General features: G+C 62.4%; 54 protein-coding genes and 1 pseudogene (1 of these 55 cut by a window edge). 23 read left to right on the forward strand and 32 right to left on the reverse strand.

Going from position 1 to position 55,639, the window contains the following annotated elements:
* Window positions 1-47 precede the first annotated feature (47 nt).
* Entirely contained in the window at window positions 48-1,397 is a 1,350-nt protein-coding gene (locus EIY71_RS24785; RefSeq protein ID WP_134023480.1) for a type VI secretion system Vgr family protein, read from the forward strand.
* Window positions 1,394-2,188, forward strand: a complete 795-nt coding sequence (locus tag EIY71_RS24790; RefSeq protein ID WP_134023482.1) for a DUF4123 domain-containing protein — start codon at window positions 1,394-1,396, stop codon at window positions 2,186-2,188. The genes EIY71_RS24785 and EIY71_RS24790 overlap by 4 nt, the downstream gene beginning before the upstream one ends.
* Before the next feature lie 9 nt (window positions 2,189-2,197).
* Here EIY71_RS24790 and EIY71_RS24795 read toward each other — a convergent pair whose 3' ends face one another.
* A complete protein-coding gene (locus EIY71_RS24795) occupies window positions 2,198-3,547 on the reverse strand; it encodes an MATE family efflux transporter (RefSeq protein ID WP_134023484.1) in 1,350 nt (449 codons plus the stop codon).
* A gap of 37 nt (window positions 3,548-3,584) precedes the next feature.
* On the reverse strand, window positions 3,585-3,878 hold the full coding sequence (locus tag EIY71_RS24800) for a hypothetical protein (RefSeq protein ID WP_007951010.1): 294 nt from the start codon (window positions 3,876-3,878) through the stop codon (window positions 3,585-3,587).
* A 143-nt stretch (window positions 3,879-4,021) separates the two neighbouring features.
* Between EIY71_RS24800 and EIY71_RS24805 the strand changes: the two genes are divergently transcribed.
* The 5 genes from EIY71_RS24805 to EIY71_RS24825 all read left to right on the forward strand — a co-directional run bounded on the left by EIY71_RS24805 (window position 4,022) and on the right by EIY71_RS24825 (window position 8,459).
* On the forward strand, window positions 4,022-4,324 hold the full coding sequence (locus EIY71_RS24805) for a MazG-like family protein (protein WP_011332275.1): 303 nt from the start codon (window positions 4,022-4,024) through the stop codon (window positions 4,322-4,324).
* A complete protein-coding gene (locus EIY71_RS24810) occupies window positions 4,324-5,073 on the forward strand; it encodes a methyltransferase (protein WP_134023486.1) in 750 nt (249 codons plus the stop codon). The genes EIY71_RS24805 and EIY71_RS24810 overlap by 1 nt, the downstream gene beginning before the upstream one ends.
* Before the next feature lie 12 nt (window positions 5,074-5,085).
* Window positions 5,086-5,700, forward strand: coding sequence for a DUF4136 domain-containing protein (locus tag EIY71_RS24815; protein ID WP_085748621.1), 615 nt, complete (start codon window positions 5,086-5,088; stop codon window positions 5,698-5,700).
* A gap of 54 nt (window positions 5,701-5,754) precedes the next feature.
* Window positions 5,755-6,312 (forward strand): DUF4136 domain-containing protein, encoded by a 558-nt coding sequence (locus EIY71_RS24820; RefSeq protein WP_134023488.1) that lies wholly within the window; start codon window positions 5,755-5,757, stop codon window positions 6,310-6,312.
* A gap of 149 nt (window positions 6,313-6,461) precedes the next feature.
* The gene (locus EIY71_RS24825; protein ID WP_134023490.1) at window positions 6,462-8,459 is read left to right on the forward strand and encodes a pilus assembly protein TadG-related protein; all 1,998 of its coding nucleotides are present in this window, start codon (window positions 6,462-6,464) and stop codon (window positions 8,457-8,459) included.
* Here EIY71_RS24825 and EIY71_RS24830 read toward each other — a convergent pair.
* Together EIY71_RS24830 and EIY71_RS24835 are read right to left on the reverse strand one after the other, a co-directional pair.
* Window positions 8,456-11,203, reverse strand: coding sequence for an ATP-binding protein (locus EIY71_RS24830; RefSeq protein WP_134023492.1), 2,748 nt, complete (start codon window positions 11,201-11,203; stop codon window positions 8,456-8,458). The genes EIY71_RS24825 and EIY71_RS24830 overlap by 4 nt on opposite strands.
* On the reverse strand, window positions 11,200-11,646 hold the full coding sequence (locus EIY71_RS24835) for a TadE/TadG family type IV pilus assembly protein (protein WP_129973603.1): 447 nt from the start codon (window positions 11,644-11,646) through the stop codon (window positions 11,200-11,202). The genes EIY71_RS24830 and EIY71_RS24835 overlap by 4 nt, the downstream gene beginning before the upstream one ends.
* A gap of 75 nt (window positions 11,647-11,721) precedes the next feature.
* Between EIY71_RS24835 and EIY71_RS24840 the strand changes: the two genes are divergently transcribed.
* Window positions 11,722-12,192, forward strand: a complete 471-nt coding sequence (locus tag EIY71_RS24840) for a prepilin peptidase (RefSeq protein ID WP_085748617.1) — start codon at window positions 11,722-11,724, stop codon at window positions 12,190-12,192.
* Window positions 12,193-12,317: 125 nt separating this feature from the next.
* Window positions 12,318-13,094, forward strand: a complete 777-nt coding sequence (locus EIY71_RS24845; RefSeq protein ID WP_134023494.1) for a response regulator transcription factor — start codon at window positions 12,318-12,320, stop codon at window positions 13,092-13,094.
* 59 nt (window positions 13,095-13,153) lie between these two features.
* On the opposite strand, the gene EIY71_RS24850 is transcribed toward EIY71_RS24845, so the two are convergent.
* From EIY71_RS24850 to cpaB, 8 genes are read right to left on the reverse strand one after another with little or no spacing between them, the layout of a single operon-like run.
* On the reverse strand, window positions 13,154-13,426 hold the full coding sequence (locus tag EIY71_RS24850) for a DUF3613 domain-containing protein (RefSeq protein ID WP_085748616.1): 273 nt from the start codon (window positions 13,424-13,426) through the stop codon (window positions 13,154-13,156).
* A 16-nt stretch (window positions 13,427-13,442) separates the two neighbouring features.
* The gene (locus EIY71_RS24855; RefSeq protein ID WP_085748615.1) at window positions 13,443-14,165 is read right to left on the reverse strand and encodes a tetratricopeptide repeat protein; all 723 of its coding nucleotides are present in this window, start codon (window positions 14,163-14,165) and stop codon (window positions 13,443-13,445) included.
* A gap of 28 nt (window positions 14,166-14,193) precedes the next feature.
* Window positions 14,194-15,078, reverse strand: coding sequence for a type II secretion system F family protein (locus EIY71_RS24860; RefSeq protein ID WP_085748614.1), 885 nt, complete (start codon window positions 15,076-15,078; stop codon window positions 14,194-14,196).
* Window position 15,079: 1 nt separating this feature from the next.
* Window positions 15,080-15,964 carry a type II secretion system F family protein gene (locus EIY71_RS24865; RefSeq protein ID WP_134023496.1) on the reverse strand — a complete coding sequence of 295 codons (885 nt, stop codon included), beginning with the start codon at window positions 15,962-15,964 and terminating at the stop codon, window positions 15,080-15,082.
* 18 nt (window positions 15,965-15,982) lie between these two features.
* Window positions 15,983-17,251 (reverse strand): CpaF family protein, encoded by a 1,269-nt coding sequence (locus EIY71_RS24870; RefSeq protein ID WP_007958456.1) that lies wholly within the window; start codon window positions 17,249-17,251, stop codon window positions 15,983-15,985.
* Window positions 17,248-18,438 (reverse strand): pilus assembly protein, encoded by a 1,191-nt coding sequence (locus EIY71_RS24875; RefSeq protein WP_134023498.1) that lies wholly within the window; start codon window positions 18,436-18,438, stop codon window positions 17,248-17,250. The genes EIY71_RS24870 and EIY71_RS24875 overlap by 4 nt, the downstream gene beginning before the upstream one ends.
* A complete protein-coding gene (locus EIY71_RS24880) occupies window positions 18,435-19,658 on the reverse strand; it encodes a type II and III secretion system protein family protein (RefSeq protein WP_134023500.1) in 1,224 nt (407 codons plus the stop codon). The genes EIY71_RS24875 and EIY71_RS24880 overlap by 4 nt, the downstream gene beginning before the upstream one ends.
* 20 nt (window positions 19,659-19,678) lie before the next feature.
* Entirely contained in the window at window positions 19,679-20,620 is a 942-nt protein-coding gene (gene cpaB, locus EIY71_RS24885; RefSeq protein ID WP_134023502.1) for a Flp pilus assembly protein CpaB, read from the reverse strand.
* A gap of 332 nt (window positions 20,621-20,952) precedes the next feature.
* On the opposite strand from cpaB, the gene EIY71_RS24890 reads away from it, so the two are divergent.
* The 4 genes from EIY71_RS24890 to EIY71_RS24905 all read left to right on the forward strand — a co-directional run bounded on the left by EIY71_RS24890 (window position 20,953) and on the right by EIY71_RS24905 (window position 24,576).
* A complete protein-coding gene (locus EIY71_RS24890) occupies window positions 20,953-21,168 on the forward strand; it encodes a Flp family type IVb pilin (protein ID WP_102688516.1) in 216 nt (71 codons plus the stop codon).
* A 124-nt stretch (window positions 21,169-21,292) separates the two neighbouring features.
* Window positions 21,293-21,505: a Flp family type IVb pilin gene (locus EIY71_RS24895; RefSeq protein WP_085748608.1), complete on the forward strand. Its 213-nt coding sequence runs from the start codon at window positions 21,293-21,295 to the stop codon at window positions 21,503-21,505.
* A gap of 63 nt (window positions 21,506-21,568) precedes the next feature.
* Window positions 21,569-21,976, forward strand: a complete 408-nt coding sequence (locus tag EIY71_RS24900) for a response regulator (protein ID WP_134023504.1) — start codon at window positions 21,569-21,571, stop codon at window positions 21,974-21,976.
* A 200-nt stretch (window positions 21,977-22,176) separates the two neighbouring features.
* Window positions 22,177-24,576, forward strand: a complete 2,400-nt coding sequence (locus EIY71_RS24905; protein ID WP_134023506.1) for an autotransporter domain-containing protein — start codon at window positions 22,177-22,179, stop codon at window positions 24,574-24,576.
* 17 nt (window positions 24,577-24,593) lie between these two features.
* Here EIY71_RS24905 and EIY71_RS24910 read toward each other — a convergent pair whose 3' ends face one another.
* The 4 genes from EIY71_RS24910 to EIY71_RS24925 form a co-directional block, all read right to left on the reverse strand.
* Window positions 24,594-26,264: a ShlB/FhaC/HecB family hemolysin secretion/activation protein gene (locus EIY71_RS24910; protein ID WP_134023508.1), complete on the reverse strand. Its 1,671-nt coding sequence runs from the start codon at window positions 26,262-26,264 to the stop codon at window positions 24,594-24,596.
* 135 nt (window positions 26,265-26,399) lie between these two features.
* Window positions 26,400-27,932, reverse strand: a complete 1,533-nt coding sequence (locus tag EIY71_RS24915; RefSeq protein WP_134023531.1) for a collagen-like triple helix repeat-containing protein — start codon at window positions 27,930-27,932, stop codon at window positions 26,400-26,402.
* Between the two features lie 318 nt (window positions 27,933-28,250).
* Window positions 28,251-29,105, reverse strand: coding sequence for a MaoC family dehydratase (locus tag EIY71_RS24920; RefSeq protein WP_102688513.1), 855 nt, complete (start codon window positions 29,103-29,105; stop codon window positions 28,251-28,253).
* Window positions 29,106-29,107: 2 nt separating this feature from the next.
* Window positions 29,108-30,460 (reverse strand): 3-oxoacyl-ACP reductase, encoded by a 1,353-nt coding sequence (locus tag EIY71_RS24925; protein ID WP_134023510.1) that lies wholly within the window; start codon window positions 30,458-30,460, stop codon window positions 29,108-29,110.
* Between the two features lie 177 nt (window positions 30,461-30,637).
* Between EIY71_RS24925 and EIY71_RS24930 the strand changes: the two genes are divergently transcribed.
* Window positions 30,638-31,915 (forward strand): acetyl-CoA C-acetyltransferase, encoded by a 1,278-nt coding sequence (locus EIY71_RS24930; protein WP_064379268.1) that lies wholly within the window; start codon window positions 30,638-30,640, stop codon window positions 31,913-31,915.
* Window positions 31,916-32,130: 215 nt separating this feature from the next.
* Here the strand turns inward: EIY71_RS24930 and EIY71_RS28990 are convergent, their stop codons facing one another.
* Together EIY71_RS28990 and EIY71_RS28995 are read right to left on the reverse strand one after the other, a co-directional pair.
* Window positions 32,131-32,898 (reverse strand): methyl-accepting chemotaxis protein, encoded by a 768-nt coding sequence (locus EIY71_RS28990; RefSeq protein ID WP_371850984.1) that lies wholly within the window; start codon window positions 32,896-32,898, stop codon window positions 32,131-32,133.
* 90 nt (window positions 32,899-32,988) lie between these two features.
* Window positions 32,989-34,077: pseudogene (locus EIY71_RS28995) on the reverse strand (cache domain-containing protein); the annotation flags it as partial.
* Between the two features lie 441 nt (window positions 34,078-34,518).
* Between EIY71_RS28995 and EIY71_RS24940 the strand changes: the two are divergent.
* Both EIY71_RS24940 and EIY71_RS24945 read left to right on the forward strand, forming a co-directional pair.
* A complete protein-coding gene (locus EIY71_RS24940) occupies window positions 34,519-35,415 on the forward strand; it encodes a PA4780 family RIO1-like protein kinase (protein ID WP_011332300.1) in 897 nt (298 codons plus the stop codon).
* A gap of 59 nt (window positions 35,416-35,474) precedes the next feature.
* Window positions 35,475-36,689: an MFS transporter gene (locus EIY71_RS24945; RefSeq protein WP_134023533.1), complete on the forward strand. Its 1,215-nt coding sequence runs from the start codon at window positions 35,475-35,477 to the stop codon at window positions 36,687-36,689.
* Here the strand turns inward: EIY71_RS24945 and cueR are convergent.
* From cueR to EIY71_RS24960, 3 genes are all read right to left on the reverse strand, one after another.
* Entirely contained in the window at window positions 36,643-37,056 is a 414-nt protein-coding gene (gene cueR / locus EIY71_RS24950; RefSeq protein ID WP_102718474.1) for a Cu(I)-responsive transcriptional regulator, read from the reverse strand. The genes EIY71_RS24945 and cueR overlap by 47 nt on opposite strands.
* A complete protein-coding gene (locus tag EIY71_RS24955; RefSeq protein WP_134023514.1) occupies window positions 37,053-39,446 on the reverse strand; it encodes a heavy metal translocating P-type ATPase in 2,394 nt (797 codons plus the stop codon). Before EIY71_RS24955 ends, cueR begins: the two co-directional genes overlap by 4 nt.
* A 213-nt stretch (window positions 39,447-39,659) precedes the next feature.
* Window positions 39,660-40,043 carry a hypothetical protein gene (locus EIY71_RS24960; protein ID WP_102688507.1) on the reverse strand — a complete coding sequence of 128 codons (384 nt, stop codon included), beginning with the start codon at window positions 40,041-40,043 and terminating at the stop codon, window positions 39,660-39,662.
* A gap of 148 nt (window positions 40,044-40,191) precedes the next feature.
* Between EIY71_RS24960 and EIY71_RS24965 the strand changes: the two genes are divergently transcribed.
* Complete coding sequence (locus tag EIY71_RS24965; RefSeq protein WP_007958490.1) at window positions 40,192-40,389, forward strand: heavy-metal-associated domain-containing protein; 198 nt, start codon at window positions 40,192-40,194, stop codon at window positions 40,387-40,389.
* Window positions 40,390-40,492: 103 nt separating this feature from the next.
* The gene (locus EIY71_RS24970) at window positions 40,493-41,695 is read left to right on the forward strand and encodes a multidrug effflux MFS transporter (RefSeq protein WP_134023516.1); all 1,203 of its coding nucleotides are present in this window, start codon (window positions 40,493-40,495) and stop codon (window positions 41,693-41,695) included.
* Between the two features lie 11 nt (window positions 41,696-41,706).
* On the opposite strand, the gene EIY71_RS28630 is transcribed toward EIY71_RS24970, so the two are convergent.
* From EIY71_RS28630 to EIY71_RS24980, 3 genes are all read right to left on the reverse strand, one after another.
* Window positions 41,707-41,880, reverse strand: coding sequence for a hypothetical protein (locus tag EIY71_RS28630; protein ID WP_165369572.1), 174 nt, complete (start codon window positions 41,878-41,880; stop codon window positions 41,707-41,709).
* Window positions 41,881-42,046: 166 nt separating this feature from the next.
* Window positions 42,047-43,060: a zinc-binding alcohol dehydrogenase family protein gene (locus tag EIY71_RS24975; RefSeq protein ID WP_134023517.1), complete on the reverse strand. Its 1,014-nt coding sequence runs from the start codon at window positions 43,058-43,060 to the stop codon at window positions 42,047-42,049.
* Window positions 43,061-43,091: 31 nt separating this feature from the next.
* Window positions 43,092-43,385 carry a putative quinol monooxygenase gene (locus tag EIY71_RS24980; protein ID WP_134023519.1) on the reverse strand — a complete coding sequence of 98 codons (294 nt, stop codon included), beginning with the start codon at window positions 43,383-43,385 and terminating at the stop codon, window positions 43,092-43,094.
* A 117-nt stretch (window positions 43,386-43,502) separates the two neighbouring features.
* Between EIY71_RS24980 and EIY71_RS24985 the strand changes: the two genes are divergently transcribed.
* The 3 genes from EIY71_RS24985 (at window position 43,503) to EIY71_RS24995 (ending at window position 46,978) form a co-directional block, all read left to right on the forward strand.
* Entirely contained in the window at window positions 43,503-44,432 is a 930-nt protein-coding gene (locus tag EIY71_RS24985) for a LysR family transcriptional regulator (RefSeq protein WP_007958495.1), read from the forward strand.
* A 305-nt stretch (window positions 44,433-44,737) separates the two neighbouring features.
* Window positions 44,738-45,472, forward strand: coding sequence for a helix-turn-helix transcriptional regulator (locus EIY71_RS24990; RefSeq protein ID WP_007958496.1), 735 nt, complete (start codon window positions 44,738-44,740; stop codon window positions 45,470-45,472).
* Between the two features lie 126 nt (window positions 45,473-45,598).
* Entirely contained in the window at window positions 45,599-46,978 is a 1,380-nt protein-coding gene (locus EIY71_RS24995; protein WP_134023521.1) for an MFS transporter, read from the forward strand.
* A gap of 49 nt (window positions 46,979-47,027) precedes the next feature.
* Here the strand turns inward: EIY71_RS24995 and EIY71_RS25000 are convergent, their stop codons facing one another.
* From EIY71_RS25000 to EIY71_RS25010, 3 genes are all read right to left on the reverse strand, one after another.
* Window positions 47,028-47,981 carry an adenosine deaminase gene (locus EIY71_RS25000; RefSeq protein ID WP_007958502.1) on the reverse strand — a complete coding sequence of 318 codons (954 nt, stop codon included), beginning with the start codon at window positions 47,979-47,981 and terminating at the stop codon, window positions 47,028-47,030.
* A gap of 81 nt (window positions 47,982-48,062) precedes the next feature.
* Entirely contained in the window at window positions 48,063-49,028 is a 966-nt protein-coding gene (locus EIY71_RS25005) for an isopenicillin N synthase family oxygenase (protein ID WP_134023523.1), read from the reverse strand.
* 67 nt (window positions 49,029-49,095) lie between these two features.
* Window positions 49,096-50,169, reverse strand: coding sequence for a BMP family ABC transporter substrate-binding protein (locus EIY71_RS25010; protein WP_134023525.1), 1,074 nt, complete (start codon window positions 50,167-50,169; stop codon window positions 49,096-49,098).
* Between the two features lie 287 nt (window positions 50,170-50,456).
* Between EIY71_RS25010 and EIY71_RS25015 the strand changes: the two genes are divergently transcribed.
* Entirely contained in the window at window positions 50,457-51,548 is a 1,092-nt protein-coding gene (locus tag EIY71_RS25015) for a calcium:proton antiporter (RefSeq protein ID WP_134023527.1), read from the forward strand.
* 45 nt (window positions 51,549-51,593) lie between these two features.
* Here EIY71_RS25015 and EIY71_RS25020 read toward each other — a convergent pair whose 3' ends face one another.
* The 3 genes from EIY71_RS25020 to EIY71_RS25030 all read right to left on the reverse strand — a co-directional run bounded on the left by EIY71_RS25020 (window position 51,594) and on the right by EIY71_RS25030 (window position 54,209).
* Window positions 51,594-52,952, reverse strand: coding sequence for an 8-oxoguanine deaminase (locus EIY71_RS25020; protein WP_129974077.1), 1,359 nt, complete (start codon window positions 52,950-52,952; stop codon window positions 51,594-51,596).
* A gap of 183 nt (window positions 52,953-53,135) precedes the next feature.
* Window positions 53,136-53,822, reverse strand: a complete 687-nt coding sequence (locus EIY71_RS25025; protein ID WP_129974082.1) for an SDR family oxidoreductase — start codon at window positions 53,820-53,822, stop codon at window positions 53,136-53,138.
* 36 nt (window positions 53,823-53,858) lie between these two features.
* Window positions 53,859-54,209 carry a MerR family transcriptional regulator gene (locus EIY71_RS25030; RefSeq protein WP_011332318.1) on the reverse strand — a complete coding sequence of 117 codons (351 nt, stop codon included), beginning with the start codon at window positions 54,207-54,209 and terminating at the stop codon, window positions 53,859-53,861.
* Window positions 54,210-54,292: 83 nt separating this feature from the next.
* On the opposite strand from EIY71_RS25030, the gene EIY71_RS25035 reads away from it, so the two are divergent.
* Window positions 54,293-54,709, forward strand: coding sequence for a hypothetical protein (locus EIY71_RS25035; RefSeq protein WP_085748601.1), 417 nt, complete (start codon window positions 54,293-54,295; stop codon window positions 54,707-54,709).
* Here EIY71_RS25035 and EIY71_RS25040 read toward each other — a convergent pair.
* Both EIY71_RS25040 and EIY71_RS25045 read right to left on the reverse strand, forming a co-directional pair.
* The gene (locus EIY71_RS25040; RefSeq protein ID WP_129974076.1) at window positions 54,706-55,632 is read right to left on the reverse strand and encodes an ABC transporter permease; all 927 of its coding nucleotides are present in this window, start codon (window positions 55,630-55,632) and stop codon (window positions 54,706-54,708) included. The genes EIY71_RS25035 and EIY71_RS25040 overlap by 4 nt on opposite strands.
* Window positions 55,632-55,639 carry the end of an ABC transporter permease gene (locus EIY71_RS25045; protein ID WP_102688497.1) on the reverse strand. The gene runs 1,099 nt beyond the window's last position, so the window shows 8 of its 1,107 coding nt (coding positions 1,100-1,107); its start codon lies beyond the right edge, outside the window; the stop codon is at window positions 55,632-55,634. The genes EIY71_RS25040 and EIY71_RS25045 overlap by 1 nt, the downstream gene beginning before the upstream one ends.

Genomic DNA, 55,639 nt, shown 5'->3' on the forward strand with positions numbered 1-55,639 from the left:
GGCTCTCGGCGAGAATCCCCGCCCGCCCCCCCTGTAGAGAATTCCCCATGTTCGATCCAGCCGACGAGCCGTTGTTTCGTCTCGATGTAGCGGGCCTGTCCGACTCGCTTGAAGTCCTGGCATTCACGGGTTGCGAAGCCATCAGCGAGCCTTTTGCGTTTGAGATCGACTTGCTGGTCGATGATCCGCATCTGGACCTTGCCGGGCTGATGTATCGTTCGGCGCGCCTGTGTTTCGGGCCTTGCGGCAATGGTGTTCACGGGCAGTTGCACAGTCTTGTCCAGCATGAACAGGGGCGCGACGCCCGGTTGTGCCGGGCGCGGCTGGGGCCTCGGTTGAGTTGTCTGGGCCTGCGCTACAGCCAGCGCATTTTCAGCGACCGCTCCGTGCCGCAGATTCTGGATCAGGTGCTCAGGGAGCACGGTATCAGTGGCACCCGGCGCCGATTTGACCTGCAAGGCGCGTATCCGCCCCGGACGTTCTGCACCCAGTACGGCGAGTCGGATCTGCAACTGGTACAGCGGTTGTGCGGGCAGGCACGCATTCACTATCACTTCGAACATGGGAACCGTGGACATTGCCTGGTGTTCGGGGACGATCCCGCCAGGCTGCCACACGCCGCGAACCTGCGATTCGATTGCGGGGATGGGGAACCGTCGCCAACAGTGCGCCGCTGGCAACTGAGCGAGCATGCCGGCCTGTACGCAGAAGGCTCGCGGCGGACACGTACGGCGCGGGGGCATTCCGATTCGCCAACCCTGCGCAGTGGTCACTGGTTGACGATTACCGGCCAGCCCCTTGCAGAAGCCAATGGGCACTGGCTGGTGAGCCGAATCGAGCATCGAGCCGATCAGTTGCTCGAACCGCCTTACAGCAACCGGATTTTTGCCGCTGACCGGTTGCCGGTGTTCCGGTCACCCATTGAACACCTGGGGGCGCGCATGCGCAGCCCGCAACGTGCCTGGGTGGTATCGGTCGAGGAGGCGCAACCGGATGCGGTGCGGCCGGTGGCCGTTCAGTTCGACTGGCTCTATCAGGGGGAAGGGGCCCGCCCCAGCCACTGCTGGCTGCCGCTGGCTCCGGCGTTGGCCGATACGCCGATGACATCATTGCAGGACGGAGCAGAGGTGGTGGTGAGCTTTCTGGAAGGCAACCCTGAACAGCCGGTGATCAGCGGTGTCTTGCAGATCCCGGCACTCACCAAAGCCATCGAGGATGACGCATCGCCGCCACTGCCCGAGCGTCTGGCGAGCGCGGGCCTGCCTCAATGGCTGAAAGCGGCCGAGCCGTTATTGTTGTTGTGCCTGATACCGGGTGGCGGCAGTTATCGCCATTGCGCGGCGTCATTGTGCAGCTGTCGATTGGTCGGCGGGCTCAAGACGAGCGACGCAAGATGAGTGTTTCGACCCCCGGACAGCGTGCGCAGTGGTTGTTGCTGGACATCGCACAGGCGCCGCAGGCAGTGCAGACGCTGCGCCAGGGTTTCGCCGGTGTGCACAGCCTGAAGCTGTTCGACGGGACGGAGTTTCAACCGGTCAGTGACCAGGGCCCGTGGCTGATCGACCTGCGTGACAGCCCGGCGCTGTCGGCGCTCTGCCACGCCGATCCGCTGACCTGGCAAGGGCTGCTGTTTGGCAGCGAGGCCTCGGCGCCGTTGTTGCGCGAACACTTGCAGCGGATGCTGACCGTGTCCGTCGGTCTGAATCACCGGGCACTGCTCAATTTCTACAATCGCCAGACCGCCAGCTACTTTTTCGATGCCTGCAATGCCCGGCAATTGAGCTGCTGGCTTGGGCCGATCGCATGGCTGCGCTGGTTCGGCGGGACCTGGGCCGATCTGGCCGGCGGCAGTCAGGGCTGGCAGCAACTGCGCAATCCGGGGCTGGCCGTGGAGCCGCTGCGGATCGAGCAAAGCCTGACCCGCCAGCAGCGTGAACGCCTGCACCGTTGCCTGCTGGATCAGCATGTCTGGCGCTGGAGTCAGGCGACAGGGAACGACTATCGGCTGATGTCTTCCTTTCAGGAGCAAGGCCTGGAACTGGGGTTCAGCGAGCAGGCGTTGCTGGACGACTGGTTATGGCTGCGTTTGCAGCATCCACGTGCCGAACTGACGCCGCTGCCGCAAGGATTGCCCCCACGGGAACGGCTCGAACTGTTGCGTCGGCGTTGGCTCAACGACCCGTCGTGAAGCGCCGCTTCAGTGAGCGGCCCCGTTGAACCAGCCATCGGTGCGCCGCAGCCACCACGCCAGCCCTCCGAGCGTCAGGCTGCGCAGCACCATGAACAACAGGAATGAAATCCACAGGCCGTGATTGCCCAGACCTTGCAGCGCCCAGGCGACCGGCAGCAGCAGGATCACGGTCGCCAGCATGCCGTTGCGCATTTCCCGGGCGCGGGTGGCACCGATGAACAGGCCGTCGAGCAAGTAGCTCCAGACCGCGATCAACGGCAGGACGGCCAGGTAGGGCAGGTAAATGAACGCGGTCTCGCGCACGCTCTGGATGTCGGTCTGCATTTCGATGAATAAGTGGCCGGCCAACAGAAACAGTGCTGCAAAGCCCAGGCTGGCCAGCAACGACCAGCCACCGGCAACCACCAGCGACCGGCGCAGGGCCAGACGATCACGGGCGCCGATGGCGTGGCCGCACAGGGCTTCGACGGCGTGGGCCAGACCGTCCAGTGCGTGGGCGGTCAGCAGCAGGCCGTTGAGCAGCAGCGCGTTGGCCGCGACCGTGGCATCGCCGAGTCGCGCGCCCTGCACGGTGATCAGGAAAAACACCGATTGCAGGGCCAGGCTGCGAATGAAAATGTCGCGGTTGACCGCCAGCAGCGGACGCCAGCTCTGCCAGACTTTCAGTGCGGCCCAGGCGATGTGCCCGGGATAGGCGCGCAGTGCCTTGCGGGTCATCCACAGGCCGAGCAGGGCGCCGCTCCATTCGGCGATCACCGAGGCCCGGGCCGAACCGACCACGCCCCAGTCCAGGCCAATCACGAACCATAGGTTGAGCATGATGTTGATCAGGTTGGTGCTCAGCAGAATCGCCAGCGGCGCCCGGGCGTTCTGGGTGCCGAGGAACCAGCCGACCAGCGCATAACTGGCCAGCGCCGCCGGCAGCCCGAACAGCCGGGTGTGGAAGAAGTCGCGGGTCAGTTGATCCAGCTCCGCCGACGGTTGCATGAAGTGCAGCGCGACCCCGCTCAACGGTACGCCCAGGGTGCCGAGCAGCAGCGCCAGCCCCATCGCCAGCAGCAGGCCCTGAAGCAGAATCTGCCGCAAGGCCGCACCGTCGCTGCGCCCGGCGGCCTGGGCGGCGAAGCCGGTGGTGCCCATGCGCAGAAAACCCATGGCCCAGGCCAGAAAGGTGTACAGGCTGGCACCTACCGCCACCGCGCCCAGTTGATGGGCGTGGGGCAGATGCCCGATGACGGTGCTGTCGACCAACGCCACCAGCGGCACGGAAATGTTGGAGAGGATCATGGGGGCGGCGAGGGCCCAGACCCGGCGATGGGTCGGGCGGTCGCGCCAGTCGGCGATCAGGTTGGACATGCGGGCTCCTTGGGGAGCGGCATTGTAGCGGGAGGTGTCAGTGAATGATCCAGCTCAGCAGCCACAATCCCAGCAGCAACCAGATAATCCCGGCAATGATTGAGGCATTCATGAACGCGCGGATCGCCGACCACAGCAGCATCAGGCCGACGATCAGCGCGATGATGCTGATGATCGACGTGTCCATGCCCAGCGCCTTCGACAGCCCGTCGACAAAGTTGCCGCCGGCGTTGCCCAGCAGATTGAACAGGCCGCTGAGGCCATCGACGATGAAGCGGATGATCGAGCCGAGCGCCTGGCCCAGCCATTCGAAAAAGCTTTCTACCTGCATGTCTGTTTCCTGATGAAAGAGCTGAGCCTTGGGCCGCAGCGGGTGCGGTCGAGTTCCCTGCAAGCATAGAGGGTTTTAACGGGCGACTGGCGCTTGCCTTCGCGCAGCTTCCCCCCGAAGCTATACGCCTTCAGGAGAGCCCGATGAACCTTGTTGAACTGACCGAACGCCTGCACGCCATTCGCGACCGCAATGACTGGCGGCAATTTCACAGCCCGAAAAACCTGGCCATGGCCGCCAGCGTGGAAATGTCCGAACTGGTGGAAATCTTCCAGTGGCTGACCGAAGACCAGTCCCGCGAACTGCCGGCGGACAAACTCGCCCACGCCGGGCAGGAAGTCGGCGACATCGTTCTCTATCTGTTGCTGCTGTGCAGCGAACTGGGGCTGGACATGAATGAAGTGGTGCGCAGCAAACTCGCCGACAGCGAACGGCGGTTCAGCTGATGAGCGACCGTCATTTCGATCAGTTGGCGACCCGTTTCGCCGAAAAAATCTACGGCGGTGCCAAAGGCGCGATCCGCCTGGCGGTGCTGCAAGCCGACCTCGCCGAAACCCTGCCGGATCGTCCGTTGCGGGTGCTGGACATCGGTGGCGGCCTGGGCCACATGTCGCTGTGGCTGGCCGAGCGCGGGCACGAGGTGACCTTCACCGAGCCGGCCGAGCCGATGCTTGAAGGCGCACGCCAGCGCTTTGCCGACGCCGGGCAAACCGCGACGTTCATTCAGGCGCCCTGGCAGGAACTGCTCGGCCAGCTCACCGAGCCTTACGATCTGGTGCTATGCCATGCGGTGCTGGAATGGCTGGCCGAACCGCACGCGATCCTGCCGGTGCTGCATCAGTTGACCAAGCCCGGCGGCTGGTTGTCGCTGGCGTTCTACAACCGCGATGCGCTGATTTACCGGAACCTGCTCAAAGGCCATTTCAAGAAAATGCGCAAGAACGACATGGCCGGCGAAAAGCAGAGCCTGACCCCGCAGCAGCCGCTCGATCCTCGGGAACTGGCGACGCAACTCGCCGGGTTATGGCAGGTCGAAACCCAGAGCGGGGTGCGGGTTTTCCACGATTACATGCCGGTGGAATTCCAGGCCCGCGCCGAATTGATTGATTTGCTCGAGATGGAACTCGCCCACCGTCGTCACCCAAGCTTCGCCGGGCTTGGGCGCTACTTGCACTGGATCTGCCGGCCGATCTGATCGGAGCGAGATATGAAAGGTCATTCAGGGTTACTGCTGATCTGTCTGGGGTTGGCCGCCTGCCAGGGCAGCAACCCTTACGTGGCGCAGTCGCGGCCGTTGCCGCCGGCGCCACCACAAGCGGCAACCACCTTCGACCGCAGCGCTTATCCCGCGCCCCCTCGTGATTACGGGCGCTATCGCAGCTGGGCGTGGCTCAACGGTCAGCTGCCGCCGGGCACAGCCTGGGCGGACTCGGCGCAAGTGGCCGAGGCCGTCAGCAGTGCGCTGGATCAGCGCGGTCTGCGCCCGTTGCATGACAATCGCCCGGCCGACCTGCTGGTCAGTGCCAACCTGAGCCTGGAAACCCGCCTGCGTCAGGTGCAGGACGATTACGGTTACTACGGCGGCGGATACGGTGGTTATGACCGTTACGGCCGCGGTTACGGGATGTACAACACGGTGCCGATCGTTCGTACCTATCAGGAACAGGTCGTGGTGGTGCGGGTCGATCTGTTCGACGCCGGCAGTGGTCAGCCGGTCTGGAGCGCCAGCGCCGAAACCGGCACTCAAGGCAAGCAAAGTGATCGCACCGACGCGATTCGCGAGGCTGTCGAAAAGGCCATGTCGGCGTATCCTCCCAGTTAGCTTCCTGCAATTGAGAAGCTCCCTCAGGTTCATGTCTTCCACCGGAGAAAAACCATGTTCCGCCGTCTCGCTTTACTGGCCGTGGCCGCACTGCTCAGTGCCTGCGCCGCCAACCAGGTCAATCATGACTTCGACGCCAGCCGCGACTTTGCCGCGTACCGCAGCTGGAGCTGGAAAGCCCCCGCCCTGCAATACCGCCCAGACGATCCACGGATCAAGAGCGACCTGACTGAACAACGCATTCGGCAAGCCGTCGCCGATCAACTGGATCAGCGTGGTCTGCGCCCGGCCGCCTCGGGCGCCCGAGGCGATCTGTTTGTGCAGACTTACCTGATCGTCGAGGACCGGCAGCAACAGGTGACCACCAACTACGGCGGCGGTTGGGGTGGCCCGTGGAACGGTTATTGGGGCGCACCGATGTACAACGAAACCCGCAACATCACCTATAAGGTGGCGACCATCCAGGTCGATCTGCTCGACGGCAAGGACGGCAAACTGGTGTGGCGCGGCAGCGACGAGCAAATGCTCAGCCGCACGCCGAACCCGGCGGATCGCAGCAATGCCATCCGCGAGACGGTGGCGCGGATCCTGTCGAATTACCCTCCGCGCTGAGCCTGCGCAAACAAAACGGGAGTCCATGGCTCCCGTTTTTTATGGGCGGGTGAAACTGGCGCGTTGCCAGCAGTGTCGGTGCAGCGCGTCTACACTCAAATCCACCAATGGAGGTTGCGCCCGGCAGTGCGCCGGCAAAGGAGTGCGCCATGTCGCGTCATCCGCAATGCGGCGGGCCAGCCCGGCAGCGGGGGGCGATCGGCCTGATGGCGGCCGCCACCCTCAGCCTGGCGCTGGTGTTGATGCTGCTGGTGGTGGATACCGGCCGTCTGTATATGGAACAACGCAAACTGCAGCGCCTGGTGGACACCGCCGCCCTGGAAGCCGTCAGCCGTGGCGGCAATTGCCTGCCAGGCCTCACCGCTGCCAGTTACGCGGGGCAAAGCGCGACGCGCAACGGGTTTGTCGCCGATGCCACCAACGTCCTTGTGATCGATTGCGGAAAGTTGGCGACAGCCGCTACCGGCCTGCGCACATTTACGGTGGACGCGACACAATCGGAGGCGGTCAAGGTTGCGGCCAACCGTACCGTCACCACCAGTTTTGCCGGCGGCGTGCAGGCGTTGTTCAGTGGCACACCGGTCAGTCTCAACACCGTGCTTTATGCTTCGGCGGTGGCGGCAAAACCCAAGCCGACCGTCGCTCAGTTGAACATCCGCAGTAACCTGGCCAGCATCAACACCGCGCAATCGAACATCCTCAACCCGCTGTTTTCCGGGCTGCTTGGCGGTAACGTCAACCTGACGGCCGTGGGGTGGAATGGCTTGCTCAACACCGATATCAACCTGCTCAGTTATCTGAACCAACTGGCGATCAACCTCAACGTCGCCGCCGGCAATTACACCCAGTTGCTCAATACCCAGGCCACAGTGACCCAACTGATCCAGGCCGCGATTACGGCTGTGCAGCTCAATGGCGCCACCGCTGAAGTGATTACTGCGCTGGGCCAACTGCAAGTGGCGGCGATCAATGCCGCGCCGGTAAAACTCGGTGACATCCTGCAATTGCAGACCGGCACCACGGCCGCCGGGCTGGATGCCAATCTGCAGTTGCTGCAACTGGTTCAGGGTGTGATTCAACTGGCCAACAGCAAAAGTGCGGTGGCCGCGACCCTGCCGATCAACGTGCTGGGGCTGGCGAATGTCACAGTGCGGGTCAAGGTCATCGAGCCGCCACAGTTTTCCGCGATCGGAGATCCGGCGCTGGCCAAGGCCAACCCCACCGGGCCGAACCGGATTTATGTGCGCACCGCGCAGATTCGCACGCTGCTTTCGGTAAATCTGCCGGTACTGTCCGGGGTAACCGGGTTGGCCAATGCGGTACTCGGACTGGTTGGCACGCTGACACCGACGCTCAATGCGCTGTTGAGCCTCAATCTGGTCGCTACACTGAATTCGGTCGGCTGCCTGCTCGGCGCCGGTTGTGAACAACTGGACCCGAAGCTGCTGCCCTCGCCGCAGATCGACATCAGCCTGGATGCCGGTGGTGCCGTCAGTTATGTCACCGATTACAGTTGCCCGACTGACAACACCGGCACCAAAAGCCTGACGGCCCGCACCATCACCTCGGTTGCCGATCTCAAGCTGGGCAAGATCGATCCGACCAACGCCTTTTCATCTGCCGCCCAACCCACCGTCACACCGTTGCCGCTGGTGGATCTGGGCACGGTGACCTGCCACAAGATTCTGGGGATCGGCAGCTGTGACCCGAGCACTCACGTGCCATACGGCGCCGGCGGCATCGCGATCATGGTCAACACCAGCGTGGCGCAGAACACCCAGAACCTGGTGTTTTCCAGCACCACACCATTCGCCACACCGCCCAACCTGAAACTGCCGCCGAGCGTGATTGCCGCCGCGCCCTCAAGCAACATCGTCAACAGCCTGGCAAGCTCCCTCGCCGGGATCAATCTGATCGTCTACAAACCCCAGGGCAGCAACCCGCTGGGGGCGATTGTCACAGGCGTCGCCAGCCTGATCAGCGATGTTACGACGATCCTGCAACCGGTGATCACCGACCTGGTGAGTCCGTTGCTGGATCCGTTGCTGAACAATTTGCTCAAGGGGCTGGGGATCAATCTGATGGATGTCGACGTCGGCGCCAACATGACCTGCGGCCAGACCGGCAAGGCCTATCTGGTGATCTAGTCGTCGGGGGCGATCGGCAGTTCGATGCAGAACCGTGCACCGTCCGCCGAGTTGCGCACGCTCAAGTGACCGCCCATGTTCTCGATGATCCCGTAACTCACCGACAACCCCAGGCCAGTGCCGACGCCTATCGGTTTGGTGGTGAAGAACGGTTCGAAAATCCGCTCCAGCAGACGCGGGTCGATACCGCCGCCGTTGTCCTCGACCCAGAGTCGCACCTTCTGCTCGTCGCGCTCGGCGTAGATCGCAATCCACGGCTTGAACGTTGGGTCGCACTCGCGTTTGCCCAGCAGCGCATCCCGGGCGTTGACCATCAGGTTGATCAACACCTGTTCAAGCTGATCGACGTACCCGCGTACCTGAACCTCGAACGCGGTTTCATTGATGCGCAAATCCACGCCTTTGCCGCGCATGCCTTCGGCCAGCAGTGACAACGTGCCTTCGATGGCGCTGGCCGGGTTGAACAACTGCTGCTCGATCTCGGAACGACGACCGAACACCCGCATGTGGTCCACCACTTTGGCGGCGCGCTGCACCTGGGCGTCGATGCGATTGAGTTTGTCGGTCAGGTAATCGATCTGCACATCGCCGTTGCTCAGGCGCTTCTGCACGTTGACGATGGCCATGCGCATGACGTTCAGCGGCTGATTGATTTCGTGGGCCAGACCGGTGGCCATTTCGCCAAGGGTGGCCATTTTTGCGCTTTGCGTGAGTTGCTGCTGGGAGCGGCGCACTTCGGTGTTGTCGCGGCCAACGGCTTGCACTTCGATCAGTTTGCCGTGCTCATCGAACACGCCGCGATCCGACCACACCCACCACGCATGTTCGCGCCCCGGCAATTGCAGATTGATTTCGGCGGTGCTGACGGGAGATTGCGGAGTCAACTGCGCCAGGCGCTCAACGAAGGCCGCGCGCTGAACGTCGGACATCCAGCTGCCCAGATCGACCCCGGCCAGGGCCTCGGGGGCGCATTCCAGATAGGTCGCCAGCGGCCGGTTGCCGAACGTCAGGATCAGGTCCGGACGATAGCGGCAGATCATCGCCGGCGAGTCCTCGACCAGAATCCGGTAGCGTTCCTCACTCTGTCTGACTTGCTCGGCAGCCAGCGTCGCTTCGGTAACGTCCAGCCACAGACCGACGGCCTCCACCGGCAGACCGAGGTCATTGCGCAGCAGCCGGGCTTCGTCGAGCAGCCAGTGATAGTCGCCTCGACTGTCACGCATGCGATAGCGGGCGCGCACCGAGCCTTCGCGCAGCAGTTGCCGGGTGCGTTCGAAATACAGGGTTCGATCATCCGGGTGAATCCGCTCTGCCAGTGCACTGGCGTCACAGTCCTCCAGGCTCCAGCCCAGCAGCGGTTGCAGGCTGGCGCTGAAAAACGCCGGCAGCAAGGCGCCTTCGACGTAGTGCTGGACGTAAATCACCGCCGGCGAACTGGCGATCAGGTTGTCCAGCCGCGCATGGGCGGCGGCGGCCAGTTGCTGCTGGTTCTTGATGTCGCTGATGTCGAGCATGAAACCCACCAGACGCCGATGCTCGCCGGTGCCGGTGACTTGCCCCTGAAGACGATACCACGCCGGTGTCTGGCTCGCGTCGCGAGCATGCAGGCGCACGCACAGGTCGAGGATTTCCCCGTGCATTTGCAATGCTTGCAGGCGGCTGCGGACCTCTTCGCGATCGGCGGGATGGATCAGTGTCAGCCAGGTGTCGAGCGTCAGCGTCGAGCTGTCCTGTTGCAGAGTGGCGGCCAGCGTCGGGGCCAGTTGAATCTGCTCGCTCGTGCTGATTTCCCACCATCCGGTGCCGAGCAGCGACTGCAATGACTCCAGCCGTTCCAGCTGCAGTTGATGCTGTTGTTCGCGCAAGCGACCGAGCAGGGGGCCGGCCAGTGCGCCCGCCAGCATCAGCCAGTCGCGGTCGGTCAGGTACGGCGCGGTCTTGTCCACCGCGTAAAAACCGCAGAGCAGCCACGCCATCACGCCTCGATCATCGCTGTAAGGTACGGCGAAGCCTTCGGCATTGCCGAACAGGCCCTGGACCCGCGAGTGTTCGTACTGGCCGTAATGTTCACCCAGGCGTTGCGGGCCGGTGCCATTGAGGCTGTCGAGCGGCGTGCCCAGACGCTGGCCGTCATGCCACAGCGCCGGGGCGTCATGGGCGTGGAATTGCTGATGGATCTGCCAGCCCTGTTCCTGTTCATCGAGCAGGGCAAGTGCCAGGCACGGGATCTGCCAGCGCTGGGCGATCACTTGCAATTGTTCGCTGACGAGCATCGGCAATCGTCCCAGGCTGCAGCTTCGCAACTGCTTGCTGATCTGCTCGGCGATCATGTGGCACGCCTCGCGCTGATGCGCTTGCTGGCGTTCGGACAACAGGTCGGCGATGTCGATCAGTTGCAGCAGCCAGCCATTGCCCAGCGGCTGAACCCAGCCGCGCAGTTGCAAGGTCTGCTCGCCGAGGCCGGGGAAGTCCAGATCCAGCAGGTGGCCTTGCCAGTCCTGCGGCCGACCCTCGATGGCCAGCGTGCTGTGCGCCAGCAGGTAGTCGCGCAACGGCAACGGTTTGTCACGGGGCGTCTGTTGCGTCAGCAGCAGGCGTAACGGGCCAGCCATTTGCAATACGCCGCCTTCGCTGTCGAGGTGGATGTGCAGGCCCGTCAGCGGGGTGCCGAGTGCGTCTGGCAAATCGCTGGCGACCATGCCCCGCTTGAGCAGGCGGCCGAGCAGGTTGTCACCCGGGGTCAAAATTTCAGGCTCGAAATGGCGGTCAGGTTGGTGGGCAGGCTGGGGACCGCGCCGATGCCCGGCAACACCAGAAACGGAATGACCTGATTGAGTTTGCTCACCGGGTAATTGACGCTGACGGTGAGCGTGCCCGCCGTCGAGTCATAGACCGTTGACGTATCAGTGCCGACCACCACATTCAGAGAAGGCAGCGTTGACGACAATTGTTGGCTCAGCGCGGCATTGGCGGTGCTGACCACCACGGTTGAATAGTTGGGAATTGTCGGGTCAACCGCCACGGCGCGGCGTATGGCTTCGGCTGTGGCCTGGTTGAACGTCTGCATCAGCACGAACGGCAGGGCATAGCTGACCAGACCGTAAAACACCGCGAAAAAGATCACGAACACCAGGGCGAACTCGATCGCCACCGCACCTTTTTGCGCCTTCCGAGAGCCGGTTTTCATCCGTGCGTCTACCCTGACAGTCACTGCGTAGTATCAGCATAGAATCATTCAGCAAAAACGGACGGTTTTTACCGCATGCAGAGCCTTGTCCTTCTGATCTGGTTGACGGCTTGCGCGGCCCAGGACGCCCGGCAACGAAGGATTGCCAACGTCCTGACGCTGGGTGTCGGGACCCTTGCGCTGGTCTATCTGCTGTCTTTCGGTACCACCTGGATGGGCGCCGAAGCCGGGCAGGGAGGCTGGGCCTGTGTCGTGGCCCTGGCATTCACGTTGCCCGGGTATTTTCTGGGCCGAATGGGCGCCGGTGATGTGAAACTAATGACAGCTCTTGGTCTTGCGACGGACGGCGTCTCGCTGCTCGGGATTTTTATCGGTGCGGGTGCGGCGAGCCTGATCTGGATTCTGCTTGCGCCAAGAGTCTGGCTGCATATGAGTCAAGGGCTTAGGCATCAACTTCGATGTATGGCGCCATCCATGTCAAAAAAGCTGCCATTTGCGCCGTTCGTGCTGATCGGATTTGTGCTTGCACTACCTTGGATCCATTAGTCGCCAAGCGCCACTAGTCTTATGTACATAGTCGGAAAGTGGGTCTACCTTCAAAGTAACGAGTTATACAGCCAGTGGCTGACAGTACAGGAATGGTCAGCTTTGGCCCGGGCATGGAGCAGCACGTGAACAAGCTTACATCTGCGGTAAAAGTCATCGTTGTCGATGATCAGCCTCTGATCGTCGAAGAACTCTGTGAATTTCTCGAGAGCAGCGGCTACCGTTGTGTTCCGTGCGAGTCCAGCAAGGAGGCGATCGAGCGTTTTACGGCTGACACCGCGATCGGACTGGTGCTGTGTGATCTGCACATGCCGGACATGGATGGCATTCAACTGGTGCAGGAACTGCAACGGCTGGCCGGCAAACACCGGGCGTTCGAAGCCATCATGCTCACCGGTCGGGCGGACAAGCAGGACGTGATCAAGGCCCTGCGCGCCGGGATTGCCGACTATTACCAGAAACCGGTCAATCTGGATGAACTGCTCGAAGGCCTGCAACGCCAGGAAGCGGTGTTGCAGGAACGGCAGAAAACCCTGCAACTTGGCCATCTGAATCAAAAGCTTCAGGACCTGTCGTCGTCCATCGATGATCTCTATCAGGATCTGGACAAGGTGCGTCGCGGCCCGGCTCCCGTCAGTGAGGAAGCCACCCGTGGGGCCGGTGAACTGGAGATTCCCGAGATCTTCAATCAGCTGTCGCCACGGCAACTGGACGTGGCGCGCCTGGTGGGCAAGGGGCAAACCAATTATCAGATTGCCTGTGAGCTGGGCATTACCGAAAACACTGTGAAGCTCTACGTTTCGCAAGTGTTGCGTCTGACTCACATGCACAACCGCACGCAACTGGCGTTGGCCTTGTCGCCGAGTGCGGCGGCTCTGCGGCAGCGAGTTACGGCGCACTGATTGATGTCCCCGGCGGCCCTTGGGTCGACCGGGACAGTCGCCAAGGCGTCTTCCTCGAATCAGTTTTTTGTCTCGATTTTGCCCCCGGCATCCGGGTCATAGAAGTCGGGGATTTCGTACTGGTACTTCTTCAGCCAGCGCTGCATCGCCAGCTCACGCTCGGTGGCCGTGGCCGCCTGCGGATCGGGGGACGCGGCCTTGTTGCGGCTTTGCAGCAACAGCCAGCCTTCGGTTTCCTGCTGCTGGGCCGAGGCCGGGCCGGCGTCGATGGCCAGCGCGCCGAGCGGCAGACTCAGCAGGCTCAGGCAGCACAGCGTTTTTAACGTGTTCATGGCACCTCCTTGAGGCTCACTTGATCGTCGCCGGTTGCGCGTCAGCCGCCACCGCGACCTGATTGCCAGCGACGGGTCTGGCCTTGACCGGCGACTTGAGTTTCTCCGCGCGTTCCTGGGCATCGGTGAACTGCTCCGGGGTCAGGTGCGCGCGGCTGACCACTTCCGCGGCCTGCTGCCAGTTGTTCTGATAGAGCAACAGGGTGACCAGATTCAGCGTCGCCAATTGATTGTTCTGCTTCAACTCGATGGCCGTCAGAAACTCGAAACGAGCGTCTTCGAGCCGCAGCTGATTGAGGTACACCACGCCCAGATCGTTGCGGATGTTTTCATTGGTCGGCGCCAGCCGCGCCGCCCGTTGCAGGTGGGCCTGTGCCTGACCGTTGTCGCCACGGGCGGCATACAGCTGGCCCAGGCCATGTTCGGCGTCGGCGTTCAGGCACGTGCCGAGCAGGCTGCGATACAACGGCTCGGCTTCGCTGCGCCCCAGCAGGCGATAGACCTTGGCCTTGCGCAGTCGCACTTCGACGAGGTTGTCGGGCAGGCCCTGCAGGTTGGCCAGGCTGGCGTGCAGCTTGCCGTCGTTGACCAGGTCATCGGCCAGGTTCAGCGACAGCTCCTGTTCGGAACTCAACTTGCTGCAACTGGCCGGCGCCAGCATCGTCGTCCACGGCGCCTGACCGTCCGTTGCGCAGCCGCCGAGCAGCAACAGACTTGCCACGACCATCAGTGCTTTCATCCATCGCTCTCCATCGCCATTGTCATTCTCAGGACGCAAACGCCCGGGTGATTGCGGTAAAACCGGGGCCCGCCAAAACGATCAGCAAGGCCGGAAACAGCAGCAGCATCATGACCACCGACATCTTCGCCGACATCTTCGAGATGTATTCCTGCAAGCGTGTCAGGCGTCGGTCATCCAGCAGTTGCTTGAGCGCCAGCAGCGATTTCATAGCACCGCCGCCCTGTTGAATCAGTTGTTGCAGGATCACGCAGGTGTCGGTGAACTCATCCACCGCCAGCATCACGGCCGCTTTGTTCAGCTCTTGCCCGAGTTCCAGGCCCGAGTCGACCCGGGCCAGAATCAGGCGCAGTTCGCTGGTCAGCTCCGGCAGTAGTTTTTGCCCTTCGGTGCTGAGCACGCGCAGGGCCTGCTCGACGGCCATGCCGGACTCGAACAGGATCCGCAGCAGCGGAATGAACGTCGACACTTCCACCGAAATGATTTTCTGCCGACGGGCAGCGGCATACGCCAACAGACGTTTGGGCAGCAGATAGCCGACGCCGGTGGCGATCATCGGCACCAGCCAGCCGTTGGGTGCGAGGGGGAAAAATACTTCCTTCAGAAACAGCCCCAGCCCCAGTGTCAGCAGCGGCGTGCCGATCTGGCAGGCGGCAAACAACGAGCGCTCACTGGCGCGGCGCCAGCCGAGACGGCTGAGCAGGGTCTGGGTTTCGCTGTCGATGCTCACCGAGCGCTGGCCGAACCGGCTGCTGCCGAGCGCCCGTAACCAGTTGCCGAAACGGTTCTCGCGCACCAGGTGCCCCTGCAGACGCTGGTTGACCTGACGCACCCGACGCCGCTCGGTCAGCAGGTGATTGCCGACCAGCAACAGTGCCCCGAGCAACAACATGAGACTGGCCAGCATCACCATGTCAGACACTCCTCAACATGCGCCACAGCGCCAGGCAACCGGAGACCTGCAACACCACCGCAACGATCAACATGGTCCGACCGCCCGAGTCGTTCCACATGCCGAGCATGTAGCCGGGATTGGTCAGCATGAAGTAGCTGACCAGAATCACCGGCAGCGATCCGAGTACCCACGCGGTCATCCGGGTTTCGCCGGTCAGGGCGCGCAGTTGGCGGGCACCTTGGTCGCGCTCGCGAATCAGTTTGATCAGGTTCTCCAGCAACTCGCTGGCGTTGCCGCCGTAGCGATGGTTGACCTTCAGGCCCAGGGCGAACATGCGCAGTTCGTCCTGCTCGTAGAGCTCGGCAAAATCACTGACCGCATCCGGCAGGTTCACCCCCAACTGCACGTTGCGCTGCACCCGGCCCATTGCGGTTTTCAACGGATCCTCACTGGTTTCGATGCCGCCCATCACTGCATCGGTCAGGGTCCGGCCGGACTTGAGACTGCGCACGGTGTGGTCGAGCAACTGCGGCAACTGTTCGATCATCCGATTGAGCCGGCGACGATATCGCCACGCGATGTACAACCGCAAAATCAGCGGCGGCGCCAGTATCAGCACCAGCAGGCCGATCCAGTCGGCCAGCAGGTAACCCAGCATCATGGTCACGACCCACAACGACAGCCAAAGCCCAAAGTGCTCGTTCGGCCGGCCGAGGCCGGCGCGCAGGAACATCCGCTCCAGCCCGGTCCACGAGGATTTTTCGGCGGCTGCTTGCGGCTGCCCGGCGGCGAGGCGAGAGAGCACTCGCTCGTTGGCAGTCTTGCGCACGCCCTGCAGGAACAGTCGAATCGACAGCCCCAGCAACAGCAGGCAGAGGACGATCAGGATCACCGGTCCGATCATGACGAAGGCTCCATGCGCTCAGCCCAGACTCGACTCGTGCCGCAACTTGTCGCCGGCCGGGTTGACCGCTTCGCGCAGGAAGCCGAAACCGGTGCGTCGATCCAGACGGAACAAGGTGTTGGTGACGTACACGTCTTCACGCACGCCGACTACTTCCACCACTTCACTGACACAGCGGCGGCCGTCGGGCATGCGGGTCAACTGAATGATTACGTCGAGTGCCGCGCAGATCATCTGCCGCAGGGTGCGTTCGGCCACCGTGCGCCCGGTCAGGCCGACCAGGGTTTCCAGGCGCAGCAACGCATCCTGGGCGTTGTTGGCGTGTACCGTGCTCATTGAACCGTCGTGACCGGTGTTCATCGCCGTGAGCACATCGAGCACTTCGACGCCACGGATCTCGCCGAGAATGATCCGGTCCGGACGCATCCGCAGGGCGTTGCGGATCAGGTCGCTGGCCTTGACCTCGCCATGGCCCTCGGCATTGGGCGGGCGGGTTTCCAGACGCACCACGTGGGGATGGCCGAGTTGCAGCTCGGCGACGTCTTCGATGGTCACCAATCGTTCGTGGGGGTTGATCAATTGGCTGAGGATATTCAGCAGCGTGGTCTTGCCGGTGCCCGTGCCGCCGCTGATCAGGATGTTGCAGCGCTTGCCCACGGCCTCCTGGAAGCACTCGAAAATCGGCAGGTCGATGGTCTGCATCGCGATCAGGTCGCTGCTCTTGAGCATGTCCTTGCGGAATTTCCGAATCGACAGGCACGGGCCGTCGAGGGCGATCGGGGGGATGATCGCGTTGACCCGGCTGCCGTCCGGCAGACGTGCATCGACCATCGGCGAAGACTCGTCCAGCCGCCGACCGAGTGGCGCGAGAATGCGCTGCATGACCCGTTCGACGTGGTGCGCATCGATGAAGCGCAGGTCACTCTGATGCAGTACACCGTCGCGCTCGACGAACACCCGGTGCGGGCCATTGACCAGAATTTCGGTTACGGCGGTGTCGCGCAGCAGCACCTCCAGCGGGCCGAATCCGGTCAGTTCATCGACGATTTCTTCCGCCAGCCGCTCCATCTCGTAGCGCGAAATCGCCAGATGCAGACGGGCGATGTATTCGGCGACCTTGTCGGTGACGAATTGCGCCAGCAACTGCCGCGAACCTTCCAGCAGGTTTTTTCCAGACTCCTCGATGGCATCGATGATGTAGCGATGCAGGACCAGTTTCAGGCCTTCGTGATCGGTGTTGCCCGACTGGCCCCGCGCCGGTGCACCGAAGAGTTTTTCCGGGCTCATGAGGTGCCTCGCAACCGGTCGAACCAGGTGACCTTGGGTTTGGCCAGGCCTTCGGAGCGTTTGGCCAGCCGTTCGCCGAGCACCCGCAGGCTCTGGGTGAGTTTCTCCCGGGGCGCCAGTTCAAACAGGCTGACGCCCTGGTTCTTGGCATTCAAGCGCAGCTCCGGACTCAAGGCCAGCACCGCGATCACTTCCAGGTTGAAGGTCTTGCCGAGGGTGTCCGCGTCCGGCGCGACGTTGCTCAGATAGCGATCGACCAGCAGCCGCCCGTGGTCGAGCTTCATGCCTTTTTCCCGCCACAGATTGAACACCGCCAGGTTGCGCCGGCAATCGAGAACATTCTGGTCGGTGTACCAGATCAGCTTGTCGCAATGGCTGACAAAGGTGCGCAGGGCTTCGCTGTCGGGCTGGCCGGTGAGGTTCACGACAATGTGCTGGAAGTGCTGGCGCAACGCGCTGAGCAACATGAACAGCTCGGCGGCACTGGTGCTCTCCAGCGGTTCGTCATTGTCGGCGTACGCCAGAATCCGCAGCCCCGCTTCGGTGCTGGTGAATGCACTGTCGATCAGTGTGGCGTCGAGCCTGCGCAGGTGGCGCAAGGCATCGCCGAAGTGGAACGAACTCTCCAGCCCCAGCAACGCCAGGCTGTCGCCACGGGGAAGACCGAGATCCAGCAGCAGCGTCTGCTGCCCGCTCTTTTGCACCACCAGCGCCATATGGTTAGCCAGTAACGCGCCGTCGGAACTGCTCTGCACCCCGTACAGAACCGTCAGGCCACCCAGTTGCGTGTTGTGGGGCGCTGGCGGCAGACGCTTGCTCAAGCGGCGCACCAGACCGGCCACTTCGCTGGAGCGCGAACCATAGGCGACGAAATCCCTTGCCCCGGCGCGCATCGCGTTGAGTACCAACTGGTTGTCCATGCCGTCGCCGAGGGCAACGATCGCCAGCATCGGCTTGGCCTCCAGCGCGCCCTCGATCAGCGCGCTCTGGGCCACCACGTGTTCGCGGTCGAGGCCGACGAACACCAGACTGGCGAAGGTGACGTCCACCAGAGCGAGCAATTCGTCGAGACTGCCGCCACCGGCACTGACCACCTGGCCCAGCGGTGCAAGCGCGCTTTGCAGCCATTCCAGATCGGTGCTGTTGCGGGTGATGGCGAGGAAGGTCTGACTCAGGCTCTGGCTCATTGGGACAACCCGCTGCGCTTGTCGAAGTTACCGTTTTCCAGGAAGAACATGCGGTAGAAATTCGGGTCGTAGTTGCGCAGTTTTTCACCCGGCAACGACGGCAGTTGCGCCTCCGCCGAGAGCGGGCGCACCAGATGCGGGGTGACGATCATCAGCAGCTCGCGCTCTTCGCGCTTGATCTGCGAGCTTTTGAAAAAGGCCCCGAGCACCGGGATATCGCCCAGCCCCGGAAACTTGTCGACCTGGGAACTGTTACTGGTACTGATCAGACCGCTGATGACAAAACTCTCACCATCGGCGAGGGAAATGCTGGTGTCGGTGCGGCGAATGGTCAGGGCGGGCACCGTGGTGCCGGCGATGTTCACCGCGTTGCTGAAATCCAGTTCGCTGACTTCCGGCGCCACCTTCAGGGCGATGCGATCGTGGCTGATGATGGTGGGCGTCAGGGTCAGGCGGATGCCGAATTCCTTGTATTCGATCGATACGTTGTCACTGCCGGAACTGGGCACCGGTATCGGAATCTGCCCGCCTGCGAGGAAGCTTGCGCTTTGCCCATTGAGAGCCACCAGGCTTGGCCGCGCCAGGGTGTAGGCGAACCCACTGCCTTCCAGGGCATTGATGATCGCCATGGTCTTGCCGCCGATCCACGAGAAGTTGAACAGCGAGTTGTCCACCGGCAATCGCGGTTGCGGAACGCCGTCGATGGGCGGCAGGGTGCCGGGGGAACCGAACAGGAAATTACCGCGGGTGCCGATCAGCGAAGCCGAGGCCTGCTTGAGCTTGGTGCGGCTGACTTCGACGAAACGAATGTCGGTCTGCACCTGCGAGGGCAACAGCGCATCATCCGACGGCAGCGCACTGGTGTTGGTGAGGGCCGAGGTGGCGGCGCCCTTGACGAACACCATGCTCTGGCGCGGCTCGCTGGAGCAGCCGGTCCAGACCATGAGACTGGTCGCGCCCGGCGCCACGGCGGTCAGAAGGAACGAGGAATTGCCATTGGCATGCACGTCGGCGATTTTCGGATCGCCGATGGCCAGGCGTGTGATCGCCACCGGTGACTGCATGTCCTGTTGCCAGCCTTCGTTGATTTCGATCACCGGCGGCAAGCGTCCGAGGGCCGCGCAGTTGCCGGTGACCGCGTGCGCAGCATTGATTGACAGTCCCATCAGCAGCAAGGCCCGGAGCACGGGATTGAAGGTCGGCCAGGAACGACTCTGCATGCACTTGGATCCTTGCTCAGTCATGGGTTTTGTTGGTTGGTCTGATTGCCGCGAATCACTTCCACTGCGGGTCGTGCCGCCACAGCTTGGTCGCCGTTCGACGACGCTTTCGGCGTTGTCCCCAGCGCCAGCTGCGTGAACTGGAAGAGTTGACTGTTGGCGGCGACCAGCTTTTCCGGTGCCTGACTTTCGCCGGCCCAATACTTGGCCAGGCGCTGTTCCTCACTGCTGCGTACGGCCAGGCGCAACGTCCCGACCTGGGTGGCGAGCATCATTCGACTCAACAATTGTTCAGGCACCGCCAGCACCACGGTGCGCGCGGTAAGCCGGCGCTGGTCCTGTTTGATCTTGTCGTCGGCACTCAACGCAGGGGCGGACGGTTGGCCGTCATTGGTCAGGCCGTATTGCTCGCCGACACCGAGCACGCGCATGGCTGGCACAACGATCTGCGCCGACTGCTGCGGATTGGCGGCGTCCTGGCGCAGGAACAACAACACGTCGACGTAATCCCCGGGGATCAACTGCCCGGCTGCGCCGATCACTTCATCGACCGACACGGCCAGCGCGCGCTCGTCTTTATGGATCATGCGCGCCAGTGTGCCGCCGGCCTCGAAGCTTTCTTCGTTGAGCCAGGTGCCGGCGCTCAGGTGGCGCCACGGAGTGCGGCCCACGGCCTGTTCGATTGTGCCGAGGCTGCCGGCAGGGGCGCTGAGCAGTTTTTCAACGGCCAGGTCGGCGGCAGCAAGAGGGGTGAATGGCGGAACGTCACGCACCAGCACCACGACAGGTTGACGGGTCTGGTCTTCGGCGGCAGCGACGGTTGTTTCGACGGTGACCACCGTCGGCGCGGGAGCCTCGGCCACCGGAGCGGGTTGGCGGCTGAGCACCAGGCCCCAATATCCGACAACGATGGCGCCCAGTAAAAGCAACGCTGCAAGGCCCATGGTCACACGACTGTTCATGACGGCTCTCCCTTTCCTGCTGCACTACCAGCCCGCACTTCCTACCAAGGGAACATCGCAATCAGGCAGCTATGAACATCCAACTATTTCGCTATTTCCACGCTAGCTGAAACAAGCCAAAACGCCATTTCTGACAGGCAAATAACCCACGAAAGTATGGGTGTTGGCCAATTAGCAGTCGAAAAGCAGGGGATGACGAAGCGATTAATCCTTTGTGATTAATCCGTTCTTACAGTTGTTGGGAGGGGGTTTGTTGACAATGCTCAAATGGCACGGTGGAACCTTGCCGCTGTAGCGTGACATCGGCGCCAAAGGCGCGAAGGAGTTGACGTATGTTTCGTATGAGTCTCGACTATCTGGCGGCCAAAGTGCGGCTGTTCCTCAACAGTGAAGAAGGTGCTTCGGCGATCGAGTACGCGATTGTGGTGGCGATGGTGGCGGTGGTGGTCGTAGTGTTCGTGACCCCGATCGGCGCCAAGGTTCTGAACATCTTCAACTCCGTTCTGGTTTCACTCGGTGGTACTGCGGTCACTCGCCCCGTACCTTGATCGCGTTCATCCCGTTGACCTTCGAATCCTGCCTGCAGATTTTCCGTTCCGCGTCCCGGACCGGAGAATCGCAGGCGACTCTGGATGCGGCAGTCTGAGTGCCCCGGCACGAAGGAGAACCTCCATGCTATTTGAATACTTGCTGTTGCGCGCCCGCCGGTTTCTGCACAGCAGCGAAGGGGCGTCAGCCATCGAATATGCAATTGTGGTGGCGATGGTAGCAGTGGTGGTCGTGGTGTTCGTGACGCCGGTCGGCGCCAAGGTACTGGCCATCTTCAACAACATTCTGGTGGCACTGGGCGGTACGGCCCAGACCGCACCGGTACAGACACCCTGACTCGATGGCTCGCCAATCTCGCACTACACTCGGTTCCACCATCAGTTTCTCAGGGATTGTCCAATGACTGCTTCTTCACAGCCCCGCCAACAGTTGCTTCTGGTTGACGACGAAGAGGACGCGTTGCTGGAGCTGGCGGAGTTGCTGGAGGGCGAAGGCTTCGCCTGTCATACCGCGACTTCAGTGAAGCTCGCCCTGCATCATCTGACCCGCCATCCCGATATCGCCCTGGTGATCACCGATCTGCGCATGCCGGAGGAAAGCGGCATGTCGCTGATCAAGCGCCTGCGCGAACACACCTCGCGCCAGCATCTGCCGGTGATCGTGACGTCGGGGCATGCGGACATGGAGGATGTCAGCGACATGCTGCGGTTGCAGGTGCTGGACCTGTTCCGCAAGCCGATCTATCACGTGCGGCTGCTGGAGACCCTGGACAATCTGTTTCCCAAGCCAAAGGTCAATGTCTCCTGAGTGCTCACGCAGCTTCTACTTCGAATACGCCGATCTTGAAATTGACGCCATCCCTTTGACATTTTGATGGTGTCGAAATGATGGCTCGTGTACATTCCCCGCGCCCAAACCGGACGACCTGGTGGGTTCGGTAGGGATGCCTGAGTGAATTTGATACCCCCTGCTGAAACTGTTTTTCATGTTTTGGAAGGGAATCTCGATTGAACACTGATCGCTTGTGCCGCTCGTTACTGGCGCTGTCTGTTGCTGCAACTTCGCTGCACGCGGGCGTTGTTGCCGCTGCCGGCGCCAATTTGAGCTACGACCTGAGCGGCGGGCCATTGAACAGCAACCTGCAGAACTATGGTCTGATCGACCTGCGTGGCAACGGGACGATTGCTCCCGGCGCGCCTTCGACGCTGACCTATGGCGCTCAGTTTTTGGGGCTGACGGCAGACCAGTTGCGTAACAACGACAGTATCCGCATTGACGGGGCCAAGTTTGGTGTGGGCATTGCGCTGGGGGCTTCCGGTGTGACGCCCAGCAAAATAGCCGGGAACCTGATCAACAAGGGTTCGATCTCGGTCAATGGACTGGCTGGATCGGGCACCTCCACCGGGATTTCGGATATGGGCAGTGAGCTGAACGGCTCGCTCAGCAACGATGGGCTGATCGAGGCCAGCGGGGCGAGTTCCAGCGGTGTGATGCTGGTGCAAACCAAACTGAATGGCATCGGCAACAACGGCACGATCAGCGCCAGCGGGTCGGACGCGCTGGGGTTGTTTCTTGACGGTGCCACGCTCAAGGGGAGCGTCAATAACTTCGGGACTATTCGCGCCACCGGGGCGAACGCTGAGGCGGTGACGTTTGAAGGCGTGAACTTCAATACCTCTGCCAGTACAGCGATCTTGAACCTGTCCAACTACGGCACGATTTCCGGCGAGTCCATTGGCGTGCACGTCAGCGGTCAGGCAGTGGGTGCGAGTCCTTTCACCATTTATCAACTGTTCGGTTCGATCGAGGGTGGCACGGCGGCAATCCAGGTCGATGACGGCGAAAGCTATTTCGACTTTTTCGGCGGTACGGTCAAAGGGGATCTGATCGGCCTGTCCGGCGTGATCATCGACGGCGATGCGGTTTTCGACGGTTCGACCATCAAGTCCGGTTACGTGACCATCGAGGACGGCACGCTGACGCTGGTAAAGCCGCACACCACGATCATCGGTGACTTCGACATGGAAGAGTCCGACTCGGTGCTGGAAATGTACCTGGGCAATGACACCAATCCGGCGCTGCCGGTGTTGAAGGTCACGGGCACTACCGATATCGCGCCGGGTGCGACGTTGCGTCTGTTGGCGCGTTCCAGTGATTTCCGGGTGACGCCGGGTGGTACGAAGTACACCCTGATCAGCTCGGGCAGTCTTGTCGGCGGCAATAACCTCACCGTGACGTCTTCCTCTGCTTTGCTGGATGTGAAGAGTTTCGGGGTTGTGGGCAGCGACATCACCTCGGTGGTGACCAACAAGTCCGAAGAGGTGCTGGCGCAAAATACCCTTGTGGCGGGCGGCAGTCGCAATGCGGCAACGGCAGTGGGCCGCGTGTCGAGTCTGTTGTCGCGGCTCGATGAGCAGGATCCGGTGTTCCAGGCGTTCGCCAACGCCAGCACCGATGCGCAACTGGCGCGGTTGTCCGAAACCCTCAGCCCGGATGTCAGCCGTGGGGGGCTTCACGCGGCTACCAACAGTCAGACGCTGGTGTCGGGTGTCATCAATGAGCGTTCCAGTCGCGCCCGTAACGCCGGCGTGCCGACAGACAAAGGTGTCTGGCTGCAAGCCTTGAGCAGTGATGCCAACCAGGATGAGCGTCGTGGTGTCAGTGGTTACGATGCCGACAGCCATGGCATCGCCGTGGGTGCCGATGGTCAGTTGAATGCCGATCTGGCGGTCGGTCTGGCGTACAGCTACCTCGACACCGATGTGAAATCCGATCGCGGCAACAAGACCCAGGTCACCGGCCATGCGTTGACCCTGTACGGCAACTGGACCCACGACAACTGGTTCGTCGATTCGTCGCTGATGTACGGCTGGAACGACAACGAGTCGCGCCGTTACATCGCCGGCACCCGCGCCAAGGGTGATTACGACAGCAATGTGTTCGGCGTCAGCGCGCTGGCCGGTTACAGCGTGCACCTGATGCCGGATGTGGTGCTTGAGCCGCAGGTCGGGGCGCGTTACGCCAACGTGGGCATGGACAGCTATCGCGAGAAGGGCAGTTCGGCCTCGCTGAATGTCGGCAGTCAGCGTTATGAAGTGGGCGAAATGGGTGTCGGTGCACGTCTGGCCGCTGCGTTCGATGTGGGCACCGGCAGCCTTGAGCCCGAAGCGAAGCTGATGGCCTGGCAAGACGTCATTGGCGACAAGACCGGCACCACGTCGTCGTTCGTGCTGGGTGGTGATTCGTTCACCAGCCGTGGCACCACCCCGGTGCGTGACAGTTATGAACTGGGCTTGGGCGCCAATTACCGGATGGGCGCGTGGAGTCTCGGCGGGTCGTACAACTACGTGACCGCCAGCGGTTTTGACGCTGACGGTTTCACGGCAAAAGTACGCTACGCCTTCTGATTCAGCGGTCGATCGTGCTACAGCTGATAGCTGAAACTGATGCTGTAGCGCGGCCGGCGATTGAAGGTGTCCAGCGCTTCATCCGACATCGCCTTGGCCGCTTCCAGGGCGATGTTGTAGTACTTCGCATCGCCAAATCTCAGGCCGACTGCCGCCGATGACAGGTTGTTGGCCTGCACCGGCAACTCATTGAACCAGCTTCGCGAGCGGTCGAGCACGAAGTACGGTTGCAGGATGCGCACCCAGTTGCCGTCGCGGTTGAAGCTGTAATTGATCTCGTAAGCCACGCCCCAACCCTTGTCGCCGGACGCCTGATCGTCGGGATAACCGCGGCCGAAATTCTGCCCGCCGAACACAGCGCGCTCACTGTCCGGCAGGGTGTCACGGCTCCAGTACAACGCAGCCGACAGCACCCCTTGCCAGTTGTCGAGGAACTTGTCGCTCTGCACCCCGGAAAGTCGTACCCGAAAGAAGTCGAGGTCGATGGCGCTGTTGTTGGTATGCGCACCCAGGCTGTCGAACCCTTGATACACGCCGCCACTGAGGATGCGCAGTTGTCGGGCATCGACCTTGCGCCAGTCGCTTTCGAAGGCGAGGGCGCGGATGTCGGTGCGTTCTTCGACGCTCAGCGGGTAGCCGATCACGTTGTAGCGGGTCTTGTCGTTGACCGCGTACAGGCGCGATCCGGCGGTCAGCAGTTCATCCGAGGCGGCAATCAGCGGCAGGGTGAAACCGAGCGAATAACGGTCGTTTTCGCGGTGCGGCTTGAGTTCCAGTCCGTTGCTCAACTGCACGTTGGTGCCGGGATCGGCGCGGTAGCGTGAGGCCGACAGACTCAGCTGCGCACCTTCGTCGTTGATGAACTGGTTGTAGTCCAGCCGGTAGTAATGCTCGTGATCATCCCCCGGTGGAAACAGGCCGCTGAGGCTCAACTGTTCGCCCATCGAGGTTTGTGAATTGCTGCTGACGCCGAGCAACGCCTGAGTGCCGTTGCGGTTGTCTTCGGTGGTGCTCAGGGTGCTGGTGAACGGTTTGCGGCTGGCCTGGGCCACCAGCGTCGTTGCACCGTCGGTGGTGCCGGGCGGCGGCACCTGGGCCTGGATCGTCACGCCGGGAATGCGGGTCATCAGCGTGGTGTAGCGCTCGAACGTCTTGCGTGTGAGAGGGCGCTCGGCCTGGAGCTTGGCGGCCAGTCGGTCGAGCAGGGCTTTGACCCGCCCCACGTCGCCCGCGATCTGCACGTCGCGGACGTAGCCTTCCACCAGCACCACGCGTGCCACGCCGTCATCGAAGGTCTGCTGCGGCAGGAAGGCGTAGGACAGCAGATAACCGTCCTGCTGGTAGCGACGTGTGATCGTGCGGGTGGCTTCGATCAGGTCGGCGAGGCTGCTCTCGCGGCCGATCAGCGGTTTGTAGATTTCGGCCAGTTCGTTCAGCGGGTAGAGCGTGCCGCCTTCGATCTGCACGGTCCTGAGGTTGATCTTCGTGCCCATCAGCAACGGCTGGGCGGCCGTGGCACCGGGCTCCGGCACTTGCAGCGGCGCCGCGTTCGGCCGGTAGGCGTCGGCAGGCAAGTTCGGCACCGGCAGGTTGCGGATGGTTTCGTTGCTGTTGAGAAAACTGGGCAGGGTGTCGGCGAGGGCGGTGGAACTGAGACTGAGCAACAGCAGGGATGCCATGACGCGCATAGGACACTCCATGTTCAAACCCGCAGCACGGGGCAGGGTTTCTCCTAAGAAAAAAGCGGAAGACTCGTGGGAATCTTCCGCCCTCAACCAAGCGTAGGCGCTGTAGGTTCGGCCGTCGAATCGGCCAGGTGCAAATCAGCGATTGTTCCCTCCCAACGCGCCGGTCAGGCCGCCGAGAACGCCGCCCAGTCCGCCGCCAGTCCCGGTGGCAGTGCCACCGTTGACCAGTCCGCCGACCGCAGTGACGGTGTTGCCCACCGTGGTGACAGTGTTGCCGACCGCCGCCACGACCGGGTTGCTGTTGGTGCCGGCAAGGGTGTTGCCCAGATTGCCGACGGCGCCGCCAACCTGACTGGTGAGACCCGCGACCGGAGAGCCGAGCCCGGTGGCAGCGCCGACATTTTGGGTCAGGCTGGTGACCGCCGTGGTGACTGGCGCAAGTCCGGCGCCCACGTTGTTGCCCAGGGTTGCCAGGGGAGTGGTCGGGCTGGTGATCGGCGAGCCCGAACCGCCGAGCACGGTGTTGAGCGAGGCCACGGTATTACCGGCCGCCGCCAGCACGCCACCCGGTGCGGCGAGGGTACCATTGCCGCTGCTCAAGCCGGCGCCGACGTTGACCACGGCGCCGCCGACGGTTTGCAGCAGGCCATTGCTGCCCAGGCCGCCACCGACGCCCGTTCCCGAACCGGTGCCGTTATCCACCAGCCCGCCGGCCTTGCCGACAGCGGTACCGACATTGCTCAGGGCCCCACCGACAGTGTTGGTCAGGGCGTTGCCGTTGCCGGCGTCGGTGACCTTGTCGCCCACGCCGTCGACCGTGCTGCCGACTTTCTGTATCAAGCCGTTCAACGGAGCGCCCAGCCCCGTAGCCGTGCCGAGTTTGTCCGTGGTGCTTTCGACCATGGCAATCACCGGCACCAGTTTGCTGCCCACTTCTTTGGTAACCGAGCCGAGCGGGCCGGTGGTGGTAGCGGTGCTGAGCGTGTCGCCGAGCATGGTGACCCGTTCACCGACGCCATTGAGCACCGGTGCAACACGGGTGACCACGCCGCCGACTACCGGAACGCTGCCCGTGGCGGTCGCCAGTTTGCCGCTCAGGTCGGACACGCCGTTGCCCACATCCTGCACCACGCCGCCGACTGCCGAAGCGGTGACGCCCAGGCCATTGTCGGTGGTTGCCAGTTTGCCGATGCCGTTGGCCACGCCGTCGCCCAGCGTGGTCACCACGTTGCCGGCGGTTTTGGCGGCGCTTTGCACCACGCCACCGACAATCGGCACGCCGCTCAGGGAGTCGCCGACCTGGCCGACACCATCGCCGACGCCGCTGACGGTATTCCCGACGTCCTGCACCAGTGTGGTGGTAACCAGAGGGGTCGGAGTGCTCGGATTGGTTGGGTTGGTCGGATCCGTCGGGTTGGTCGGATTAGTTGGATTGGTCGGATTGGTCGGATCTGTCGTCCCTCCAGTGCCACCAGTACCGCCAGTGCCTGCGGTATCTCCGGTACCACCCGTGCCACCGGTGCCGCCAGTACCCGCAGTCGAACTGTCGGGGGAAGAACTGTCGGAGCTGCTGTGATGACCGCCGCCGCCACTGCTGCAACCGGCCAGACCGAGAGAGAGAATAAGGGCCAGTGCTGTTGCCGACTTGCACCACGCCTGAGCTTTCATGTGGGTTTTCATGAGGGTTATTCCTTGCACCTGTGACAACGTTCGTTGACTTCGACGGCTCGCCGGTTCTGTTGCCGGCAATGCCTTCGTCCGTTGTGCTCATATCAGTCGCAAGGCCGGATCCACGCCATTCTCAAGTTGGTATTAACGCCTTTATGCAGGGGGCTGCGAGTGCTGCCTAACGACTAATACCGAGGATATAGGCGCGCAAAAAAAAGCCTTGAAAATCAAGGCTGGGTTTCGGCGAGGGACGTTTGTGCGGCGCGGGAAAACTTAAGTGATATATACACAATTGAGCAGGTTTTCCCGGCCTCGATGTCAGGCTACCGGCTGCCAGTTGCCCACCATGTGCTCCAGATCCCCGGCGCCGATCAGGCGTAACTCACCGCTGGAACCGGCCGCGCTGGCGAACAGGCTCACCTCGCTCGGCAGGCGCACCGGTTTGCGAAAGTGCACGGTGACCTCAAGGTTGGCCTTGGGCAGATGATCCGCCAGTGCCGCCAGCGTCCGGGCCTTGTTCCACAGACCATGAGCGATGGCGGTTGGGAAACCGAACAGCTTGGCGCTGGCGGCACTCAAGTGGATCGGGTTGTAGTCGCCGGAGACTTTCGCGTACTGCCGGCCGATGTCCGCCGGCGCCTTCCATTGCGCCACTTGCGCGAGGGGCAGCGTCGGCTCCCAGGTCTGCTCGACCGCTTCGCCTTCGAGCTTCACGCCACGACAGAGCATCCGGCTTTCGGCTTCCCACAACGGGCCGAGTTGATCGTCGAGGGTGGTCAGCAGATCGAAGGTCGCGCCCTTCGGATGCGGTTGCAGGTTATGCACCCGGACGCTGACTTGTGCGCGACTGATCCCGCCCATTGGCCGCAATACGCGGATGCGGTTGCTCAGATGAATCAGCCCCAGCAGCGGGAACGGAAACTCCTTGGCCGTCAGCAATTGCATCTGCAGGGCGAACGCCAGGATATGCGGATAGGTCGGCGGCAGCAGGCCGTCATCGGCGAAACCGCAGACCTTGCGATACGCCGCCAGACGTTTGCCATCCACCTCGACGGCGCAGCGCAAGCCGCTGTCGGGCAGGGTGGTGCCGGTGATTTTGCGTCGGGTCGCCGCCCGGGCATACAGCCCCGGCAGGCTCGGCTCGTGGTGCAGGGTTTGCCATTCGATGGTCATGTTCAGGCCCCCAGCACGCTTTGGCCGCACACCCGCAGCGCTTGCCCGGTGAACGCGCCGGTGCCCGGCTGGGCCAGCCACGCCACGGCTTCGGCGACGTCTTGCGGCAGGCCACCCTGACCCAACGAACTCATGCGGCGCCCGGCTTCACGCAGGCCGAACGGAATGTGCGCGGTCATCTGGGTCTCGATGAAACCCGGCGCCACGGCGTTGATGCTGATGCCGCGTTCCAGCAGCGTCGGCGCCCAGGTTTGGGCCAGTCCTATCAGCCCGGCCTTGCTCGCCGCGTAATTGGTCTGCCCGCGATTGCCGGCGATGCCGCTGATCGAGGCGAGCAGAATCACCCGGGCGTTATCGCGCAAGGTGCCGCTGTCGAGCAGGGCCTTGGTCAACACTTGCGGTGCGTTGAGATTGACCGCGAGCACCGCGTCCCAGAACTCGGGCGTCATGTTGGCCAGGGTCTTGTCGCGGGTGATGCCGGCGTTGTGCACCAGAATGTCGAGGCCGTCCGGCAGCTGTTCGATCAGTTGCGTGGCGGCGTCTTCGGCGCAGATGTCGAGGGTGATGGCGCGCCCGCCGAGGCGAGCGGCCAGGGCTTCGAGATCGGTCTTGGCTGGCGGCACGTCGAGCAGGATCACCTCGGCACCGTCACGGGCCAGGGTTTCTGCAATCGATGCGCCGATACCGCGCGCCGCGCCGGTGACCAGCGCCTTGCGCCCGGCCAGTGGGCGCGTCCAGTCGGTCACAGGCGTGGCGCAAGGGTTCAGGCGAATCACTTGCCCGGAGACGAACGCACTTTTCGGCGAGAGGAAAAACCGCAGCGGTCCTTCCAGTTGATCCTCGGCACCTTCGCCGACGTAGATCAGTTGCAGCGTGCCGCCGCTGCGCAGCTCCTTGGCCAGTGAACGGGAGAAGCCTTCGAGCGCTCGCTGTGCACTGGCAGCAAATGGTTCACGCAGGGTTTCCGGGGCGCGGCCGAGGATCACCAGGTGCGCGCTGCTGTCGAGGTTCTTCATCAACGGCTGGAAAAATTCACGCAGCTGCTTGAGCTGGTCGGTGTGCTGCAAGTCGCTGGCGTCGAACACCACGGCCTTGAGTTTCGGGCCGTGGCCGGGAATCCATTGGGTGGCGGTCGCCGGCTGGTCGCCGTAGCGGTAGATCGCGTCGGTCAGGCGATTGGCGAAGGTGCTGACCCGCTCGGCCAGCGGCCCGCCGCCGATCAGCAGCGCACCGTCCACCGGCCGCAGGCGCCCGGCCTGCCAGCGTTCCAGCCGCACCGGCGACGGCAGGCCCAGGGCTCCGACCAGACGGTGGCCGATGGACGAGTTGGCGAAGTCGATATAGCGGTCAGACATGGAACGCTCTCCAGAAGATGGGGTTCAAAGTGTGGACTGCGAAGGGCAATCAATCGTTCGATCCACGCAATAAGGCCTACGCTAGAACAGCAGAGTAGTTTGCCCTCGGCGCTTTTGTGGCCCGACCGGGTTTTCAGCGCTCGATTTTCAGACCGGATATTTCACAAGGAGCATTTCATGAGTCAGCTGCGCCGCGTCGCGATCATTGGTGGCAACCGCATTCCGTTCGCCCGTTCCAACGGGCCGTATGCCACCGCGAGCAATCAGGTGATGCTCACCGCCGCCCTCGAAGGCCTGATCGAACGCTACAACCTGCACGGCCAGCGCATCGGCGAAGTGGTCGCAGGGGCGGTGCTGAAATTGTCACGGGATATGAATCTGACTCGCGAATGCGTGCTCGGCTCGCGTCTGTCGCCGGCGACGCCGGCCTACGACATTCAGCAGGCCTGCGGCACCGGCCTGGAAGCGGCATTGCTGGTGGCGAACAAGATCGCCCTCGGCCAGATCGATTGCGGCATTGCCGGCGGCGTCGACACCACGTCGGATGCGCCGATCAGCGTCAGCGAAGGCCTGCGCAAGATCCTCCTGCAAGCCAACCGCGCCAAGACCACCGGCGACAAGCTCAAGACCTTCCTGCAATTGCGTCCGAAACACCTGATCCCCGAATTCCCGCGCAACGGCGAACCACGCACCGGCCTGTCGATGGGCGAGCACTGTGAATTGATGGCGCAGACCTGGAACATCCCCCGCGAAGAACAGGATCAACTGGCCTTCGAAAGCCACCACAAACTGGCGGCGTCCTACAGCGAAGGCTGGCACAACGACCTGATGACCCCGTTCCTCGGCCTGACCCGCGACAACAACCTGCGCCCGGACCTGACCCTGGAAAAACTCGCCACCCTGAAACCGGCCTTCGAAAAAAGTGCCAAGGGCACGCTGACCGCCGGCAACTCCACACCTCTGACTGATGGCGCCTCGGTGGTGCTGTTGGGCAGTGAGGAGTGGGCGAAGGAACGTGGCCTGCCGATCCTTGCGTACCTGCGGGACGGCGAAGCGGCGGCGGTGGATTTCGTCAACGGCGCCGAAGGGCTTTTGATGGCTCCGGTGTACGCGGTGCCACGCTTGCTGGCGCGCAATGGCCTGACCTTGCAGGACTTCGACTACTACGAAATTCACGAAGCATTTGCCGCGCAAGTGTTGTGCACGTTGAAGGCCTGGGAAGATCCGGAGTACTGCAAGACCCGGCTCGGGCTGGACGCGCCGCTGGGCTCGATTGATCGCAGTCGCTTGAACGTCAAGGGCAGCTCGCTGGCGGCGGGGCATCCGTTTGCCGCGACGGGCGGGAGGATTGTGGCGAACCTGGCGAAGTTGCTGGATGCGGCGGGGCAGGGGCGGGGGTTGATTTCGATTTGTGCGGCTGGCGGACAGGGTGTGACGGCGATCATCGAGCGCTAGAGGAGCAAAAGCTTGCCCTCACCCTAACCCTCTCCCGGAGGGAGAGGGGACTGACCGAGGTGTCTGGCGTTATACATCGACCTGAAAGATCGGTGTCGATTATGGATTCAACAACGTTCTTTCATGTCGGCGGATTTCTAAAGCATCCCCGATTCGGCTCCCTCTCCCCCCGGGAGAGGGCTGGGGTGAGGGGGCTTTTAAGGTTGCCCCCAATCTCAAGTCCGGAACCTGCGCACCAACCCATCCAGCTCATTCGACAACCCCGCCAGACTCTGCGAATCCAGCCGCGCCGAATTCGCCAGCTCCGCCACCAACTGCGCATCACCATGAATCTGGCTGATGTGCCGATTGATGTCCTCAGCCACCTGATGCTGCTCTTCCGCCGCCGTCGCAATCTGCGTGTTCATGTCGCGAATCACATCCACCGACTCACGAATCTGCCCAAAGCTCTCCCGCGCCTCGCCAATCCGCGCTACCGATTGCTGCGACACATCGAGGCTGGCGCGCATCTGCTGGGTCACCGCGCTGGTGCGTTTGGCGAGGTTGCCCAGCAGCCCGTCGATTTCCGCCGTCGAATCCGCCGTGCGTTTTGCCAGTGCGCGAACCTCATCGGCCACCACCGCAAAACCACGCCCTTGCTCACCGGCCCGCGCTGCTTCGATGGCCGCGTTGAGCGCCAGCAGGTTGGTCTGTTCGGCGATGGAACGGATGGTGCCGAGGATCGACTGGATGTCGTTGCTGTCGCGCTCCAGTTGTTGCATCGACTGCGCCGATTGCTCCAGTTCCTGGCTCAGTTGATCGACGCTGTGCACCGCCGCATCGATCTGTTGCTGACCTTCGCGGGCCTGACGCTGGCCGCTGTCGGCCGACTCCGCTGCCTGGCTGCACGAGCGGGCGACTTCGTTGGCGGTGGCGACCATTTCGTGGAACGCGGTCGAAACCATGTCCACCGCTTCGCGCTGGCGCCCGGCGGCTTCGGCCATGTCGCCGGAAACCCGGGTCGAACTCTGCGAGGTGGCGAGGATTTTCCCGGCCGCGCCGCCGATGTGCTGGATCAGGCTGCGGATCGCGGTGAGGAACTGGTTGAACCAGTTGGCCAGTTGCGCAGTTTCGTCGCTGCCACGGATGTCGAGGTTCTTGGTCAGGTCGCCTTCGCCCTGGGCGATGCCTTCCAGACCGCTGGCCACGCTGCGGATCGGCCGCACGATGAGGCTGGCGAAACTGGCGCCGACCACGGCGAAGAACACCGCCAACACCGCAGCGATGATTGCGATCAGCCAGGTCAGTTGAGTGGCCGAACTCATTACGTCGTTCTGTTTGATCAGGCCGATGAAGGTCCAGCCCAGTTGCTCCGAGGGCCAGACGTTGGCCATGTAGCGTTCGCCGTTGAGCTCGATGTCAACCAGGCCTTTGCCGGCTTTGGCCAGTTGCGCGTAGCCGTCGCCGAGGCTGTCGAGTCGTTTGAAGTTGTGCTCCGGTTGCTTCGGATCGACCAGCACCGTGCCGGTGTTTTCCATCAGCATCAGATAACCGCTTTCGCCGAGCTTGATCTGTTTGACGATCTCGGTCAGTTGCTTGAGCGACACGTCAATGTTGACCACGCCACCCTGGGCGCCCAACTGGTTGGCGACCGCGCGCACGGTGCTGACCAGAACCGCGTCGTCGCCGGCCCAGTAATAGGCCTCGGTGCGCAGGGTCTTGCCCGGGTTGGCCATGGCCGTCTTGTACCAGGGGCGGGTGCGCGGGTCGTAGTTGGCCATCTTCGGATCGCCCGGCCAGAAGGCATAGCCGCCGCTGTTCAATCCATAGGACACGTAGGAGTAGGCCGGGTGGGATTTGGCCAGCCCCTCGAACAGTGCAAACAGTTGCTTGTCGATCTCGCCATCGGAGGTATCGGCGGCGTTGGCGCTCATGCGGCTGCGAACGCTGCCGTCGGCGTTCTTCACCAGCGGCTGCGCCGCCAGGTAATCGACGTTCTGGCTGATGCCGTCGAAAAACAGCTGCATGGCATTGCTGACCTGACGGATCTCGCGCCCGCTGCTGTCGACAAAATCGTCCCGGGCATCGCTGCGCAGGTTCAGTACCACCAGCGTGGCGACCAGCACCACGGGCAAGCAGGCGATGATTGCAAACGCCCAGGTCAACTTCTGTTTGATGTTCATCCGCGCTCCAGATTTTCTTGTAGGCCCACGCAGTGCAGATGACTCGCGGTTATTGGCAGCCGAAAAACCTATTTCTCACCCGTTTCCTTGGGTGCGACATCGACATTTTTTTTGGAACGATTGTCGGACAAATTCCTCTGTCACAGAGGAATTCGGCCGCACGAGAGGGAAATTGAGGCCGGCAGAGAAAATTCTTACGAGCTGTGTGCGGCGGGATGTCAGATTCTGTCGCAAATGCCCTCAAGTCCTGGCGCCTATAAATTCGCCAGCCTCGGCTATGATTCGAAGCGGTCGATAAAGAGGCGAATTGAGCCGATTTATCCGGCACAGTGTGTGCATCCACAGGTTCACAGGTCGGCAACCCCTCCCCGCGATGCGAGGATTGCCGTATAACGAGTGACATTCGCGTGTTTGGTAATAAAGGACCCACAATAAAAGCTGATGAAGACTCCAAAACGCATTGAACCCCTGATCGAGGACGGTCTGGTCGACGAAGTGCTGCGTCCACTCATGAGTGGCAAAGAAGCAGCTGTTTATGTGGTGCGCTGCGGCAATCAGTTACGTTGCGCAAAGGTCTACAAGGAGGCGAACAAACGCAGTTTCCGCCAGGCGGCCGAGTATCAGGAAGGCCGCAAGGTTCGCAACAGCCGACAGGCCCGGGCGATGGCCAAGGGTTCCAAGTTCGGGCGCAAGGAAGCCGAAGACGCCTGGCAGAACGCCGAAGTCGCGGCGCTGTTCCGCCTGGCCAACGCCGGTGTGCGTGTGCCCAAGCCGTACGACTTCCTCGAAGGCGTGCTGCTGATGGAGCTGGTGGCCGATGAATACGGCGATGCCGCGCCGCGTCTGAACGATGTGGTGCTGGAGCCGGATCAGGCCCGCGAGTATCACGCGTTCCTGATTTCGCAGATCGTGCTGATGTTGTGTACCGGTCTGGTGCACGGTGACCTCTCGGAGTTCAACGTGCTGCTGACGCCGACCGGCCCGGTCATCATCGACCTGCCGCAAGCGGTGGACGCCGCCGGCAACAACCACGCGTTCAGCATGCTCGAGCGTGACGTCGGCAACATGGCTTCGTACTTCGGTCGCTTTGCCCCGGAGTTGAAGAAGACCAAATACGCCAAGGAAATGTGGGCGCTGTACGAAGCGGGTACGTTGCACCCGGCCAGCGTGCTGACCGGCGAGTTCGACGATCCCGAGGACCTGGCCGATGTCGGCGGGGTGCTGCGCGAGATCGAAGCGGCGCGTCTGGATGAGGAGCGCAAGCAAGCCATCCGTGCGGCGGACGACGAGCCCAAGGGCAAGTCCGACGAACCGCCTCCGCCACCGTGGATGCAGTGAGCATCTGAAAAACAAAACCCGGCTTCGGCCGGGTTTTACACATTCAAGGATTGATTGTGATCAGCACTTCCCGCAATGCCCGGCTGATCATCACGGCGCGGCTGATCTCCGATTTCGGCGCGTTCCTCAACATGGTTGCGCTGGCCACTTATGTCTACCTGCTGAGCAACAGCGCGATGAGCGCGGGGATCTTTCTCGCCAGTCGCGTGGGCGGCGGGATTTTCGCCAGCCTGATCGGCACCGCGTTTTATCGTCGATGCAGCGGTCGCGTGCCGTTGATTGCCTTCGACCTGCTGCGCGCCGCTGTGCTTGGGCTGTTGCTCATCGTGCCGGTCAGTCAGCAGGCGTTGTTGCTGCCGCTGATCGCGTTCGGTCTGGGCTTTGGTAATTCGATGTTCGCCATCGGCCTCAACAGCCAGTTGCCGCGCTTGATCGAGCCGGCGCAGTTGCTCAAGACCAATGCCTGGATCACGTCCGCCTCGTCCATGGCGATGGTCGGCGGCAGTCTGGTGTCCGGGCTGCTGGTCGCGGGATTTGGTTTTGAAACGGTGTTTGCGCTGAATGCGCTGACCTATCTGTTGGCAGCAGTGTTGATTGCGCCGCTGCGGTTCAGCGCACCGGAGCCGGTGGTCGAATCCAGCGCTAAACAGGGTGAATGGTCGGCTTTGCTGCAAGGCCTGCGCAGCGCTCCGGTGGTGGCCGCGATGCTGGCGGTGACCATGGCTGACACCCTTGGCAGCGCTGCTCACAACGTCGGCTTCCCGATCATTTCCAGACTGCTGACACCGGACTCGGCGAGCACCACGCTCGGCCTGATGCTCGCGGTGTGGGCCGCCGGCAAACTGCTCGGCGCGCGAATCGCCAGTCGCCTGAACGGCTCGGAAAACATCCATCTGGAGCGCCGCTATTTCGGCGGCGTGCTGCTGATGTCCTGCGGCTTCATCCTGATGTTCCAGCAGCACAGCGTCGTCGGTCTGTTGCTGTTTTCGCTGCCGGCTGGATTGGGTGACGGGTTTTCGGAAGTCGGCCTGATGTCACGGCTGCAACGGGAGCCGGAGCCCCTGCGCCTGCCGATCTTCAGTTTTCTGACGCTGTTGCAGATGACCGGGTTCGGCGTCGGCATGCTGATCGCCGCACCGTTCTATGCGTGGTGGGCGCCGGGTGCCGTGGTGCTGTTGTTCCACGGCATTCCCCTCGCCACAGTGCTGTCGATGAAAATCCTGTTGCTCAGACGCGCGCGGGTTGCGCGCAGCAGCCCGACGCCAGTTCCTTGAGGATCGGGCAGTCCGGGCGATGGTCGCCGTGGCAGTGCTCGACCAGATCCTGCAGGGTGTCGCGCAGTTCGCCGAGTTCGCGGATCTTCTGATTCAGCTCGTCGATGTGCTGGCGGGCCAGGGCCTTCACATCGGCGCTGGCGCGCTGGCGATCCTGCCAGAGGGTCAGCAGCTTGCCGACTTCCTCCAGCGAAAAGCCCAGGTCCCGCGAGCGCTTGATGAACGCCAGCGTGTGCAGGTCATCGTCGCCGTAGACGCGATAGCCGCTGTCGGTACGATGGGCAGCCTTGAGCAGACCGATCGATTCGTAGTAACGGATCATCTTCGCGCTCAGGCCACTGTGGCGGGCCGCTTGGCCGATGTTCATCGGTTGTCCTCCAGATCCTCGGGTTTCCAGGTTTTCAACAGTAGCGCATTGCTCACCACGCTGACGCTCGACAGGGCCATCGCCGCGCCGGCCAGCACCGGATTGAGGAAGCCGAACGCCGCCAGCGGAATGCCGATCAGGTTATAGACGAAGGCCCAGAACAGGTTGTGGCGGATCTTCGCGTAGGTCTTGCGGCTGATCTCCAGCGCCGCCGGCACCAGCCGAGGATCGCCGCGCATCAGGGTGATGCCGGCGGCGTGCATGGCCACGTCGGTGCCGCCGCCCATGGCGATGCCGATGTCTGCGGCGGCCAGCGCCGGTGCGTCGTTGATGCCGTCGCCGACCATGGCCACGACCCCGGTTTTCTTCAGCTCGGCGACAGTGGCGGCTTTCTCCGCCGGCAGCACTTCGGCGTGGACGTTTTCGATGCCCAGCGCATCGGCGACCACCCGGGCGCTGCCGCGGTTGTCGCCGGTCAGCAGGTGGCTGTGGATGTGCTGGGCGGCCAGTTGTTGCACCGCGTGCAGCGCGCCGGGCTTGAGGGTGTCGCCGAAGGCGAACAGGCCGAGTACGCGGGGCGTCGGACTTTGCTCGATCAGCCACGACAGCGTGCGACCCTCGGTTTCCCAGGCCTTGGCAGATTCGCTCAGGTTTCCGGCGTTCAGACCGCTTTCTTCCAGCAAGCGCCGGTTGCCCAGCGCCAGGCGCCGGCCGTCGAGGCTGCCGGCGATGCCGCGCCCGGTCAGGGACTGGCTGTCGCTGACATCCGGTAGGTTCAGGCTACGTTCGGCACAGGCATCCAGCACCGCTTTGGCCAGCGGATGCTCGCTGCCGCGTTGCAGCGCGCCGGCCGCTGTCAGCAGGGCGTTTTCGTCACCGTCGATCGCACTGAAATGCGCAATGCGCGGCGTGCCGGAGGTCAGGGTGCCGGTCTTGTCGAACACCACGGCGCTGACTTCATGGGCACGTTCCAGTGCTTCGGCATCCTTGATCAGAATCCCGTGCCGCGCGGCCACGCCGGTGCCAGCCATGATCGCGGTCGGTGTCGCCAGGCCGAGGGCGCAGGGGCAGGCGATCACCAGCACTGCGACGGCATTGATCAACGCGGTTTCCAGCGACGCGCCGTACAGCCACCAGCCGATCAGCGTGGCCAGGGCCAGCAGCAACACGGTCGGCACGAATACCTGACTGACTTTATCCACCAGTTTCTGGATCGGTGCTTTCGCGGCCTGGGCGTCCTCCACCAGGCGGATGATCCGCGCCAGCACGCTTTCCGCGCCGAGCGCCGTGGTGCTCACCAGCAAGCGGCCTTCGCCGTTGATCGCACCGCCGGTGACCTTGTCGCCCGGTTGTTTGGGTACCGGCAGGCTTTCGCCGCTGATCAACGCTTCGTCAGCGTGGCTCTGGCCTTCCAGCACTTCGCCGTCCACCGGGAAGCGTTCACCGGGTTTGACCAATACGAGGTCACCGAGGCGCAGGGCGCTGATGGCGACGTCCTGTTCGCGGCCATCGATGACTTGAATCGCCCGCTCCGGGCGCAACGCTTCCAGTGCGCGAATGGCGCTGGCGGTCTGGCGTTTGGCGCGGCTTTCCAGGTATTTGCCGAGCAGCACCAGAGCGATGACCACCGCCGAGGCTTCGAAATACAGGTGCGGCATGCGTCCGTCAGCAGTCGCCCATTCATAGAGACTCAGGCCATAACCGGCGCTGGTGCCCAGCGCGACCAGCAAGTCCATGTTGCCGGCGCCGGCGCGTACGGCTTTCCACGCCGCCACATAAAAACGCGCACCGAAGATGAATTGCACCGGAGTGGCGAGGGCGAACTGCGCCCAGGCCGGGAGCATCCAGTGAATGCCGAACGGTTGCAGCAGCATCGGCAACACCAGCGGCAAGGCGAGGGCGATGGCGCAGATCAGCGCCCAGCGCTCGTGGTTCAGGCGTTGCTGGCGATTGTCGGATTGTGGATGTTCGAGTTCGAAGAGGCTGGCGGAATAACCGGCCTTGCTCACGGCGGCGATCAGGGTTTGCGGGTCGACCGCGCCGAGCAATTCGAGGTGGGCGCGTTCATTGGCGAGGTTGACGCTGACGCTTTTCACCCCCGGCACTTTATTCAGTGCACGTTCGACACGACCGACGCAGGACGCGCAGGTCATGCCGTCGATGTTCAATTCCACGGTTTGCTGCGGCACGCTGTAACCGGCGCGTTCGACCGCCTCCATCAGCGCCGGCAGGCTGTCGCCGGGGGCCTGCACCCGGGCCTGTTCGGTGGCGAGGTTGACGCTGACGGCGCTGGCGCCGCTGACTTTGCTCAACGCCCGCTCGACACGACCGGCGCAACTGGCGCAGGTCATGCCGCTGATGGGCAGATCGAACGTGATGGAATCGGACATCGGTCGTACTCCCTGTAGAAGATGCCTACAGGATCAACCTTGCCATGCTGGCAAGGTCAAGCGCCAGTTTCCGCTACCGGCTGCTCGCTTGTTCGCCTGATCGTTCCCACGCTCCGCGTGGGAATGCAGCCGGGGACGCTCTGCGTCCCAAAGCGTGACGCAGAGCGTCACAAGAGGCATTCCCACGCAGAGCGTGGGAACGAGCGGCAGGCCTTAGTAACCGAGGCCGGTCGGCTTGAGGTACATGCCTTCCTGGTTCATCGCGATGCGGAATTTCAGGATTTCGCCGGCATGCAGTCTGATCTCCTGCGAGCCCGGCGCGAGCATGCCCGGGTTGCAGCCCGGCATTTGTCCCGGCAGCAGTTTAAGGCGCAGCGAGACATTGCCCGGCGGCAGGTTGAACGACGTGCTTTGCTCCTGGAACAGGCGCGCCGACAGTTGATCCTGGATGTACACGCCGATTTCGCACGAGGTCGCGACTTCCAGGCGCTCGCGGGAAATGATCAGCACCCCGTAATCTTCCCCGGCGGCATGCACCGAAGGGATCGCGGCAAAGAGGCTGAGAAAGCCAAACAGGCTGAAAGCTGACCAGCGCATGGCTGAATCTCCTGAATTCATGTCATTGATGCATGCAGCTTGGCCGAGCGCGGCGACGATTGCCAGCCCGGCAGTTTTTTGCAGAACTTGACCTTGCCATCGTGGCAAGCCCGAAACTGCCGGCAACCTCACTCAAAGGAGTCATTCCATGCAAGTGTTCACTGTTGAAGGCATGTCCTGCGGTCACTGTGTCAAAGCCGTCACCCAAGCAGTGCAGAGCAAGGATCCGGCCGCCAGCGTGCGGGTCGACCTGGCGGCGAAGGAAGTCGGCGTCGAAAGTGCGCTGAGTGCCGAGCAGGTGATCGAGGCGATCAGCGAAGAAGGCTACGCCATCAAACTCGCCTGATCTTTTTAATAGTTAGCGAGCTACCGGAATGTTCAAGGCGTCCTCGCGCGGCTAGACTGTCGGGCTGAACTCAACTCAACTCCCCGCCCGACCTGGACGCCTGATGAACTTCCGTACCCTTCTGATTCTCGGTGCCCTGACCGCTTTCGGTCCGTTGGCGATCGACTTCTATCTACCCGCGTTTCCCACCATGGCGCTGGCGTTCGGCACCGACGAGAAACACGTCCAGCTGACGCTGTCGGCTTACTTCTTCGGCCTGTCCATCGGTCAACTGGCTTACGGGCCGTTGGCGGATCGCTTCGGCCGGCGGATTCCGTTGCTGATCGGTCTCACGCTGTTCACGCTGGCGTCAGTGGCCTGCGCCTATGCGCCGAATCTGGAATGGCTGATCGGCGCGCGGCTCGTGCAGGCGCTGGGCGGCTGTGCGGGGATGGTGATTGCCCGGGCGGTGGTCAGCGACAAATGCGACGCGGTGGGGTCGGCGAAAGTCTTCTCGCAGTTGATGCTGGTGATGGGGCTGGCACCGATCCTGGCGCCGATGCTCGGCGGACTGCTGGTGAATACGTCGGGATGGCAGTCGATCTTCCTGGTGCTGACCGGTTTCAGTGCTTTGGCGGGACTGGCGGTCGCCCTGGGTCTGCCGGAAAGTCTGCCGGCGCATGTCCCGCGTCAGCCGTTGTCCGGCGCTTTACGCCAGTACGGTCGGCTGCTGGCTGATCCGGTCTACATGGGCCATGCCCTGACCGGCGGCATCGCCATCGCCGGGATGTTTGCCTACATCGCCGGCTCGCCGTTCATTTTCATCAAGTTGTATGGCGTACCGGCCGAGCATTTCGGCTGGCTGTTCGGTACCAACGCCGCAGGGTTCATTCTTGTTGCACAGGTCAATGCGCGACTGCTGGCCAAGCGTGGTCCGGCGTTCCTGTTGTCGCGGGCGGTCTGGGTTTACCTGTGCGCCGGGCTGACGCTGCTCGCGGTCAGCGCCTTGCACACCGAGGCGCTGTGGCCATTGCTGATTCCATTGTTCATCTGCGTGGCCAGCCTCGGCTGCATCAGCCCCAATGCGGCAGCGTGTGCGATGAACGGGCAGGGCGGTCGCGCCGGCAGTGCTTCAGCGTTGCTCGGCAGCATGCAGTTCAGCGTCGCCGCCGGGGCTTCGGCGCTGGTGGGGATCCTGCACGATGGCACCGCCGTGCCGATGGCCATCGTCATCAGCTTGTGTGGTTTGCTGGTGGTGTGCGCAGCGACGCTCACCCGGCGCATACAGAATGCCCGGGCGCTGGCAAAGGCGCAGGCTGAAATCTAAGACGAATTGCCTCAGCCGACAGCGCGCTGCTGGCCGGGGTCGGGAATCTGATGGGGCGCGCAGATACGCGCTTCGAGGGTGCGAGTGAAGGCGCGAGCTTCGGCCTCACTGCGGAAGGTCACGGCGTGCTGGTCGAGACGAACTTGCCACTGGGACTTTGCCACTTCTTTTATCAGGATCTTCATTGCTGACCTCCCGTACGTAAAAGATTGCATCGCAGAGGACTCGATTGTAGTCCTGAATACGATCGCAATTGTGACAAGGGTCAAGCATCTGACTGACGGCAAAAAAACACCGCAGCCCCCGAGCCAGCCACATCGGAGGCTGGAGAAGGCTGCGGTCTTGCGAGTTTTAGAAACCTTCTAAAACAATTTTCCCCTTGGCCTTGCCGCTTTCCAGCAGTTCATGGGCGCGGCGCAGGTTGCTCGCGTTGATCGTGCCGAAGTGCTCGCCGACCGTGGTTTTCAACGTCCCGCTGTCGATCAGCCCGGCCACCCGGTTGAGCAGTTTGTGCTGCTCGATCATGTCCGGCGTTTCGAACAGCGAGCGGGTGTACATGAACTCCCAGTGCAGCGACAGGCTCTTGCGCTTGAGCTTGGTCACGTCCAGCGCCTTCGGATCGTCGATCAGCGCCAGTTTGCCTTGCGGCGCCAGGGCTTCGACCAGTTGGTCCAGGTGCTGGTCGGTCTGGGTCAGGCTGGCAACGTGGGTGACGTGGGTGACACCGGCGCGTTTCAGTTCTTCGCTCAACGGCTGGCTGTGATCAATCACCAGGTCAGCACCCAACTCGGTCACCCAGTCGCGGGTCTCAGGGCGAGAGGCGGTGCCGATCACTTTGAGCCCGGTCAACTGGCTGGCGAGTTGGGTGAGGATCGAACCGACGCCGCCCGCCGCACCGACGATCAGCAGGCTCTGGCCTTCATCGGTATTGCCTTCGCGAATCTGCAGGCGTTCGAACAGCAATTCCCAAGCGGTAATCGCGGTCAGCGGCAGAGCAGCGGCTTCGGCGAAACCGAGGGTTTTTGGCATATGGCCGACGATCCGCTCATCCACCACGTGCAGTTCGCTGTTGCCACCGGCCCGGGCGATGGAGCCGGCGTAGAACACCTTGTCGCCGGCCTTGAACAAGGTCACTTCACTGCCGACCGACTTGACCACACCGGCCACGTCCCAGCCCAGCACCTTGGCGGCGCCGCCTTCCGGCGCGACGTTCTGGCGAACCTTGGTGTCCACCGGGTTGACCGAAATCGCTTTGACTTCCACCAGCAAGTCGCGCGGGCCGGCTACCGGCTCTGGCAGTTCGATGTCTTGCAGGGATTTTTCGTCGCTGATCGGGAGCGAGGCGTAATAGGCGATGGCTTTCATGGCGAACTCCGAAAGTGAATAAAGGAAGGTTTCAGGCAATGACGCGCGGGCGCTTGAGTTCGAAGTGTTCGAGGAACGCCTCGGCCTGGCTGCGGAAATGCTGGATATGGGCGCTGGCATCGTGGGCTTGCAGGGCTTCGTCGCTGGCCCACTGCTCGATCATGTAGAAGGCCAGCGGGTTGGCCAGATCCTGGTGCAGTTCGTATTGACCGCAACCGGCTTCGGCGCGGGTCGGTTCGATCAGGGCACGCAGGTGCTGTTCGAGGGCGTCCTGCTGGCCAGGTCGGGCAATCAGGGTGGCGATGGCGGTGAAAGGCTGGGACATGTTCGACTCCGGGATGGGATGAATTCGATGGATGGCATGATTGGCTATTTCTGCCGGAGATAAAACCGGCTAAAAGAGCAGTCTCTTTCAATATTTTTTTGATAATCGGGGCTGACGATGCTGCGTTTCGATGACTTGCAGTTGTTTGTCCGGGCGGCGGATCTGGGCAGCCTGTCGGCGGCGGCGCGGGTAATGGACATGTCCGCCGCCGTGGCCAGTGCTGCGCTCAAGCGGATCGAGCAACAACTGGGCGCACGGCTGTTGGCACGCTCCACTCGCAGTTTGCGGCTGACGGCTGAAGGTGAAGGGTTTCTCGAATACGCCCGGGCGGCGCTGAGCAACCTTGATGAGGGTCGCCGCCTGCTGGCCAGCGGGCAGGATCAGGTCAGCGGAATCCTGCAGCTGTCGGCGCCTTCGGACTTCGGGCGCAATCTTCTGTTGCCGTGGCTCGATGACTTTCAGCGCGAACACCCGAAATTGACGGTGCGCCTGCTGCTGGGTGACCGCATCGCCGACCTGTTTCGCCAGCCGGTGGACATCGCCTTGCGCTACGGCGAGCCGGAGGATTCCAGTCTGGTGGCGTTGCCGATTGCCCCGCACAACCGACGGGTGCTGTGTGCATCACCGGCCTACCTGGCCCGGCACGGCGAACCGCTGCATCTGGAACAGCTCGCACAGCACAACTGCCTGCTTTATATGCTCGGAGGCCGGGTGCACGACCATTGGAGTTTCCACGACGGCAAGCGCGAGGTCGGCCTGACCGTCAGTGGCGACCGCTTCAGTGACGACGCCGATGTGGTGCGCCTTTGGGCTGTGGCGGGAGCCGGCATCGCTTACAAGTCGTGGCTCGATGTGGCCGGTGATGTGCTGGCGGGACGGCTGAAAGTGCTGTTGCCGGAGCTGCTCTGCGAACGCGCTCCGCTGAATCTGCTGTGCGCCCATCGCGCACAATTGAGTAAGCCGGTGAACCTTCTGAGGGAGATGCTCGCCAGCCGTTGCGCCGAATTGAGTAGCCGTTTTCCCGTTTTCCAGAAGTCTGACCATTAGTCGCAGGTAAATAGCGAAATTTCTCTCAGGAACAATCACCAACCACGGCCGCTCCGGCGCAGGACGCCGCGAGCAACCCGCTTATACTAGCGGCCGCCTGATGCCCGCACCAAAAGGCCGATGCGAGAACGATCAGACCGCAACCGGCCGGGTAGGGACGAGGGTCGCGACAGTGCTGCGGTTTCCTTGCTGCGGCGCGCTGCCTCGCTTGGGCTCAAGGTATTTTGCGCGCCTTGGCCGACGACTGATTACTGGTCAAGATGTCTATGAGCTGTAGACGATACGATTCAACAGGGAGTGAATAGATGGAACATGCACCTTGCATCAGCCAGATCGCCACGTTGCTGGCCGATCCCAAACGCAGCGCAATGATGTGGGCGCTCATGGATGGCTCGGCGCGGCAGACCGAGGAGCTGGCGTTGCTGGCGGGGCTATCGCCGTCATCGGCCAGTGCGCATCTGGGGCGCTTGTCCGCTGGCGGTCTGTTGAAGGTCGAGGCGCGCGGTCGCAAACGCTTCTTCCGCCTGGCGGCTCCCGAAATCGGCGCGGCCATCGAAGCGCTGGCCAGCGCCACGTTGGCCAGCGCTCCACGAGAAATCCCCGACGTATTCAAGCGTGCCTCGCCGGTCGTCAGACCCCAGGCCGCGCCTTCGTCACTGCTGCGCGCGCGGTTTTGCGACGACCATCTGGGTGGAACGCTGGCCGCCGACCTGTACCAGCGCCTGCTCGACGCCGGCTGGATCGAGCAGCTTGAACATAGAGTGGTGGTCACGCACAAAGGCTCGACACAACTGGCCGGGCGCGGGGTGTACATCCAGGCGCTGGCCCACCGCAACGCTCAGGTGGCGTGCGCCTGTCCGGACTGGAGCGAGCGTCGCCCGCACATGGGGGGCTCGCTGGGCGCGGCGTTGCTGCAGCTGTTCATGCAGTCGGGCTGGCTGGTGCTGCCCAACGATTCCAGAGCCCTGCAACTGACGGCGGCGGGCCAGCGGGAAATTCATCGTTTCGCCTGTGAAACCGAGCTGGAAATGGCGTTGTAGAGCGCTTTCTTCCACTGGCTTGCTACTGAACGTCGCCAACGGCTGCGAACACGTCGCATCTGGCACAGGCGCGCAACCGCTATCGCGCACACTCGATCCGGGGACTTTTCGGATTGAGGAGGTGGCATGGACACGGGAAACTTCAGCGCGGCAGATCGACTGGAGCGCCTGCCAGTCAGCGGTTATCACCGGATCATCTTCATCATCATCGCCCTGGCGTTTTTTTTCGACTCCATGGATCTGGCGATGATGACCTTCCTGCTCGGCTCGATCAAAGCCGAGTTCGGCCTGAGCAGTGCGCAGGCTGGCCTGCTGGCCAGTTCGAGTTTTTTCGGCATGGTGCTGGGGGCGTCGCTGTCCGGATTACTGGCTGATCGGTTCGGTCGCAAACCGGTGTTCCAGTGGAGCATCGTCTTGTGGGGACTGGCCAGTTACCTGTGTTCCACGGCGCAGACGGTCGAGAGCCTGACGCTGTTTCGCATCCTGCTGGGAATCGGCATGGGTATGGAGTTTCCGATTGCCCAGTCGATGTTGTCGGAGTTGATTCCTGCACAGCGTCGGGGTCGTTACATCGCCTTGATGGACGGTTTCTGGCCGCTGGGTTTCGTCGCGGCGGGCGTGCTGTCGTATTTCCTGCTGCCGTTGATTGGCTGGCGCGACATCTTTCTGGTGCTGGCGGTGCCGGCAGTGTTCGTGCTGGCGATCCGCTTTTTCATTCCCGAGTCGCCGCGCTGGCTGGAACAGGCCGGCAAGCATGACGCGGCGGACAAAGTGTTGCGCGGGATCGAGGCGCGGGTACAGGCCTCACTCGGTGGTGCTGCATTGCCGGAGCCGGTTCGTCTGCCACGCAGCGTGTCCCCGCCGGGCCATTTCCTTTCGGCACTCAAACAGATCTGGTCACCGCTGTATCGCCAGCGCACGACGATGATCTGGAGCCTGTGGTTCTTTGCGTTGCTCGGCTTTTACGGTCTGACGTCCTGGCTCAGTGCGTTGTTGCAACAGTCGGGTTTTGCCGTGACTCAGTCGGTGTATTACACGGTGCTGATTTCCCTCGGCGGGATTCCCGGCTTCCTGATGGCGGCCTGGCTGGTGGAACTTTGGGGACGCAAGCCGGTGTGCATCGTCACGTTGCTCGGCGGCGGGGTGATGGCGTTTCTGTACGGACAAAGCGCGGTTTTTGGCGGCAACGTGGCGCTGCTGATCGGCACGGGGCTGTTGATGCAGTTTTTCCTGTTCGGCATGTGGGCGGTGCTCTACACCTACACGCCGGAACTGTATCCGACCTCGGCGCGGGCGACGGGCTCGGGGTTCGCCTCGGCCATTGGGCGCGTGGGGTCGTTGCTCGGTCCGTTGGTCACCGGGCTGGTGTTCCCGATCACCGGGCAGGGCGGGGTGTTTGCGTTGGGGGCGCTGTGCTTTGCGATTGCAGCGGGAGTGGTGTGGCTGTTCGGGATGGAGACCCGGGGCAAGACGTTGGAAGAGCTGACTGAAGCAGTTGTGCGCTGAGACCTGAAAAGCCGTTCGAACACGGGCGTGTTCGAACGGCTTTGTGCTGTTACGGTTTTACCAACCGCGCATCCAGGCTGTTCTGCGCCAGGCGCTTGGCCTGATCCTGGGTCATGCCCAGGTGAGTGTGCAGCGCGTGGAAGTTCTCGGTCACGTAACCGCCGAAGTACGCCGGGTCATCGGAGTTCACCGTGACCTTCACGCCACGCTCGAGCATGTCGAGGATGTTGTGCTGCGACATGTGATCGAACACGCAGAGCTTGGTGTTCGACAGCGGGCATACGGTCAGCGGGATCTGCTCGTCGATGATCCGCTGCATCAGGCGCTCGTCTTCGATGGCGCGCACGCCATGGTCGATGCGCTGGATTTTCAGCAGGTCGATGGCTTCCCAAATGTACTCCGGCGGACCTTCTTCGCCAGCGTGGGCGACGGTCAGGAAACCTTCGTGACGGGCACGATCGAACACGCGCTGGAACTTGCTCGGCGGGTGACCCATTTCGGAACTGTCCAGACCTACGGCGACAAACGCGTCACGGAACGGCAGCGCCTGATCGAGGGTTTTCTGTGCTTCGTCTTCGCTCAGGTGGCGCAGGAAGCTCAGGATCAGACCGCTGGTGATGCCCAGTTGCTGCTCGCCGTCCTTCAGCGCGGCGGCGATGCCGTTGAGCACCACTTCGAACGGGATGCCACGGTCGGTGTGGGTCTGCGGATCGAAGAACGGTTCGGTGTGGATCACGTTCTGTTCTTTGCAGCGCAGCAGGTAGGCCCAGGTCAGGTCGTAGAAATCCTGGGAGGTGCGCAGCACATCGGCGCCCTGGTAATACAGGTCGAGGAATTCCTGCAGATTGTTGAAGGCGTAAGCCTTGCGCAGGGTTTCGACGTCGCTCCACGGCAGGGCGATCTTGTTGCGTTCGGCCAGGGCGAACAGCAGCTCGGGCTCCAGCGAACCTTCGAGGTGCAGGTGCAGTTCAGCCTTGGGCAGGGCGTTGAGCCAGTCGTACATATTCTTTTCTCATCAGGTGCAATGGCGGGCATTCTACAGATGCCCGCCGAAACAATTGGCAAAACCTGACCAACCGATCCATCACACCGCTTCCTGCTCCCGTCGATAGGCGTAGGTGTCGGCGAAGCGCGACAGCAGGAATTCGGCGCAGGTGGTGGTCGGATATTTCGCCGGATGCTGTGCGTCCTGGCAACCGGGCAGGCACTCGATACGGGTGTCCGGGTGTGGTTCGGCGAAGAACGGCATCGAGTAGCGATCCACCCCGAGCGGGCTGATGACCCGGTGCGGGGTCGAGCGATAACGGTCGTTGCTCCAGCGCGCCATCATGTCGCCGAGGTTGACCACGAAGGTGCCGTCGATGGGCGGTGCGTCGATCCACTGGCCTTTGACATTTTTCACCTGCAAGCCGCCGGCCGCGTCCTGATACAACAACGTGATGCAGCCGTAATCGGTGTGCGCCCCGGCACCTTGCTGTTCGGCGGAACTGGCGGTGTGGCGCGGCGGGTAGTGAATCATTCGCAGCACGCTGACCGGCTCGTTGAAGCGCGTGTCGAAGAAGTCGCGCTCGATGCCCAGCGCCAGAGTCATGGCCCGCAGCAGGGTTTGCGCAAGCGCTTGCATGTCGAGGTAGTGCTGTTCCATCAACGTTTCCCAGCCGGGAACGGCCGGATGACGGTTGGGACCGCGCAAGGGTTTTTCCGCCAGCACCTCGGGATGATCGGCCGGCAGGTGCAAGCCCATGTCGAAGGTTTCCTTGAGGTCGCTGGGTTTGTCCGGGTCGAGTTGTTCGGTAGCGATGGCGCCGTAGCCGCGATGATGGACGGTCCGGGTGATGTCGATCTTGAGCTTTTCCGCGGTCGGCAATGCAAAGAAGCGCCGGGCGTGAGCGAGCAGGGATTCGATGCGCTGCGCAGAAATCGGATGCCCCTTGATATAGAAGAAGCCCCATTCGCGGCAGGCGTGGTCGATCTGTTCGGCGACGGCGGGCCAGGCGTTCTGGTCGTCGGAGTAGAGCGGCGAGATGTCGATGATCGGAAGTTGGTTCATTTCGAATGCTCTTTAATGATCGTTCCCACGCGGAGCGTGGGAACGATCACAGGGTAGATGTTGGAATTTACTTCGGCATCTCGGCCTTCATGCCTTCGACGTAGTAGTTCATCGACGCCAGTTCGGCGTTGGTGGCGCTGACCCCCGCCGGGATTTTCTCGACGCCGGTCTGATCCTTGATCGGCCCGGTGAACGGTTGCAGGGCGCCGCTCTTGATGTCGGCGATGATCTGCTCGGCTTCGGCCTTCACCGGTGCCGGCACCAGATCGCTGATCGGCAGTTCGACCGTGCCTTCCTTCAACCCGCCCCAGTAGTCCTGGGATTTCCAGTTGTGGTCGATCACGCTCTGGGTCGCCTGAATGTAGTGCGGCGCCCAGTCGTTGACGATCGAAGTCAGCACCGCTTTCGGCCCGAAGTGCGCCATGTCCGAAGCGTAGCCCACGGCATACACACCGCGTCGCTCGGCGGCCTGGATCGGCGCCGGGCTGTCGGTGTGCTGGAACACCACGTCCACGCCCTGATCGATCAGCGCGTTGGCGGCATCGGCCTCTTTGCCCGGATCGAACCACGAGTAGACCCACACCACTTTGATCTCGGTGCCGGGGTTGTACTTGTTCAGGGCCAACTGGATGGCGTTGATGTCGCGTATCACTTCGGGGATCGGAAACGAGGCAACGTAGCCGATCTTCTTGGTCTTGGTCATCTTCGCCGCGAGGAAACCACCGACGTAACGGCCCTCGTAGGTGCGCGCGAGATAGGTGCCGAGGTTCTTGTCCTGCTTGTAGCCGGTGGCGTGTTCGAAGGTCACCTTGGGAAACTGTTTGGCGACTTTCACCGTCGGGTTCATGTAGCCGAAAGAGGTGGTGAAGATCAGGTCGTAATTGTCCTTGGCCATGTTGCGGATCACCCGCTCGGCATCGGCGCCTTCGGCGACGTTTTCCACGTAGTTGGTGGTGATCTGCGTGCCGAGTTTTTCCGCCAGCGCCTTGCGGCCCTGTTCATGCTGATACGTCCAGCCGTGGTCGCCGATGGGGCCGATGTAGACGAAACCGACTTTCAGTGGATCGGCGGCACTGGCGCTCAGGCTGAGGCCAAGGCCCATGGCGATGCACAGCAGTGTTTGCAGTGGACGTTTTTGCATGAACGCGAACTCCCTTTTGTTGTGTGTGGGGAGGGCAATGCAAAAGACTGACCAAGCGGACAACAAATCGAGTCGAAATCGCGGCGGGGCCTTCGCGAGCAAGCTCGCTCCCATGTGGCAATACGTTGATCAGTGGGAGCGAGCCTGCTCGCGATGAGGCCGGCCGGGCCGAAAAAAGTGCATGTCCGTACAAGGACGCCATCCACTGGTGCGCTAAGGTGTAACGAAACGTTAGCGCCGCCCCGCAGTCAGTAGCTCATTCGCACTCTTCGGCAAAAAGGCCCGTCATGTTCACCATCCTCAAGCAAGAAAGCTTTCTGCTGTTGGCCGTCATTGCCACCTGTGTTGCATATCCGATGGAGCACTGGCTGCTGCACAGCGGCCAGATCGTCGCGCTGACGGCCGGGCTGGTACTGATCGCCTTCATCGTGGCCGCCTCGATGCGTGTCGCCCATCAGGCCGAATTGCTCGCGGAAAAAGTCGGCGACCCGTACGGCACGATGATCCTGACCCTCGCCGCCGTGCTGGTGGAAGTGGTGATCCTGGCGATCATGATGAGCAACGAAGCCTCACCGACATTGGTGCGCGACACGATCTATTCGGCGGTGATGCTCGACATCAACGGCATCCTCGGCCTCGCCGCGCTGATGGGCGGGATCAAGCATGGCGAGCAGTCCTACAACGATGACTCGGCCCGCAGCTACAGCGTGATGATCCTCACCGCCATGGGCGTGTCGATGGTGGTGCCGGAGTTCATCCCCGAGGCCAACTGGAAAATCTATTCGGCGTTCACCATCGGCGCGATGGTGGTGCTTTATGCGTTGTTTCTGCGCATGCAGGTCGGGCCGCATAGTTACTTTTTCAGCTACAGCTACCCGGACAAACGCCGCAAGAAAGAGCCCGTGGAGCAGGAGCCGAAACCGGTCAGCCTGGCGCTGTCGATCGGCATTCTGGTGTTCGGTGTGGTGGTAATCGGCGCACTGGCCGAGGTGATGTCCAAGACCCTTGATCTGGGGCTGGAAGGGACGGGCGCACCGCCGGTGATCACGGCGATTCTGGTGGCGGCGATTTCCGCGGCGCCGGAGATTCTGACTGCGTTACGCGCGGCGTTGGCCAACCGCATGCAGTCGGTGGTCAACATTGCGATGGGCGCTTCGTTGTCGACGGTGATCCTGACGGTGCCGGTGATGGAGGCGATGGCGCTCTACACGGGGCAGCCGTTTCAGATGGCGATGACGCCGGTGCAGACGGTGATGATCTTTATCACGCTGATCGTCAGCGCGATCAACCTCAATGACGGCGAGACCAATGCGATTGAGGGCATGACGCACTTTGTGCTGTTTGCGACGTTCATCATGTTGTCGCTGCTGGGGTTGTGATTGATCGTTCCCACGCGGAGCGTGGGAACCATCAGAGGGGGGAGATCAGGTGCCGGCAATCAACTGCCGAGCCGCCTGGCTGTGATCGGCAATCAGACCTTTGAGATCCAGGCCTTCAACCTGCCCGTCAACCACACGCCACTTGCCGCCGACCATCACGCGATCCGCTCGGTCCGCACCGCACAACAGCAACGCCGAAATCGGGTCATGGCTGCCGGAGAAGCGCAGTTCATCCAGTTTGAACAACGCCAGATCCGCCTGCTTGCCCACCGCCAGTTCACCGATATCGGTACGGCCCAACAGGCTCGCCGAACCCTTGGTCGCCCAGCCCAGCACACGTTCCGGAGTGATCTTTTCGGCGCCATAGCGCAGGCGCTGGATGTACAGAGCCTGACGCGCTTCGAGGATCATGTTCGAGGCATCGTTGGACGCCGAGCCATCCACACCGATACCGAACAACGCGCCGGCATCGGTCAGATCGATACTCGGGCAGATGCCGGACGCCAGACGCATGTTCGAGCTCGGGCAATGGCAGATACCGGTGCCGGCCGCGCCGAGGCGGGCAATCTCGTCGGGGTTGAAATGGATGCCGTGGGCCAGCCAGGTGCGCGGGCCGAGCCAGCCGACGCTGTCCAGATAATCCACGGTGCGCAGGCCGAAGCGTTGCAGGCAGAAGTCTTCTTCGTCGAGGGTTTCGGCGAGGTGGGTGTGCAGACGCACATCAAGCTTGTTCGCCAGTTCGGCGCTGGCGGACATGATTTCCGGGGTCACCGAGAACGGCGAACACGGCGCCAGAGCGATCTGGATTTGCGCGCCGTCGCCACGTTCGTGGTACTCGTGAATCAGGCGCTGGCTGTCGTCGAGAATCACCTGGCCTTCCTGCACGGTCTGCTGCGGAGGCAGGCCGCCGTCCTTCTCGCCGAGGCTCATCGAACCGCGGGTGAGCATCGCGCGCATGCCCAGTTCGCGCACGGTTTCGACTTGCACGTCGATGGCGTTTTCCAGACCATCCGGGAACAGGTAATGGTGGTCGGCGGCGGTGGTGCAACCCGACAACAGCAACTCGGCCAGCGCGACTTTGGTGGCGAGGGCGAGTTTTTCAGGCGTCAGGCGCGCCCACACCGGGTAGAGGGTTTTCAGCCACGGGAACAACGGCTGATTGACCACCGGCGCCCAGGCGCGGGTCAGGGTCTGATAGAAGTGATGATGGGTGTTGATCAGGCCCGGCAGGATCACGTGTTCACGGGCGTCGAACACTTCATTGCATGGGGCGGAAGGTTGCTGGCCGGCGCCGAGCACTTCGGTGATCACACCGTCTTGCAGCACCAGACCGCCACGGGCATCGAGACCGTTGGCCGTGAAAATGGCGAGGGGATTTTTTAACCAGGTACGGGTCGCAGGCATTGTGGCCGGCTCCTCTGAAAGTGGGGTTCAGGGTTGCCAGCTCAGTGTTGCCCTGTCTGCTGATCCAGGGTCGCCGCGAAGGACGAGGTGCGGAGTTTCGAACAAAATGTTGCGACGGGCAAGCCCGACCCGACCAGACACCGGGATAACCCTGTGGGAGCGAGCGCCCACAGGGTTCAGTGATTACCAGGGAATGGTTTCACCCTTGTAGTTCACGAAGTGGTGGCCGCCCTTGCCGGCAAACGCGTCCACCTGATCCACCAGGCCACGGGTGCTGGTCTCCACGTCGATGTCGGCACCTTCGCCGCCCATGTCGGTTTTCACCCAGCCCGGATGCAGCGACAGCACAGTGAGTTTCTGCTCGCCCAACTGCGTGACGAAGCTGTTGGTCATCGAGTTCAGCGCCGCCTTGCTGGCCTTGTACAGCGCCAGTTCCGGCGCGTCGGGCATGGTCACACTGCCGAGCACCGAACTCATGAACGCCAGCACGCCGCTGCCGTCGCGGATCTGCCCGACAAAGCGCTGGGCCAGATTGATCGGTGCCACCGCGTTGGTGAAGAACAACTGACCGACTTCCGCCAGCGTCGCGCCGCCCGGAGTTTGCACGTCAGGGCCTTTGACTCCGGCGTTGACGAACAGCAGGTCAAAGGTCTCGCCCTTGAGCTTCTGGCTCAGGGCGATTACCGCTTGCTGGTCGTCCATGTCGAGTTTTTCGATCTGTACGTTACCCAGTGCTTTGACAGCCTCGGCGTTGGAAGGGTTGCGAACCGTGGCGGTGACTTGCCAGCCGTCGGCCAGCAGGGTTTTCACCAGACCCAGGCCCAGGCCCCGGGAGGCGCCGATGATCAGTGCGTGCTTGGCAGGATTCAGTGCGGACATGATTGGCTTTCCTAGAAGGTTGAAAGATCATGGGTTCAATGGACAACGTTGACCGAGCCGATGTTGCAATTCCTGGCGCAACTCACCGAGCTCGGCCATGCGGGTTTCGACCAGCTTGAGTTTGTCTTGCAGCAGTTGCGTGACGGTGGTGTCGGGGTTTGGCGAGTGCCACAACGCGCCAACGCTGTTGCCAATCTCGCCAAGGGTAAAGCCCAGACGTTGCGCCGTTTTGATATAGAGCACCAATTGCACCATCTCCGGCGGATAGTCGCGATAACCGTTGGCGCTGCGTTGCGCCGCGATCAATCCGCGCTCCTCGTAAAAACGCAGCGTGTCACGGCTGACATCGCAGGCCTGGGCCAACTCACCGATGCGCATCTTGCAGGTCTCGAAAGTGTTTGACCCTGGAGCATACTCCAGGCTTTACCGTAGTTGCTCCCTGAATTTTCGGAGCAAGGATGATGTGGACTTCAACGCAGTATCGGCAGGTGGTGCGCGGCAGCGCCTGGTATGACTTGATCGTGACGGCGGCGTTTGTCACGCCGTGGAGTTTTGCTGTGTTGCATGGGTTGCTGACGGCGCTCAGTCAGGCGCTGGAGCTGCCCGGCGAGCTGCCGCCGTTCGAACCTGCACATCTGTTGATAGCCAATTTGTTCGGTTCGGTGGTGTGCATGTGGGCGGTGCTGCGGATTCGTGATCCGCAGCCGGTTTATGGGCGCTATGACGCGGTGACGCGATTTCTCTTCGCCGGGTGGATGACGTATGCCGTGGCCCACGGCGCCAGCTCGTTGGTGGTGGGTTTCCTGGTTCTCGAAGTGGCGTGGGGCATTGCTCAGGCGTTGCCGGTTCGGCCGCTGTCGCGAGCCGTAACGGCTTAGCGCCCGGCCTGCCACGGCTGCCCCAGTGACACCGGCGCATACAACCGCGTACGCAGCGCATCCCGCGACAACAACACCAGCACCAGAATCGTCGCGACGTACGGCAACATCGCCAGCAGACTCGAAGGAATCGCCAGCCCCAACCCCTGCGCCACCAGGTGCAGGATGCTGGCGAGTCCGAACAGATACGCCCCGAGCAATAGTCGCCACACCCGCCAACTGGCGAACACCACCAGCGCCAGGGCGATCCAGCCGCGTCCGGCGGTCATGTTCTCGGCCCACATCGGCGTGTACGCCAGCGACAGATAAGCGCCGGCCAGTCCGGCCATCGCCCCGCCGAACAATACCGCCAGTGTGCGCACGGTCAGCACCGGCAAACCCATGGCACTGGCCGCATCCGGGTTCTCGCCGACCGCTTGAATGATCAGCCCGACACGGCTTTTCACGATCACCCACGCCACCAGCGCGAACAGCGCGAACGACAGGTACACCAGCAGATCCTGGGCAAACAGCATCCGACCGATCAGCGGGATTTCGCTCAGGTAGGGAATCGCCAGCGGCTCGAATCCCGCCAGCGGTTTACCAACCCACGCCGCTCCGACAAAGGTCGACAGGCCCACGCCAAAAATCGTCAGCGCCAGCCCGGTTGCCACCTGATTGGCGTTGAACACCAGCGCCACCAGCGCAAACAGCGACGACAACAGCATCCCGGCGAGCATCGCCAACACAACGCCCAACCAAAGGTTGCCGCTGTTGAACGCGACGATGAAACCAATCACCGCGCCAAACAGCATCATGCCTTCCTGGCCAAGGTTGAGTACGCCGCTCTTCTCGCAGATCAATTCACCCAGCGCCACCAACAGCAGTGGCGTACCGCAGCGCACCATGGCATAGAAAATATTGCTCAGCAGATCGATATCCATCACAGCG

The organism is Pseudomonas sp. CH235 (genome assembly GCF_004368175.1).
GTDB lineage: Bacteria > Pseudomonadota > Gammaproteobacteria > Pseudomonadales > Pseudomonadaceae > Aquipseudomonas > Aquipseudomonas paraglycinae.

Excerpts from the sequence above, each read along its gene's own strand:
- EIY71_RS24785 (WP_134023480.1), top strand. The coding sequence starts at position 48 with ATGTTCGATCCAGCCGACGAGCCGTTGTTTCGTCTCGATGTAGCGGGC.
- EIY71_RS24790 (WP_134023482.1), top strand. The coding sequence starts at position 1,394 with ATGAGTGTTTCGACCCCCGGACAGCGTGCGCAGTGGTTGTTGCTGGAC.
- EIY71_RS24795 (WP_134023484.1), bottom strand. The coding sequence starts at position 3,547 with ATGTCCAACCTGATCGCCGACTGGCGCGACCGCCCGACCCATCGCCGG.
- EIY71_RS24800 (WP_007951010.1), bottom strand. The coding sequence starts at position 3,878 with ATGCAGGTAGAAAGCTTTTTCGAATGGCTGGGCCAGGCGCTCGGCTCG.
- EIY71_RS24805 (WP_011332275.1), top strand. The coding sequence starts at position 4,022 with ATGAACCTTGTTGAACTGACCGAACGCCTGCACGCCATTCGCGACCGC.
- EIY71_RS24810 (WP_134023486.1), top strand. The coding sequence starts at position 4,324 with ATGAGCGACCGTCATTTCGATCAGTTGGCGACCCGTTTCGCCGAAAAA.
- EIY71_RS24815 (WP_085748621.1), top strand. The coding sequence starts at position 5,086 with ATGAAAGGTCATTCAGGGTTACTGCTGATCTGTCTGGGGTTGGCCGCC.
- EIY71_RS24820 (WP_134023488.1), top strand. The coding sequence starts at position 5,755 with ATGTTCCGCCGTCTCGCTTTACTGGCCGTGGCCGCACTGCTCAGTGCC.
- EIY71_RS24825 (WP_134023490.1), top strand. The coding sequence starts at position 6,462 with ATGTCGCGTCATCCGCAATGCGGCGGGCCAGCCCGGCAGCGGGGGGCG.
- EIY71_RS24835 (WP_129973603.1), bottom strand. The coding sequence starts at position 11,646 with ATGAAAACCGGCTCTCGGAAGGCGCAAAAAGGTGCGGTGGCGATCGAG.
- EIY71_RS24840 (WP_085748617.1), top strand. The coding sequence starts at position 11,722 with ATGCAGAGCCTTGTCCTTCTGATCTGGTTGACGGCTTGCGCGGCCCAG.
- EIY71_RS24850 (WP_085748616.1), bottom strand. The coding sequence starts at position 13,426 with ATGAACACGTTAAAAACGCTGTGCTGCCTGAGCCTGCTGAGTCTGCCG.
- EIY71_RS24855 (WP_085748615.1), bottom strand. The coding sequence starts at position 14,165 with ATGAAAGCACTGATGGTCGTGGCAAGTCTGTTGCTGCTCGGCGGCTGC.
- EIY71_RS24860 (WP_085748614.1), bottom strand. The coding sequence starts at position 15,078 with ATGGTGATGCTGGCCAGTCTCATGTTGTTGCTCGGGGCACTGTTGCTG.
- EIY71_RS24865 (WP_134023496.1), bottom strand. The coding sequence starts at position 15,964 with ATGATCGGACCGGTGATCCTGATCGTCCTCTGCCTGCTGTTGCTGGGG.
- EIY71_RS24870 (WP_007958456.1), bottom strand. The coding sequence starts at position 17,251 with ATGAGCCCGGAAAAACTCTTCGGTGCACCGGCGCGGGGCCAGTCGGGC.
- EIY71_RS24875 (WP_134023498.1), bottom strand. The coding sequence starts at position 18,438 with ATGAGCCAGAGCCTGAGTCAGACCTTCCTCGCCATCACCCGCAACAGC.
- EIY71_RS24880 (WP_134023500.1), bottom strand. The coding sequence starts at position 19,658 with ATGCAGAGTCGTTCCTGGCCGACCTTCAATCCCGTGCTCCGGGCCTTG.
- cpaB (WP_134023502.1), bottom strand. The coding sequence starts at position 20,620 with ATGAACAGTCGTGTGACCATGGGCCTTGCAGCGTTGCTTTTACTGGGC.
- EIY71_RS24890 (WP_102688516.1), top strand. The coding sequence starts at position 20,953 with ATGTTTCGTATGAGTCTCGACTATCTGGCGGCCAAAGTGCGGCTGTTC.
- EIY71_RS24895 (WP_085748608.1), top strand. The coding sequence starts at position 21,293 with ATGCTATTTGAATACTTGCTGTTGCGCGCCCGCCGGTTTCTGCACAGC.
- EIY71_RS24900 (WP_134023504.1), top strand. The coding sequence starts at position 21,569 with ATGACTGCTTCTTCACAGCCCCGCCAACAGTTGCTTCTGGTTGACGAC.
- EIY71_RS24910 (WP_134023508.1), bottom strand. The coding sequence starts at position 26,264 with ATGCGCGTCATGGCATCCCTGCTGTTGCTCAGTCTCAGTTCCACCGCC.
- EIY71_RS24915 (WP_134023531.1), bottom strand. The coding sequence starts at position 27,932 with ATGAAAGCTCAGGCGTGGTGCAAGTCGGCAACAGCACTGGCCCTTATT.
- EIY71_RS24920 (WP_102688513.1), bottom strand. The coding sequence starts at position 29,105 with ATGACCATCGAATGGCAAACCCTGCACCACGAGCCGAGCCTGCCGGGG.
- EIY71_RS24925 (WP_134023510.1), bottom strand. The coding sequence starts at position 30,460 with ATGTCTGACCGCTATATCGACTTCGCCAACTCGTCCATCGGCCACCGT.
- EIY71_RS24930 (WP_064379268.1), top strand. The coding sequence starts at position 30,638 with ATGAGTCAGCTGCGCCGCGTCGCGATCATTGGTGGCAACCGCATTCCG.
- EIY71_RS28990 (WP_371850984.1), bottom strand. The coding sequence starts at position 32,898 with ATGGCCGAAGCCGCCGGGCGCCAGCGCGAAGCGGTGGACATGGTTTCG.
- EIY71_RS24940 (WP_011332300.1), top strand. The coding sequence starts at position 34,519 with ATGAAGACTCCAAAACGCATTGAACCCCTGATCGAGGACGGTCTGGTC.
- cueR (WP_102718474.1), bottom strand. The coding sequence starts at position 37,056 with ATGAACATCGGCCAAGCGGCCCGCCACAGTGGCCTGAGCGCGAAGATG.
- EIY71_RS24955 (WP_134023514.1), bottom strand. The coding sequence starts at position 39,446 with ATGTCCGATTCCATCACGTTCGATCTGCCCATCAGCGGCATGACCTGC.
- EIY71_RS24960 (WP_102688507.1), bottom strand. The coding sequence starts at position 40,043 with ATGCGCTGGTCAGCTTTCAGCCTGTTTGGCTTTCTCAGCCTCTTTGCC.
- EIY71_RS24965 (WP_007958490.1), top strand. The coding sequence starts at position 40,192 with ATGCAAGTGTTCACTGTTGAAGGCATGTCCTGCGGTCACTGTGTCAAA.
- EIY71_RS24970 (WP_134023516.1), top strand. The coding sequence starts at position 40,493 with ATGAACTTCCGTACCCTTCTGATTCTCGGTGCCCTGACCGCTTTCGGT.
- EIY71_RS28630 (WP_165369572.1), bottom strand. The coding sequence starts at position 41,880 with ATGAAGATCCTGATAAAAGAAGTGGCAAAGTCCCAGTGGCAAGTTCGT.
- EIY71_RS24975 (WP_134023517.1), bottom strand. The coding sequence starts at position 43,060 with ATGAAAGCCATCGCCTATTACGCCTCGCTCCCGATCAGCGACGAAAAA.
- EIY71_RS24980 (WP_134023519.1), bottom strand. The coding sequence starts at position 43,385 with ATGTCCCAGCCTTTCACCGCCATCGCCACCCTGATTGCCCGACCTGGC.
- EIY71_RS24985 (WP_007958495.1), top strand. The coding sequence starts at position 43,503 with ATGCTGCGTTTCGATGACTTGCAGTTGTTTGTCCGGGCGGCGGATCTG.
- EIY71_RS24990 (WP_007958496.1), top strand. The coding sequence starts at position 44,738 with ATGGAACATGCACCTTGCATCAGCCAGATCGCCACGTTGCTGGCCGAT.
- EIY71_RS24995 (WP_134023521.1), top strand. The coding sequence starts at position 45,599 with ATGGACACGGGAAACTTCAGCGCGGCAGATCGACTGGAGCGCCTGCCA.
- EIY71_RS25000 (WP_007958502.1), bottom strand. The coding sequence starts at position 47,981 with ATGTACGACTGGCTCAACGCCCTGCCCAAGGCTGAACTGCACCTGCAC.
- EIY71_RS25005 (WP_134023523.1), bottom strand. The coding sequence starts at position 49,028 with ATGAACCAACTTCCGATCATCGACATCTCGCCGCTCTACTCCGACGAC.
- EIY71_RS25010 (WP_134023525.1), bottom strand. The coding sequence starts at position 50,169 with ATGCAAAAACGTCCACTGCAAACACTGCTGTGCATCGCCATGGGCCTT.
- EIY71_RS25015 (WP_134023527.1), top strand. The coding sequence starts at position 50,457 with ATGTTCACCATCCTCAAGCAAGAAAGCTTTCTGCTGTTGGCCGTCATT.
- EIY71_RS25020 (WP_129974077.1), bottom strand. The coding sequence starts at position 52,952 with ATGCCTGCGACCCGTACCTGGTTAAAAAATCCCCTCGCCATTTTCACG.
- EIY71_RS25030 (WP_011332318.1), bottom strand. The coding sequence starts at position 54,209 with ATGCGCATCGGTGAGTTGGCCCAGGCCTGCGATGTCAGCCGTGACACG.
- EIY71_RS25035 (WP_085748601.1), top strand. The coding sequence starts at position 54,293 with ATGTGGACTTCAACGCAGTATCGGCAGGTGGTGCGCGGCAGCGCCTGG.
- EIY71_RS25040 (WP_129974076.1), bottom strand. The coding sequence starts at position 55,632 with ATGGATATCGATCTGCTGAGCAATATTTTCTATGCCATGGTGCGCTGC.